The 57,671-nt window shown below is 48.8% G+C and carries 46 protein-coding genes (1 of these 46 running past the window's edge); 20 read left to right on the forward strand and 26 right to left on the reverse strand.

Annotated features, from left to right (window positions below):
* Positions 1-414 precede the first annotated feature (414 nt).
* A complete protein-coding gene (locus CBX96_RS18450) occupies positions 415-714 on the forward strand; it encodes a type II toxin-antitoxin system HicB family antitoxin (protein WP_109287664.1) in 300 nt (99 codons plus the stop codon).
* Positions 715-938: 224 nt separating this feature from the next.
* Here CBX96_RS18450 and hipA read toward each other — a convergent pair whose 3' ends face one another.
* From hipA to CBX96_RS18470, 4 genes are all read right to left on the reverse strand, one after another.
* On the reverse strand, positions 939-2,240 hold the full coding sequence (gene hipA / locus CBX96_RS18455; RefSeq protein WP_109287665.1) for a type II toxin-antitoxin system toxin serine/threonine-protein kinase HipA: 1,302 nt from the start codon (positions 2,238-2,240) through the stop codon (positions 939-941).
* A gap of 3 nt (positions 2,241-2,243) precedes the next feature.
* On the reverse strand, positions 2,244-2,480 hold the full coding sequence (gene hipB, locus CBX96_RS18460; RefSeq protein ID WP_011071023.1) for a type II toxin-antitoxin system antitoxin HipB: 237 nt from the start codon (positions 2,478-2,480) through the stop codon (positions 2,244-2,246).
* Between the two features lie 424 nt (positions 2,481-2,904).
* Positions 2,905-4,542, reverse strand: a complete 1,638-nt coding sequence (groL, locus tag CBX96_RS18465) for a chaperonin GroEL (RefSeq protein ID WP_089066912.1) — start codon at positions 4,540-4,542, stop codon at positions 2,905-2,907.
* Positions 4,543-4,599: 57 nt separating this feature from the next.
* Positions 4,600-4,890, reverse strand: coding sequence for a co-chaperone GroES (locus CBX96_RS18470; RefSeq protein ID WP_011071021.1), 291 nt, complete (start codon positions 4,888-4,890; stop codon positions 4,600-4,602).
* Between the two features lie 225 nt (positions 4,891-5,115).
* Between CBX96_RS18470 and CBX96_RS18475 the strand changes: the two genes are divergently transcribed.
* The gene (locus CBX96_RS18475; protein ID WP_109287666.1) at positions 5,116-6,474 is read left to right on the forward strand and encodes an MATE family efflux transporter; all 1,359 of its coding nucleotides are present in this window, start codon (positions 5,116-5,118) and stop codon (positions 6,472-6,474) included.
* Here the strand turns inward: CBX96_RS18475 and CBX96_RS18480 are convergent.
* Entirely contained in the window at positions 6,471-7,460 is a 990-nt protein-coding gene (locus CBX96_RS18480) for a LysR family transcriptional regulator (RefSeq protein WP_023268751.1), read from the reverse strand. The genes CBX96_RS18475 and CBX96_RS18480 overlap by 4 nt on opposite strands.
* A gap of 129 nt (positions 7,461-7,589) precedes the next feature.
* On the opposite strand from CBX96_RS18480, the gene CBX96_RS18485 reads away from it, so the two are divergent.
* Positions 7,590-8,672 (forward strand): efflux RND transporter periplasmic adaptor subunit, encoded by a 1,083-nt coding sequence (locus CBX96_RS18485; protein WP_109287667.1) that lies wholly within the window; start codon positions 7,590-7,592, stop codon positions 8,670-8,672.
* A gap of 3 nt (positions 8,673-8,675) precedes the next feature.
* Entirely contained in the window at positions 8,676-11,756 is a 3,081-nt protein-coding gene (locus tag CBX96_RS18490; RefSeq protein WP_109287668.1) for an efflux RND transporter permease subunit, read from the forward strand.
* A gap of 175 nt (positions 11,757-11,931) precedes the next feature.
* Here the strand turns inward: CBX96_RS18490 and CBX96_RS18495 are convergent, their stop codons facing one another.
* A complete protein-coding gene (locus CBX96_RS18495; RefSeq protein ID WP_109287669.1) occupies positions 11,932-12,327 on the reverse strand; it encodes a hypothetical protein in 396 nt (131 codons plus the stop codon).
* 187 nt (positions 12,328-12,514) lie between these two features.
* Complete coding sequence (locus tag CBX96_RS18500; protein WP_109287670.1) at positions 12,515-13,135, reverse strand: FxsA family protein; 621 nt, start codon at positions 13,133-13,135, stop codon at positions 12,515-12,517.
* Positions 13,136-13,358: 223 nt separating this feature from the next.
* Here CBX96_RS18500 and cutA point away from each other — a divergent pair, with 223 nt between their 5' ends.
* The 5 genes from cutA (at position 13,359) to CBX96_RS18525 (ending at position 19,916) form a co-directional block, all read left to right on the forward strand.
* The gene (gene cutA / locus CBX96_RS18505; RefSeq protein WP_088210103.1) at positions 13,359-13,682 is read left to right on the forward strand and encodes a divalent-cation tolerance protein CutA; all 324 of its coding nucleotides are present in this window, start codon (positions 13,359-13,361) and stop codon (positions 13,680-13,682) included.
* Positions 13,679-15,520, forward strand: a complete 1,842-nt coding sequence (locus CBX96_RS18510; RefSeq protein WP_109287671.1) for a protein-disulfide reductase DsbD — start codon at positions 13,679-13,681, stop codon at positions 15,518-15,520. The genes cutA and CBX96_RS18510 overlap by 4 nt, the downstream gene beginning before the upstream one ends.
* Positions 15,521-15,672: 152 nt before the next feature.
* Positions 15,673-17,328: a cation:proton antiporter family protein gene (locus CBX96_RS18515; protein ID WP_109287672.1), complete on the forward strand. Its 1,656-nt coding sequence runs from the start codon at positions 15,673-15,675 to the stop codon at positions 17,326-17,328.
* Positions 17,329-17,613: 285 nt separating this feature from the next.
* The gene (gene galK, locus CBX96_RS18520) at positions 17,614-18,759 is read left to right on the forward strand and encodes a galactokinase (RefSeq protein ID WP_011625059.1); all 1,146 of its coding nucleotides are present in this window, start codon (positions 17,614-17,616) and stop codon (positions 18,757-18,759) included.
* Between the two features lie 125 nt (positions 18,760-18,884).
* Positions 18,885-19,916: an aldose epimerase family protein gene (locus tag CBX96_RS18525; RefSeq protein WP_109287673.1), complete on the forward strand. Its 1,032-nt coding sequence runs from the start codon at positions 18,885-18,887 to the stop codon at positions 19,914-19,916.
* Between the two features lie 109 nt (positions 19,917-20,025).
* Here the strand turns inward: CBX96_RS18525 and CBX96_RS18530 are convergent, their stop codons facing one another.
* From CBX96_RS18530 to CBX96_RS18545, 4 genes are all read right to left on the reverse strand, one after another.
* Positions 20,026-20,430 carry a hypothetical protein gene (locus tag CBX96_RS18530; RefSeq protein WP_011625057.1) on the reverse strand — a complete coding sequence of 135 codons (405 nt, stop codon included), beginning with the start codon at positions 20,428-20,430 and terminating at the stop codon, positions 20,026-20,028.
* Positions 20,431-20,752: 322 nt separating this feature from the next.
* Complete coding sequence (locus CBX96_RS18535; RefSeq protein ID WP_109287674.1) at positions 20,753-21,751, reverse strand: NAD(P)H-quinone oxidoreductase; 999 nt, start codon at positions 21,749-21,751, stop codon at positions 20,753-20,755.
* Between the two features lie 162 nt (positions 21,752-21,913).
* Positions 21,914-23,707 carry an SEL1-like repeat protein gene (locus CBX96_RS18540; RefSeq protein ID WP_109287675.1) on the reverse strand — a complete coding sequence of 598 codons (1,794 nt, stop codon included), beginning with the start codon at positions 23,705-23,707 and terminating at the stop codon, positions 21,914-21,916.
* 113 nt (positions 23,708-23,820) lie between these two features.
* Positions 23,821-25,149 (reverse strand): leucine-rich repeat-containing protein kinase family protein, encoded by a 1,329-nt coding sequence (locus tag CBX96_RS18545; RefSeq protein ID WP_109287676.1) that lies wholly within the window; start codon positions 25,147-25,149, stop codon positions 23,821-23,823.
* A gap of 168 nt (positions 25,150-25,317) precedes the next feature.
* Between CBX96_RS18545 and CBX96_RS18550 the strand changes: the two genes are divergently transcribed.
* On the forward strand, positions 25,318-26,742 hold the full coding sequence (locus tag CBX96_RS18550) for a LysM peptidoglycan-binding domain-containing protein (RefSeq protein ID WP_109287677.1): 1,425 nt from the start codon (positions 25,318-25,320) through the stop codon (positions 26,740-26,742).
* Positions 26,743-26,807: 65 nt separating this feature from the next.
* Here the strand turns inward: CBX96_RS18550 and CBX96_RS18555 are convergent, their stop codons facing one another.
* The 5 genes from CBX96_RS18555 to CBX96_RS18575 form a co-directional block, all read right to left on the reverse strand.
* Entirely contained in the window at positions 26,808-28,181 is a 1,374-nt protein-coding gene (locus CBX96_RS18555) for a DUF4397 domain-containing protein (protein ID WP_109287678.1), read from the reverse strand.
* Positions 28,182-28,649: 468 nt separating this feature from the next.
* Positions 28,650-31,481, reverse strand: coding sequence for a pitrilysin family protein (locus CBX96_RS18560; RefSeq protein WP_109287679.1), 2,832 nt, complete (start codon positions 31,479-31,481; stop codon positions 28,650-28,652).
* Between the two features lie 204 nt (positions 31,482-31,685).
* On the reverse strand, positions 31,686-32,225 hold the full coding sequence (locus tag CBX96_RS18565) for an imm11 family protein (RefSeq protein ID WP_109287680.1): 540 nt from the start codon (positions 32,223-32,225) through the stop codon (positions 31,686-31,688).
* Positions 32,226-32,353: 128 nt separating this feature from the next.
* Positions 32,354-33,064: a single-stranded DNA-binding protein gene (gene ssb / locus CBX96_RS18570; RefSeq protein ID WP_109287681.1), complete on the reverse strand. Its 711-nt coding sequence runs from the start codon at positions 33,062-33,064 to the stop codon at positions 32,354-32,356.
* A gap of 107 nt (positions 33,065-33,171) precedes the next feature.
* Positions 33,172-34,539 (reverse strand): MFS transporter, encoded by a 1,368-nt coding sequence (locus tag CBX96_RS18575; protein ID WP_109287682.1) that lies wholly within the window; start codon positions 34,537-34,539, stop codon positions 33,172-33,174.
* Between the two features lie 409 nt (positions 34,540-34,948).
* Between CBX96_RS18575 and uvrA the strand changes: the two genes are divergently transcribed.
* From uvrA to CBX96_RS18600, 5 genes are all read left to right on the forward strand, one after another.
* Complete coding sequence (uvrA, locus tag CBX96_RS18580) at positions 34,949-37,801, forward strand: excinuclease ABC subunit UvrA (RefSeq protein WP_109287683.1); 2,853 nt, start codon at positions 34,949-34,951, stop codon at positions 37,799-37,801.
* A gap of 106 nt (positions 37,802-37,907) precedes the next feature.
* Positions 37,908-38,249: a hypothetical protein gene (locus tag CBX96_RS18585; protein ID WP_109287684.1), complete on the forward strand. Its 342-nt coding sequence runs from the start codon at positions 37,908-37,910 to the stop codon at positions 38,247-38,249.
* 83 nt (positions 38,250-38,332) lie between these two features.
* A complete protein-coding gene (locus tag CBX96_RS18590) occupies positions 38,333-39,373 on the forward strand; it encodes a M28 family peptidase (RefSeq protein WP_109287685.1) in 1,041 nt (346 codons plus the stop codon).
* Between the two features lie 196 nt (positions 39,374-39,569).
* On the forward strand, positions 39,570-41,438 hold the full coding sequence (locus tag CBX96_RS18595; RefSeq protein WP_109287686.1) for a DEAD/DEAH box helicase: 1,869 nt from the start codon (positions 39,570-39,572) through the stop codon (positions 41,436-41,438).
* Positions 41,439-41,603: 165 nt separating this feature from the next.
* Positions 41,604-41,975: a hypothetical protein gene (locus CBX96_RS18600; protein ID WP_109287687.1), complete on the forward strand. Its 372-nt coding sequence runs from the start codon at positions 41,604-41,606 to the stop codon at positions 41,973-41,975.
* Positions 41,976-42,035: 60 nt separating this feature from the next.
* Here CBX96_RS18600 and CBX96_RS18605 read toward each other — a convergent pair whose 3' ends face one another.
* Positions 42,036-43,232 (reverse strand): MFS transporter, encoded by a 1,197-nt coding sequence (locus CBX96_RS18605; RefSeq protein ID WP_109287688.1) that lies wholly within the window; start codon positions 43,230-43,232, stop codon positions 42,036-42,038.
* A gap of 182 nt (positions 43,233-43,414) precedes the next feature.
* On the opposite strand from CBX96_RS18605, the gene CBX96_RS18610 reads away from it, so the two are divergent.
* Positions 43,415-44,296 (forward strand): LysR family transcriptional regulator, encoded by an 882-nt coding sequence (locus CBX96_RS18610; protein WP_109287689.1) that lies wholly within the window; start codon positions 43,415-43,417, stop codon positions 44,294-44,296.
* Positions 44,297-44,428: 132 nt separating this feature from the next.
* The gene (gene dkgB / locus CBX96_RS18615) at positions 44,429-45,271 is read left to right on the forward strand and encodes a 2,5-didehydrogluconate reductase DkgB (protein ID WP_181382233.1); all 843 of its coding nucleotides are present in this window, start codon (positions 44,429-44,431) and stop codon (positions 45,269-45,271) included.
* A 16-nt stretch (positions 45,272-45,287) separates the two neighbouring features.
* On the opposite strand, the gene CBX96_RS18620 is transcribed toward dkgB, so the two are convergent.
* Both CBX96_RS18620 and CBX96_RS18625 read right to left on the reverse strand, forming a co-directional pair.
* Positions 45,288-45,908: an HAD family hydrolase gene (locus CBX96_RS18620; protein ID WP_109287690.1), complete on the reverse strand. Its 621-nt coding sequence runs from the start codon at positions 45,906-45,908 to the stop codon at positions 45,288-45,290.
* An 8-nt stretch (positions 45,909-45,916) separates the two neighbouring features.
* Positions 45,917-46,906, reverse strand: a complete 990-nt coding sequence (locus tag CBX96_RS18625) for a DMT family transporter (RefSeq protein ID WP_109287691.1) — start codon at positions 46,904-46,906, stop codon at positions 45,917-45,919.
* Between the two features lie 319 nt (positions 46,907-47,225).
* Between CBX96_RS18625 and CBX96_RS18630 the strand changes: the two genes are divergently transcribed.
* A complete protein-coding gene (locus CBX96_RS18630; RefSeq protein ID WP_109287692.1) occupies positions 47,226-48,035 on the forward strand; it encodes a hydratase in 810 nt (269 codons plus the stop codon).
* Positions 48,036-48,192: 157 nt separating this feature from the next.
* Positions 48,193-49,302, forward strand: coding sequence for an energy transducer TonB (locus tag CBX96_RS18635; protein WP_109287693.1), 1,110 nt, complete (start codon positions 48,193-48,195; stop codon positions 49,300-49,302).
* Between the two features lie 7 nt (positions 49,303-49,309).
* Here the strand turns inward: CBX96_RS18635 and CBX96_RS18640 are convergent, their stop codons facing one another.
* From CBX96_RS18640 to slyA, 7 genes are all read right to left on the reverse strand, one after another.
* Entirely contained in the window at positions 49,310-49,690 is a 381-nt protein-coding gene (locus CBX96_RS18640; protein WP_375136849.1) for a cysteine-rich CWC family protein, read from the reverse strand.
* A 47-nt stretch (positions 49,691-49,737) separates the two neighbouring features.
* A complete protein-coding gene (locus CBX96_RS18645) occupies positions 49,738-50,613 on the reverse strand; it encodes a toxin-antitoxin system YwqK family antitoxin (protein WP_109287694.1) in 876 nt (291 codons plus the stop codon).
* 915 nt (positions 50,614-51,528) lie between these two features.
* Entirely contained in the window at positions 51,529-52,584 is a 1,056-nt protein-coding gene (locus tag CBX96_RS18650) for a c-type cytochrome (RefSeq protein ID WP_109287695.1), read from the reverse strand.
* 10 nt (positions 52,585-52,594) lie between these two features.
* Positions 52,595-53,221 (reverse strand): c-type cytochrome, encoded by a 627-nt coding sequence (locus CBX96_RS18655; protein WP_109287696.1) that lies wholly within the window; start codon positions 53,219-53,221, stop codon positions 52,595-52,597.
* 187 nt (positions 53,222-53,408) lie between these two features.
* Positions 53,409-54,437 carry a DUF2955 domain-containing protein gene (locus CBX96_RS18660; protein ID WP_086902211.1) on the reverse strand — a complete coding sequence of 343 codons (1,029 nt, stop codon included), beginning with the start codon at positions 54,435-54,437 and terminating at the stop codon, positions 53,409-53,411.
* A 16-nt stretch (positions 54,438-54,453) separates the two neighbouring features.
* Positions 54,454-55,512, reverse strand: coding sequence for an HlyD family secretion protein (locus tag CBX96_RS18665; RefSeq protein WP_109287697.1), 1,059 nt, complete (start codon positions 55,510-55,512; stop codon positions 54,454-54,456).
* Positions 55,513-55,520: 8 nt separating this feature from the next.
* Positions 55,521-55,994: a transcriptional regulator SlyA gene (slyA, locus tag CBX96_RS18670; RefSeq protein WP_086902296.1), complete on the reverse strand. Its 474-nt coding sequence runs from the start codon at positions 55,992-55,994 to the stop codon at positions 55,521-55,523.
* A gap of 219 nt (positions 55,995-56,213) precedes the next feature.
* Here slyA and CBX96_RS18675 point away from each other — a divergent pair, with 219 nt between their 5' ends.
* Positions 56,214-57,671 carry the 5' portion of a methyl-accepting chemotaxis protein gene (locus CBX96_RS18675; RefSeq protein WP_109287698.1) on the forward strand. The gene runs 447 nt beyond the window's last position, so 1,458 of the gene's 1,905 nt are visible here — the first part of the coding sequence; the start codon lies at positions 56,214-56,216; its stop codon lies off the right edge, out of view.

The following is a 57,671-nucleotide window of genomic DNA, read 5'->3' on the forward strand; positions in this document are numbered from 1 at the left end:
GGGCAGTAGAAGCAGATATCCATCAGGGCCAGAGAGATCCCTCAACAACAGGCCGGATATATGGGTGCAATGAACTCTTCTCAAAATCGCTATCGAATGTCTTGCAAACCGGATGGGTCCATATATGCCGAGATAGCGTCAGTCGAATCAGGGACGAGCGTCTGACGCGATAGCATAAGAACGCTTAATGCCCAAGGGGCTTTCAACTCCGCTAGGGACGCCGAGGGATTTCCAAAAGGGGAACAGGCGCTTTTCCCCTTTTGGTCGGGTGTGGGGTGAAGCCCCACGACTTTGATTTAACTTTTATTTCTGCTTGGATTAACCAATCTAAAGCGCAGCACAAAATTCAAAAAGAAAAGATGGGACATCTATAACTCTTTTTACAATCACTTACCCACAATGAAGGTGATAAGAATGTTATATCCAATTGCAATTGAGACTGGTGACAGTAAACACGCTTACGGAGTGGTGTTTCCAGATATACCTAACTGTTTTTCGGCAGGCGATACTTTAGAAGAGGCGTTATCAAACGCAAAGGAAGCCGTTGAAATGTACTTAGAAGAATTGGCCGAGCGTGAGGAGTTACCACCAAAGGCTAGTGATCTGGCTACCTTGCAAAAGAATAAAGAATACCAAGGCTGGGCTTGGGCGATCATCGACGTTGACTTGGAGCCCTACTTAGGCAAGGCCGTCAGAAAAAAAGGACAGGCATAACTCTTTTGGGTTTAACGAAAGATGGGACAGTCTAACCGAAAGATGGGACATCCATAACTCTTTTGGGTTTAACAGCCAACGCCAAGGCTACAGAAGTTCACCCTCCCCTCGGAGTTGCCAAAGATAGGACATCCATAACTCTTTTGAGTTTAACAGCCGACGCCAAGGCTAAAGAAGTTCTCCCTCCAACGAAATTACCGCTGTGTCATAAGCTGTAGCTAGAACTACACTTCCACATCCCTGACCTCGTCAACAAAACCAAGGTAACGTTCACATCTCGCTAGTAACTGGGTTTTGTAATGAGACACAAATGATGCTTCATCTTCATCAAGGGGCGGGAGCATTAAAATCACCTCAGCTATTGCCTGCGCTATTCTTCGCGCAATTCTCGTTAAGTTACTGATTAATAGATTTCTTGGTAAACCCAAGCCATCTATAAACGCGGCTAATTGATACGCGTAAATGCTATTTGGATCAAATTCGTCATCAATAGCCATAGCAAGCTGTTGCTCAAAATCCTCATACATAGCCACGCTGACCAAATCGTACCAAGGAGTTGGCTCCATTCCGCTTGGCGTCATAAAAAATGAGTAGTTTTTACCGTGTGCATCGGCATTGCCAGTCAGTAAATTGAATAACGCCCATTGCAACATGTCTTGCTTAGCAGCCACGGGATTACGGCATTTTGCTGCAAGACTAAAGAGCCTGTTAAAACTTACCCCTTCACGAATATCTTTAACATCACGCCCTGAACCAAAATTACGTTCATATTTTTTGCTTACACTAAAACCAAGGGCTTGGCAGCTATCGACAATATGCCTTCTTAATACCCTTTGCTCATTTGACATATAACGTCTGTCGAAGCGTTCAACACAAAGGGCTTTGTAACGGCCAAAATGAACAATATCGACATTCGCCACATTCATCCCAACCACTTTGGCTAAGCGCATCGTTATAAATTCATTGATCACTAAATGATGATGTTTTTCGAATTTAACAATATGGGTCGATGACAGCGTACCTTCGGCAAAGGCAAATTCTTTCCCGTTATAAAACAGGTTTAACTTAGGCTGAACACCCGCTACCGATAGTCGAGGTTTGCCATCCCAAACTTCCATCGGCCACATTGTGGGATCTTCAATGCGTTGAATAACTTCTTCAGCCTTAATTGGCCGCAATTGTGTTTCAGGCAGTAAAGCCCCCTTAGGAACGAAAGCGATGGCACCTGCGGTATCGAGACCAATGGCGCGGATCAAGGCAAAGGTGTTCCCCTTAGAGACGCCAAGCGATTCAATCAGATAATCTAATCCTTTATTTTCTGGCAATAAGTTAACCAAAAACATTGATATTTGATTGCTCGTTCCTGTGCCATCTAAAGGAATAGTTGGTGAAAGTGGAAATCCACTTTGCTGCCAGTCTTTGGTGTAATGCACGGCAAAGGTGTCGGTCGTGGCACCAAAGGATAATTCCCCGATAATTGAATCACCGAGGTGCATCTCTAGCGTAAGCGTTTTAGCTGTACTCATGGGTTAATACCAGCCATTAGTTTCGGTGTCGCTGGTTTGAGCCGAAACGATATCAATCCCCAGACCATCAAGGATTTTGAATACGGTTGAGATATAAACATCCTCACCTTTTTCAACACGGATCAGCGTTTTTTTAGTTACGCCGCACAGCATGGCCGCCACGTCTTGAGTAAGAGCAGCACTTTTCCTTCGCTCTTTAATTAACAAGCCGAGGGATTGTTGATTTAACGGTGATGCCATTATCGCCTCCAAAAGTGTAACTTCATACACTTTAGCCTTTATATCAGTCCCATTCAATCAAAAAGTGTATATAAGTACACTTTTTGATTATTGATAATGACAAACCCACTAAAAGTGTACAACGTTACACTTTAAAGGCAGTTTTCAGTGCTTAAAACCCACAAAGTGTAGCTAAGTACATCTAGCGTGAAAAACGCCACAACCTAAATTGCCAGAGCCAAAAACAAAACCCCGATACTGTTGCCAGTATCGGGGTTTTCATTTTCTTTTATAAGTATTTGGGTTGTAAGCGATTAAGCTAAAGACCACAGATGCTTTTTGCGCAGGATAAATCGTGTTAGTACAAGGCGCTGTGAGCGTAGCATACGTTGTTTGTATGTGAGCGAGCAGCAACGCCGTAATCACCGATTTAAACCAGCAAAAATTACATCATGCCGCCCATTCCGCCCATACCACCCATACCGCCCATATCTGGCGCATCAGCTTTTGGCAGTTCAGCTACCATTGCTTCGGTGGTGATCATCAGGCCTGCGATAGACGCTGCGAATTGCAGTGCGCTACGGGTCACTTTAGTTGGGTCAAGGATACCCATTTCTAACATGTCACCGTAGGTGTCGTTGCCCGCGTTGTAACCGTAGTTACCGCTGCCGTGTTTCACGTTGTTCGCCACAACAGAGGCTTCTTCGCCTGCGTTGGTTGCGATTTGACGCAGTGGCGCTTCCATTGCACGCAGTGCGATAACAACACCGTGTTTTTGGTCTTCGTTAGCCACTTCAACGTCGGCAATCTTAGAAGCAACACGTACCAGAGCAACACCACCGCCTGGTACCACGCCTTCTTCAACCGCAGCACGAGTTGCGTGCAGCGCGTCTTCTACGCGAGCTTTTTTCTCTTTCATTTCAACTTCGGTCGCTGCACCGACTTTGATTACCGCAACACCGCCAGCTAATTTAGCCATACGCTCTTGCAGTTTTTCTTTGTCGTAGTCTGAAGTTGATTCTTCGATTTGTTGCTTGATTTGGCTAACGCGCGCTTCGATTTGCGCTTGTTCGCCGTTACCATCGATGATGGTGGTGTTGTCTTTAGTGATCACAACACGCTTAGCAGTACCTAAATCTTCTAAGGTTGCTTTTTCAAGCTCTAAACCGATTTCTTCAGCGATTACAGTACCGCCAGTTAAAATCGCTACGTCTTGCAGCATTGCCTTACGACGGTCACCAAAGCCTGGGGCTTTAACCGCAGCCACTTTTACGATACCGCGCATGTTGTTCACAACTAGCGTTGCTAAGGCTTCGCCTTCAACGTCTTCAGCAACGATCAATAATGGCTTACCGGTTTTTGCCAGACCTTCAAGGATTGGCAACAGTTCGCGAATGTTAGAGATTTTCTTGTCTACTAACAGTACGAATGGGTGATCTAATTCAACGCTGCCAGTTTCTGGCTTGTTGATGAAGTATGGAGACAGGTAGCCACGGTCGAACTGCATACCTTCTACTACGTCCAGTTCGTTTTCCAGTGCTTGACCTTCTTCAACGGTGATCACGCCTTCTTTACCGACTTTTTCCATTGCAGTCGCAATGATTTGGCCGATTGACTCGTCAGAGTTAGCAGAGATAGTACCTACTTGAGCGATAGCTTTTGAGTCGGCGCAATCTTGAGAAAGGTTTTTCAGCTCGATAACGGCTGCAGCAACGGCTTTATCGATACCGCGCTTTAAGTCCATTGGGTTCATACCCGCTGCAACGGCTTTTAAGCCTTCAGTCACAATGGCTTGCGCCAGAACGGTTGCAGTTGTTGTACCGTCACCGGCGGCGTCGTTGGCTTTAGAAGCAACTTCTTTCACCATTTGCGCGCCCATGTTTTCGAATTTGTCTTCTAATTCGATTTCTTTTGCAACAGACACACCGTCTTTAGTGATCAGTGGTGAGCCAAAGCTCTTGTCTAATACCACGTTACGGCCTTTAGGGCCTAAGGTCACTTTCACTGCGTTAGCCAGAATGTTTACACCAGCCAGCATTTTTACGCGTGCGTCGTTACCAAATACAACTTCTTTAGCTGCCATATTGAGTATCCTTTAAATTTTTGATGATTAATTGGAATGTCGAATTGATGTCGTGGATTAACCTACGATGGCCATCAGGTCAGCTTCTGACAGGATCAAGACTTCTTGACCGTCGATTTTTTCTTTCTTCACACCGTAACCTTCATTGAAGATCACTACATCACCTACTTTCACATCCAGTGGTCTTACAGTGCCATTTTCGAGAATACGGCCGTTGCCTACTGCCAGTACTTCTCCGCGAGTCGATTTTTCAGCGGCGCTACCGGTTAATACAATGCCACCCGCTGAAGTTGATTCAACTTCTAAACGCTTAACGATTACGCGGTCATGTAATGGACGAATATTCATCTATGAACTCTCCTAATGATTTAATGCCCAACAATCGAGGCGATTTTGTGATGAAAAAGAGGAAGCGTATTCGCCGTCCCCTTGATGTCTGTGATATGGGGTTACCCCTTGCCAGATCCAAGTGCCTTTACAAAAAAAATTCAAATTTTTGATGTCGGTTTTTTCAAGCGGGCACAATCCTGCTAGAATTCGGCCTCCGCTCGCAAACAAGGCACCATTTTCCCCATGAAAGACAGACACGGGCTGCTTAGCGCGCCAATTGGTCGTGTGCTGCTCAACATGAGCCTCCCCAACTTGATTGGCATTATGACCATTCTAGGTTTTAGCCTCGCTGACACTTTTTTTATCAGTCAGTTAGGGACCGAAGCCTTAGCGGCGATCAGTTTTACCTTTCCGGTGACTTTGATTATTTCCAGCATTGCGATTGGCGTGGGTGCTGGGGTATCGACCAATCTTGGACGGCTGATTGGCTCAGGTAACGCCCCGCAGGCAAAGGTGTTTTTGCACGATGCGCTGCTGCTGACCTTTATCCTTATCGCCAGCTTATCGGCCCTAGGTAGCATTTTTATTGAACCACTGTTTAGCTTGCTTGGCGCCAATAACTCCAGTTTGCCGCTTATTCATGACTATATGATGTATTGGTATGTGGGCGCGCCGCTGTTGGTGCTATTGATGGTGGGCAACCAAGGCTTACGTTCGACGGGGGATACTCGCTCCCCGGCGATGATTATGTCGTTGGCGGCGATCATTAACTTAATCCTCGACCCTTTATTAATCTTCGGTATCGGGCCTTTCCCACGCTTAGAGATCCAAGGCGCAGCGATTGCTACCCTGTTCTCTTGGCTGATAGCCCTGTCGCTCTCGGGTTATTTGCTGATTATTAAGCGGCGGATGCTTGAGCGGGCAGCATTTGATATCGATAGAATGCGCGCCAACTGGAGTAAACTCGCCCATATCGCCCAACCCGCAGCCCTGATGAATTTAATTAATCCACTCGCCAATGCGGTGATTATGGCGATGCTGGCGCATATCGACCACAGTGCCGTCGCAGCCTTTGGTGCGGGCACCCGTTTAGAGTCGGTGCTGTTAATCGTGGTGATGGCGCTCTCGTCGAGCCTGATGCCGTTTATCGCGCAAAACCTTGGTGCTGGCCAAACCCAAAGGGCGAAACAGGCGCTGCTGTTATCGCTTAAATTTATCTTAGTATTCCAGACCTTACTCTATATTCCGCTGGCGTTTTTCGCCCAGCCACTGGCGAGTTTATTCAGTACCGATCCACAGGTGTTAGAGTGGTTAAGCTTCTATATTTTGATCTTGCCCTGTGCCTATGGCCCGCTCGGCATAGTGATTATCTTTGCCACGGCGCTCAATGCGTACCACAGACCCATGAGCTCGCTAGTGATTAACCTATGCCGCTTAGTGCTGCTGATGCTGCCGCTGGCGGCGCTGGGGTCTTATATCGATGGGGTGAAAGGCTTATTGCTCGCACTCCCCATCACCAACCTCTTGATGGGGATTGCTTGTTATTATCTGGCGCAGCGCATTTGCGAGCCGACCAAGGTCACGACCGCCGACGCTATTTAGGTTGTGCTTTTTAGGCTAAAACGCACATCATTAGGCGGGAATGGCTCTTCCGATGCTTTACAGACTCGGCGCACATTTTGAGTGCTAAGATTGGTTGGAATACCATTCGGAGCCAGCTCTTGCATAATAAAGTCGATAAAGCGTCTACAGGCCAAACTTACATAACGTCTTGATGGATAAGCCAAATAGCATTCTCCCGGATGGGACTCTATCTCGGGTAATAGGGTAATTAACTGCCCAGAAGCAAGGTAATCCGCCACCACTTCTGCGGGCGCATACACGATCCCGCGTCCTTGCAAGGCAAACTCTACCGCGACCTCGACACTGTTAGAGCAAAAATTGCCTCTCACTCTCACTTCCTGTTCGGCACCAATCCATAACTCATTAAAGATCTTGCCATTTGAGAGTCGAAATAAGGACACATTATGGGATTCAATTTCTTTTGGTGTTGTTGGAGTACCGTATTGCGCTAAGTAGTCGGGGCTGGCATAAAAACGCAGATCTGTGGTGAAGATGGGCCGCACGACTAGATCTAAGGTATCTAGTGCAGGTTCCACAACGAAGGCTACGTCGAGATTATTCTTAACCATATCAACGGACTCTGCACTGCTGATCACTTCTACCGTCAGTTTTGGATGTAAATCCATAAAGCGGAAAATGGCGTGCATCAGTACATTCATGCTGTGGATAGGAAACATTTGAATTCGGAGATGGCCACTGATCTCAGCATCTTCGTTAGTCATCTCAAATAGGGTTTCGTCGAGCTGCGCCAAAATGTTTTGCGATCTATGGTAAAAATGGCTTCCCGCTGAGGTCAGCGTCATCGAGCGACTCTGGCGGTGGAATAGCTTGATATTCAGTTCATCTTCCAACGCCTGTAAACGGCGGCTCACGGTCGATTTAGGTAAGTTAAGCAAATCAGCAGCTTCGATCAAACTACCGGTTTCGGCTATGCGGTGAAATAACGCTAAGTCCTCTGTCTTCATTTTTAACTTAATTTCAATCTCATTATGTGGGACTCATAATCCCAAAGTATCCCGTTTATTGCAACAAATTTAGCTGTTATCTTCGCGTCCCTAAAATGCTGATAAATTGTTATCGAGGACTCCCTGACCATGAAATCATATCGACTGCTTCCCCTAGCGGCTTTATTGCCAGCCGTGCTCACAGCTTGCACTCCAGCGGAAAGCTCGGTACAGGCGAGTGCCATTCGTCCAGTAAAACTCTTTGAAGTTGAGCAACTCGAAGGGGGAGATTTTAGGACGTTTCCCGCCCGCGTCAGTGCTAATAGCCGCGCCGAGTTGTCGTTTCGGATTTCAGGTGAACTGACAGAACTTGCCCTAGTGGAAGGTCAACAGATTCGCCAAGGTAGCCTACTGGCCAAGTTGGATGATAGGGATGCCCATAACAATCTGATGACCCGCGAAGCCGAGCATGAACTCTTGGCAGCGGATTTTCAGCGTAAAACCGAACTCCTCAAACGCAAATTAATCTCTCAAGCTGAGTTTGATAGCGCCCAAGCGCAACTTAAATCGGCCAAAGCCGCCTTAGCCGCCGCCCGTGACCAGTTAAGTTATACCCAACTGATCGCGCCCTTTAGCGGTACAGTGGCGAAACGTTTAGTGGATAACCACCAAATCGTACAGGCCAACCAAGGGATTTTAACACTGCAAAACAACAACCTGCTCGATGTCAGTATTCAAGTCCCCGAGGCGATGGCCGCGAGCTTAAATACCTATGTGCAGCAGCAAAACTTTACCGCTAAGGTGCGTTTTAGCGCGCTAGCTGGAATGGAGTTTGATGCGAAATTCAAGGAATACTCAACCCAAGTCACGCCTGGGACTCAGGCCTACGAAGTAGTGTTTTCCTTACCTCAACCTAAAGATATTCAATTACTTCCAGGGATGAGTGCCGAGTTAACCCTCGCCTTAGTAAAGACGCCAGACCAAACCGCTTCGGCCATAGTGCCAGTCACCGCCATCGATAAACGCGACCAAGACGGCCAAGTTCAAGTGTGGGTGTATCAGTCTCAGTCGGGTGAAGTGAAACCCACAGCCGTCACCTTAGGGCGTGTCACCACTCAAGGCATCGAAGTCTTAGGCGGCATCAACAAGGGCGACTTGATTGTGAGTGCAGGAGTTTCCCAGTTATCCGATGGGATGAAAGTCAAACCACTACGCTGGCAGCGCGGAGTGTAATTCATGAATATTGCTGAGTATTCCATCCGCCACAAAGTCATCAGTTGGATGTTTGTGTTGCTGCTACTCGTGGGTGGCGGCGTCAGTTTTACGGGCCTTGGGCAATTAGAATTTCCCGAATTCACCATTAAAGAAGCCCTAGTGATCACCGCTTACCCGGGCGCATCACCCGAGCAAGTCGAAGAGGAGGTGACCCTGCCCCTCGAAGATGCATTACAGCAGCTCGATGCAGTTAAGCACGTGACCTCAATCAACAGTGCTGGCCTGTCGCAGATCCAAATTGAAATCAAAGAAACCTACGACAAAACCAGCCTGCCACAGGTGTGGGATGAAGTGCGCCGTAAGGTGAACGATACCGCAGGACAACTGCCCCCCGGCAGCACCTCGCCCAAGGTCTATGACGACTTTGGCGACGTCTATGGGATTTTGTTCAATCTTTCAGGCCCGGATTACAGCAACCGCGAATTAACCAACTACGCCGACTATTTGCGCCGCGAATTAGTGCTAGTGCCAGGGGTGAAAAAAGTCTCAGTCGCGGGCAGTGTGACCGAGCAAGTGGTGATTGAAATATCACAACAAAAACTCTCGGCACTGGGGCTAGATCAAAACTATATCTACGGTCTTATCAACAACCAAAACGTAGTATCCAACGCCGGGAGTTTAGTCGTTGGCGATAATCGCATTCGTATCCACCCTACGGGTGAATTCAGCAGTGTAAAGGATCTGACGCGTCTGATCGTCAGCCCGCCCGGTAGCACCGAACTCATCTATTTAGGGGATATTGCCAATATAGAGAAAGATTACGACGAGACCCCGAGTGTGCTCTATCACAACCGTGGCGAGACAGCTTTATCGCTGGGGATTTCCTTCTCAAGCGGCGTTAACGTGGTTGAAGTGGGTAAAAGCGTTAGCCAGCGCCTTGCCGAGCTGGAGTCACAACGCCCAATTGGGATGAACCTAGACACGGTTTATAACCAGAGTCTGGCGGTAGACGATACAGTTAATGGCTTTTTAATCAACCTATTAGAATCGATAGCCATCGTTATTGCCGTGCTATTGCTGTTTATGGGCTTACGCTCTGGCTTACTGATGGGATTAATCCTGCTGCTGACCATTCTCGGCACTTTTATCGTGATGAAAGTACTGGGCATTGAGCTGCAACTGATCTCCCTCGGCGCCCTGATCATCGCACTCGGTATGCTGGTCGATAACGCCATTGTGGTGACGGAAGGCATTCTGATTGGCCTGCGCCGGGGTAAGACTCGCCTCGAAGCCGCAAAACAAATTGTGTCGCAAACCCAGTGGCCGCTACTTGGCGCCACAGTGATCGCGATTATCGCCTTTGCGCCGATTGGTTTATCACAAAATGCTGCCGGTGAATTTTGTCGCTCCCTGTTCCAAGTGTTAATGATCTCTTTATTTATCAGTTGGATTACGGCGATCACCCTGACACCTTTCTTCTGCCACTTGCTCTTTAAAGATGCGCCAGCAGACGACGAAGAACAGGACCCATACAAGGGCTGGTTCTTTAGCTTATACCGCGCGAGTTTAACCTTTGCCCTGCGTTTTAGGCTCGCCAGTATTCTCTTGGTCGGTGCCATGCTCGTTACTGCGGTAATTGGCTTTGGACATATCAAAAATGTGTTCTTCCCTGCGTCAAATACGCCCATCTTCTTTGTCGATATTTGGATGCCTGAAGGCACGGATATCAAAGGCACAGAACGCTTTACCGCCGATATTGAGCAGCTGCTACTCAAGCAAGCCGAGGAGCAACACAGCGGCCTAAAACACTTAACCACAGTGATTGGCCAAGGTGCGCAGCGTTTCGTCCTGCCCTATCAACCCGAGAAAGGCTACCCCGCCTTTGCCCAGTTGATCATCGAGATGGAGGATTTAGCGTCGCTCAAAGTCTATATGTCTGAGTTAGAAGGACAGTTAAATCAACGTTTCCCGCAGGCGCAATATCGCTTCAAGAATATGGAAAACGGCCCGTCTCCCGCCGCGAAGATTGAGGCACGTTTCTACGGTGATGACCCCGAAGTGCTGCGTGTATTAGGCGCGCAGGCCGAAGCGATTTTCCATGCTGAGCCAACGATGGACGGTGTTCGCCATGACTGGCGTAATCAAGTGCCGTTGATCCGCCCGCAGCTGCAAAATGCTCAGGCGAGGGAAACCGGGATCAGCAAGCAAGATCTGGATAACGCACTGCTCATCAACTTTAGCGGCAAACAGATTGGTCTGTACCGTGAAACCAGCCATTTGCTGCCTATCGTTGCCCGTGCGCCCGCCGAAGAACGCTTACAAGCCGACAGCCTGTGGAAACTGCAAATTTGGAGTACCGAGCACAACACCTTCGTGCCAGCCACCCAAGTGGTGAGCCAGTTCGAAACCCAGTGGGAAAACCCGTTGGTGAAGCGTCGCGACCGGATGCGGATGTTAGCGGTTCTGGCCGATCCAAAGCTTGGCAGCGATGAGACAGCCGATTCTGTGCTGCGTAAAGTGAAGGATAAGGTTGAAGCCATCAGTCTTCCCGCTGGTTACCACCTCGAATGGGGCGGCGAGTATGAGACTGCAGGCGAAGCCCAAACCGCGGTATTTAGCTCGATTCCTATGGGTTACTTGGCGATGTTTTTAATCACAGTGTTCCTGTTTAACTCTGTGCGTCAGCCCTTAGTGATTTGGTTTACCGTGCCACTGGCCTTGATTGGTGTCTCGGCGGGATTATTGATTTTCGATGCCCCCTTTAGCTTTATGGCGCTACTGGGCCTGCTGAGCCTCTCGGGCATGGTGATTAAAAACGGCATTGTGTTGGTTGATCAAATCAACTTAGAGCTCGGTGAAGGTAAACCCGCCTATACAGCCCTTGTCGATTCGAGTGTGAGTCGTGTGCGCCCCGTGTTAATGGCGGCGATCACCACTATGCTCGGGATGATCCCGCTGATCCCCGACGCCTTTTTCGGCTCGATGGCGATCACTATCATCTTTGGTTTAGGTTTTGCCTCATTACTGACCCTGATAGTGCTACCAGTGATGTACAGCTTGGCCTTTAACATCAAACCGAATGCAGTGGCGAGCACCAACTAGCACGCCACTCTCCCTAAACGCTTCCCGGCGTGGCCGATCGATGTAGTATTGCTCATCGATTGGCCCTTTCCTTTTATCGATTATCCACTTAAGCCCAATACAAAAACGCCTAGATTTCAGCTGGGTTAGCATAAAATCTAGGCGCGGTAAGAGTGAATGACTATCGAGCCCGGCGTTAATTGACGACCTTTTTCACGACTTTCTTAGCATCGACTGCCTCTTTTTTGTCGTGCTTGTCGTGTTCGTGCTTATCTTGCTTTAGCGCATCGGAGGCTTTGTCGGATAGCTTATCGTCGGGTTTAATATCATCGACCTTATCACTGACCGAATCCGTCACTTTATCCTTAGCATCCCCAACGGCATCCTTGGCATCTTTCGCCGTACGCTCGGCGGCTTTCTCGGGAGTACAGCGACCACTCACGCCAGTAGTAGCCTTGACCGCGGCATTCTTGGCAACTTTTTCAGGGTCGCAATTTGGATCTAAAGGCCCTGCCACGGCGCTATAGGTGATCAGCGAGCAAGTTACGACAGACAACAATCCCGACATCAGCTTTAACTTAGTTAAGTGCATATTCAACCTCCATGAATAATATGTTCGAGGTTTACTATAGTACGCCCCTAAATCGAAGCAAAGGTGAGGCAAGTGATCCACCGCAGACAATTGCGACAAAGCCCACATAAAAACAAGCTCCCAGAGAGTTACCTATGGGAGCTTGCAGAATAGTGCCTGAGTACAGTTTAGCTGTCGGGATATGTAACTAAGGTTTTGGATCCTTTGGCTGAGCGTCTTTTGGCTCATTCGCTTTCGTATCAAGATCTTGGTCGGTCAATTGATGACTCTCGGGGCGTTTATCGCTCGGATCGGCCTTATGCTCAAAGTCCCCTTCATACACATTGCCGTCGGAGTGAGTATGTTGCTCAAAGGGGGATTGGCCAAATGGATTCGACTGCGAACCAGAATGAGGTCCAAATGGACCCGCACCAAAACCGCCGTGCATTCCGCCCTGTAAACCAGACACCACGCGCAGCTGCATACGCTTAAACACTAAGGCGGCAATCGGGCGGCGCGTTAAGGGTGTGAGTAATAATAGGCCAATAAAATCAGTCACAAAGCCTGGGATAACCAGCAATACACCCGCCATGGCTAACATCATGCCTTCGACAATTTCCTGCCCTGGCGCCTCGCCTCGGGTGAGTTTTTGCTGCACTTGCATCAGCGTGCTCAACCCTTGGCTACGCACGAGCGACACACCCAACACGGCGGTAAATAACACCAGACCAATAGTGGTCCAAGTGCCAAGCACCTCGCCCACACGAATTAACACTGACAGTTCGATAACTGGGATCAGCACAAATAATAAAAACAGGATTAAAAACATACCGACCTCAGATTTATCTCGCTTACTTGAAAACTAAATGGGGGCTATCCGGTCTTAATTCAAGTCTCTTGGCTGGCGCTGTCGGTAAGGGAGTGAAACTTCTGATATTTAGCTCACTCTTTTATTACCCGGTTAATGTATGAGACCATAAAAACACGTAAAGTAGCTTAGCCTAATAGGCTTAAGCGAAGTTTAAGATTGTTAAGGGACGATACCTCACACCATGCAAGCTCAATATCTTGTGGTCAGCACCAGTTGCCCAGATGAAGTTCAAGCAAAGCGCATTGCACGTGCCTTAGTGGAAGCGCGCATCGCCGCCTGCGTACATATTTCGGCGCCGATCCGCTCCATTTATGCATGGGAAGGAAAAATCTGTGAGGAGCAAGAAATTAGCTTACACATTAAATGTTTACAAAGCCGCTATGCCGAGTTAGAACAGCTTGTGCTTCAACTCCACCCTTATCAAGTGCCTGAAATTATTGCCGTACCCGTGACTCACGGGCTACCAGCCTACTTAGATTGGATAAAAGATAACACTCAGCCATGAAAAAACTACTTAGCCTTGTTTTCACCGCGTTACTGCTCTTTACGCCTCTCACCCTAAGTGGCAACGCCTTCGCCAATAGCTTTGGTTTTCTAAAAAGCGAACCCGAGTTAATGCCTGTCGATCAAGCCTTTGCCTTCGATTTTAAGCAAGAAGGTAATAAGGTCACCCTCAATTGGGTCATTGCCGACGGCTACTATATGTATCGGGATAAGCTCAAATTTAGCGTCAATGGCGCCGAACTTGGCACCATCGACCTGCCAAAGGGTAAGCCCCACAACGACGAATATTTCGGTGAGCAAGAGGTTTACTACACCTATATCGATATTCCCGTTGGCCTGAAACAAGCCAATGATAACGGCACCTTAACCGTGACCTTTATGGGCTGCGCCGAGGGTAAACTCTGTTATCCACCGACCAAGCGGGACGTGACCCTAAAGGCTGTCGCGGCCAATGATGGGGATATTGCAACTGGCGCAGACAGCAACGAAACGACTGAACCTGCCGCCTCTGCTGACGCCAAGCAAACTAGCAGCGCCCCAAGCCAACCTATTACTCAGCAGGACAGCCTAAGCCAGATGCTGTCTAACGACAGTTTACTCTGGACCTTAGTGATCTTCTTCGGCCTAGGGATTGGTCTGGCGCTCACGCCTTGCGTCTTCCCGATGTACCCTATCCTATCGGGCATTATTGTTGGCCAAGGGCAAAAACTCTCGACCGCCAAGGCCTTCACCCTGTCGATGGCCTATGTGCAAGGTATGGCAATCACCTACTCGATTTTAGGTCTAGTGGTTGCCTCTGCGGGGATGAAATACCAAGCGGCGCTACAGCATCCCGCTGTGCTGATCTTTTTAGCTATCCTGTTCTTTGTACTCAGTTTATCCATGTTTGGCTTGTACGATCTCAAACTGCCTTCTAGTTGGCAGGAGAAGATGAACTCGATTTCCAACAATCAAAAGGGCGGAAATTTAGTTGGCGTGTTTTTGATGGGGGTGATCTCGGGATTAGTGGCCTCACCTTGCACAACGGCCCCGCTCTCAGGCGCCTTAGTCTATGTGGCACAAACAGGCGATTTATTGCAAGGTTTCCTCGCGCTCTACGTGCTGAGCATGGGTATGGGTGTGCCGCTACTCATCATTGGTACCTCGGGTGGTAAGTTACTGCCACGCGCTGGCGCTTGGATGAACATCATTAAAACCGTGTTCGGTTTCCTCCTGATTGCGGTATCGATTGTGATGCTTGGCCGTATTTGGACTGGTGTGGTTTCCGATGTGCTCTGGTCACTCTGGGGCATTAGCTTCACCGGTTACCTGATGCACCAAAACAAACTCAGCACCTTCAATTGGAAACAAACCGTGCGCTCAGTGCTGCTGACACTCACGCTGTTGGCCAGTTTCTCCTACGGTTTCCAAGCGGTCATGGGTCACTTTGGTTTTACCCATACGTCAATGGGCACAGTGGCGACAACCGAGCAGGAACACGGCTTTAAACGCATTAAATCCATTGAGGATTTAGACCGTGAAATCGCCGCAGCGACAGCGGCGGGCAAACCAGTGATGTTGGACCTCTACGCCGATTGGTGTGTGGCCTGTAAAGAGTTTGAGGCCATCACCTTTAAGGACGCCGAAGTATTAGCACGGATGAACAAGATAGTGTTATTGCAGGCCGACGTGACTAAGAGCGATGCCATAGATGTCGCACTGCTAGAGAAATACAACGTGCTGGGCCTACCTACGCTGCTGATGTTTAACGAGCAAGGTGAGCAGAGGGAAGATCTAAGAGTGACTGGCTTTATGGGACCGAAGGAATTTGCCGCCCATTTAGATCACTTAGTGAAATAATCTCAGCTAAAACGCCAATTTATCACTGCGCCGTTTTAGCGTAAAACCAATAAAAAGCGGACTTTTTTCATTAAAAGTCCGCTTTTTTATCACGCTGTCATCGATTTCTTATACAATCCCTGTTTAACGTGGACTTTTTAGATTGGAGCATTATGGAACCGGCTATTCTCATCATTACACTTATCTGCGGCATGCTGGTTAGCCGCATAGGGCTGCCTCCCCTGATCGGCTACTTAGTGGCAGGCTTTGTACTCTTTGTTTTTGGTATTGAGAAAGAAAGCCTGCCTCTACTGCAAGAACTCGCTAACCTCGGTGTCACCTTATTATTGTTTGCCATTGGTCTTAAACTCGATATTCGTAGCCTCTTTAAGGCCGAAGTCTGGGCGGGCTCGAGCATACATTTAGTGCTCTCCATGGTGCTGTTTATTCCCATCCTCAAAATCCTCGGCCTGATTGGCTTAAGCCAGCTCGACGGTTTGAGCGTGGCACAGCTGTCATTAATCGCCTTTGCGCTCAGCTTCTCCAGTACGGTATTCGCGATTAAGGTATTGGAAGATAAAGGCGATGTGCAGTCCCTCTATGGCCGTGTCGCCATTGGTATCCTGATTATGCAGGATATTTTTGCTGTCATTTTCTTAACTATTTCTAAGGGCGCTATCCCGTCTGTCTGGGCGCTGGCATTATTGCTGTTGCCTCTGGCAAAACCGCTAATTTACAAAGCCTTCGACCGTGTCGGTCACGGCGAACTCTTAGTGCTATTTGGATTAGTGATGGCGCTGGTTGTCGGCGCTTGGTTATTTGAATCCGTCGGCCTCAAACCGGATCTCGGCGCGCTGATCATCGGGATTTTACTCGCGGGGCATAAAAAGGCCTCTGAGCTGGCTAAATCCTTGTTCTACTTTAAAGAACTCTTCCTTGTCGCCTTCTTCTTAACCATTGGCCTCAACGGCTTACCCACGGTATCCGATGTGGTACTTGCGGCCTTATTAGTGCTATTAGTGCCGTTAAAAATCCTGTTATTCGTCTACTTACTGACACGATTCAAGCTGCGTTCACGCACCTCTATGCTGGCCTCATTCAACTTAGGTAACTTCTCTGAGTTCGGCCTTATCGTGGCCGCCGTTGCCACCAGCAAAGGTTGGCTACCACCACAATGGCTGGTGATTATCGCGGTCGCCTTAAGTTTCAGCTTCTTATTTGCGGCGCCACTCAACGCTACCGTAGGCAATATCTATCAACGCTTCCAACAACGTCTGATTCGACTCGAGAAGCCCCCGTTGCACCCCGAAGACAGACCGATTGCCATTGGTAATCCCCGCTTCTTGATCTTAGGTATGGGCCGCATTGGTAGCGGTGCCTACGACGAACTGCGCGCGCGTTTCGATGGTGAAATCCTCGGGATTGAACACAAGCAAGAACTGGTGGATTTACACCGTGCCAATGGCCGCAACGTAGTGCAAGGTGACGCCGCAGATACCGACTTTTGGGAGAAACTCGACCGAGCGCCAAATCTTGAGTTAGTACTGCTGGCCATGCCGCACCATGCGGGAAATCTGTTCGCCGTTGAGCAGCTTAAGAAGCTGAACTATCAAGGTAAACTCAGCGCCATTGTGCAATACGGCGATGATGCCGCCTCGCTGAGAACCTCTGGCGTACACAGCGTGTATAACTTGTACGAAGCGGCGGGGGCGGGTTTTGTCGACCATGTGATCCATGAGTTATTACCCGATTCAGAAACCCGCGCAGAGGCCGAAGCCAATGCCGACAAGTCACCAATCAACGCTAACGCGACCTCTGGCTCGGTCTAATCTAGCCTTGAATAAAAATCATCTTATTTAGGCTAATGTTGGCTCAGGAAATTAAACCTCCTGAGCCAACTTATCTCTCCCCTTAAAATGTTAAAAACAATCAAAATCAACTAATTGCAGTGATTCGCCAGACAGAACTAATCGGTTGCTTGTTCTGTATCGATTTTCCCTAACGAGACTATCGTCTATACCCTACAAAATCTCAGTTACAAGGCCGAGTTAGTCGTGATATAAATCGAAGACAAGAACGCAATTTAGCTCAGCTTTTTTGGAAGTCTTCTCAGCATGTCGAACCCTGCGCAGCGCGCCACTAAGTTATTTGTCCAAACCTTTGGCACTAAAGCCGATGATTTATACCAAGCCCCTGGTCGGGTTAATTTGATCGGTGAATATACGGATTACAACGACGGCTTCGTGTTGCCCGCCGCCATTAATTTTCATACAGTGATTGCCGTTAAGCGCCGAGAGGACAATAAGTTTCGCGCCGTTGCCGACGCCTTTCCGGGACAAATCAAGGAATGGAGCTTCGGTAAAGACACCGAAATCAATCCCGAAGATGGTTGGGTCAATTATCTCAAAGGCCTAACGGTGGCCATGGCCAACACTGGGCTTATCGCCAAAGGGTTAGACTTAGCGGTTGTCGGCGATGTGCCATTAGCCGCAGGCCTGTCTTCCTCCGGCGCCTTAGTCGTCGCCTTTGGTACGGCTATTAGCGACAGCAGCCAACTGCATTTATCTCCTATGGCGGTAGCACAACTCGCACAGCGCGGTGAATATCGTTATGTCTCATCGGCTTGCAGCATCATGGACCATATGATCTGCGCCATGGGCGAACCGGATCATGCCTTGCTCATCGATTGTCTGGATCTGGATAGCGAGCCTATTGCGATCCCTGAAAACCTCAGCCTGATCATTATCGATGCCCATATCGAGAAACAACGTCTGGCGGCGATAAATCAACAACGCCGCGAAGAATGCGCACAGGCTGCCGACTTTTTTGGCCTCGATGCCCTGCGCCACCTCGACCTGCGCCAGCTCGAAAGTGCTAAAGATCAATTGGATGACACCCTGTATCGCCGTGCCAAACACGTCGTCACCGAAAACAAACGCACTCAGAGTGCAGCTCGGGCGCTAGAGCAAAATAATCTATCTAAATTCAGTTTGTTAATGGCACAGTCCCATCAATCCCTGCGGGATGATTTTGAGGTGACACTGCCCGAATTTGACACTTTGGTGGACATAGTCGGCCAAGTGATTGGAGAGCGTGGCGGCATTCGCATGACCGACGGTTGTGTTGTCGCCCTAGTGGATCACGAACTCACCGATGCCGTAGTCTCGGCGGTCGAGCATGCATTTTATGAGCAGACTGGAATCGATGCCACTGTGTATCTCTGCTCGGCGAGTGCGGGCGCGGGGCGCATCGACAGCTAGTCCATCAATCACGCTCAATCCATTCTTCCAGACAAGTACCATACGAATTCAACCTTGAATCCTATGGTATTTGTTGTTTTTAAGAGGCAAAATCAAGCGGTTAAATCACATTAGAGGGAAGCTAAATGGTGCGTTTCAGTGTACTAGATCCTTGGACCGATCCCCGCGGCGGTGAAATCGAACGTGTGCGGATAGACAATGGCATCATCGCCTTAGAAGTGCTCAGCTTAGGTGGCATTATTCGCTCACTTTGGACGCCCGATAAACAGGGCCAACGCGCCAATATCGTGCTTGGCTGCGACAGTGCCGAAGATTATCTAACCCAAAACGCCCACCTTGGTGCAATCGCAGGGCGCTTTGCCAACCGTATTGCGATGGGCAAGATGCAATATCAAGGGCAAGAATATCAACTGGATATAAATCAGGCTAGTAACTGCTTGCACGGTGGCCGCGAAGGTTTTAATCGGAAAAATTGGCACTTAGGCCAACTTCCCGACGGTGTGCGTTTATCGTTAGTTAGCCCAGATGGCGACATGGGTTTCCCCGGCAATTGCACTGTCCAGTTAGACTATCGCCTCGCAGCCAATAATCTGTATGTGGAAATCCTCGCCTCGGTGGATAAACCTTGCCCCGTCAGTCTGACACAGCATTCCTACTTCAACCTCGACGGTCTGCCGAACAATCATCAACATCGGATGCAAATCGATGCTACGCGCTACCTCACCATGAATGAGGTGGGCGTGCCTACGGGAATTGCCGAGGTCAAAAACAGTATTTTCGATTTAACTCAGGGCATTACTCTTGGGGATAAACTTCAAGATCCGACGCTGGCCAGCACCCAAGGTTATGATCATTGTTATCTCTTGGACAATCCCGATGGCGCGCTGCGCCGCTTTGGCTGCCTATCGAGCCCCGTCAGTGGTCGCGCCATGACAGTCTTTACCAATCAGCCCGGCGTGCAGCTCTACTGCGCTAACTTTTTAGCGGGAACCCTAGGGCGAAACCAACAAAGTTTGAACGCCTATCAGGGCGTGTGTATTGAGCCGCAAAAATTACCTGATTCGCCGAATCAACCCCAACTGGGTGATGACGCTTGGTTAGTACCGGGGAAAATCTACCATCATATCAGCCGCTATCAATTTGATATTGAAGGCTAAAATGAATGCGTTTTGGGATAGGTTTTTCGAATAAAGGAAGGAAAAGCCGGTAAGGAATAAAGTGATTTATTCCTTACCCTAACCAAATTTGCCCTAGGCAAACTCAGTGTTAATCGTCGAAATCATCGCCCCAATCTTCATCAAAATCGGCGCCAATGGCATCGGTTTCAATTTCAGGCTCAACTTCAGCTTTAGCCTTACGAACAGGGCCTGACTCTTTGACATTGTTCAGGTCGATACGAGCTTGATGCTTGCCCATAAATTGAGCTCGAGCTGCTTTCCATGCGCCGCTAAACTTAGCTTCAGCCGCTTTTACCGCTGCATCATCTAAGTCATGTAGGTTCACTTTTACGATGTCTTCTACATACTCAACAATAGCATCACGTTCGGTATTGTAGAGGTAGATTCGTCCAGGGGAAGCCTCTGGCAGCTGGTTGTCATGGACGACAATCGCGGTGCCCTTCGATGTTCTCAGCTCACCATACCAAACCTGTTTCTTTGCTGTGTTATACATATATGCCAATACCCTTAAATCAACACATACACTATGAGTTTTTTAGTCTGAATAAGCGAAGCGTCGCTTGCTTTGATCCACGAATCGCGCCGGAAAGTCTCTGACGTTTTCAACTGGGTATTTTTACAGAATATTTCCGATAATCAATGCCTCATACCATGAAATTTTCACTTATTACGCATTAATTTCGGCCAAAGTCTCTAAAAAATTTTGTCATTAACGACTTTAGTCTAAAAAAACATCACAGCAAGTTTTAATTCGGCAGCCCGCCTCCATCAAAGGATTGAGGCGAGTGCGTTTACACAGATGTAGCCAGGCGGGATCACAAGGTTAATACGACTTTGCCTCTATGTTCTCCCGACTGCATTAGCGCATGGGCCTTGGCCGCCTCGGCCAGTGGAAAGGTGGCACAGATATGCGGCACGATTTGCTGGCTATCGAGCAAAGGCCAAACCTGCTCACGTAATTGCTTGGCAATTTCGGCTTTTGCCGCAACGCTCTGCGGTCTTAAGGTTGACCCCGTCCACACAATACGTTTGGCCATCAACTGCAGAATGTTCACCTCAGCCTTACCGCTACGTTGGGTCGACACTGATACCATGCGACCATCTAGCGCTAATGCTTGAAGATTCAAGTTGATAAAGTCGCCACCAGCAATATCAAACACCACATTGACGCCCTTGCCTTGGGTAAAGGCCATGACTTCTTCCACGAAGTTCTGAGTGTTGTAGTTCACCACCAGATGGGCGCCTAATCCGGCGCAATAGTCACGCTTGGCATCCTGCCCCGTGGTCGCAATCACGGTCGCACCAAGATGCTTAGCGAGTGAAATCGCCGTGCTGCCAATGCCACCCGAACCACCGTGGATCAACACGGTTTCACCCGCCTTGAGTCCCGCACGCATAAAAAGGTTGCCCCACACAGTGAAAAAGGTTTCGGGCAGCGCCGCCGCTTGCACCTCAGAAAAGCCCTGTGGGATAGGTAAACAATGCTCGGCATAGGTTAAGGTGTACTCGCCGTAGCCACCGCCGGGCACTAAGGCGCAAACCTTATCTCCTAACTGCCATTGAGTCACGCCGTCGCCCAAGGCGCAGATCTCCCCCGCGACTTCCAGCCCAATAATCGGCGAGGCCCCAGGTGGTGGTGGATACATTCCCATCCTTTGTTTGATATCGGGTCCATTCACCCCGGCAGCGCGGTTACGAATTAAGACTTGGCCAGCACTCGGTACGGGCAATGGCGAACGAGTCAGCTGCATCACCTCAGGCTCGCCGGGCTGCTCAAGATAAATATGCGTGTAATCATGGGGTAATTCGGACATAACGTGCTCCTAGGAGAATACAGAGTACTGCCGCTAACAAGGCAGTCTTCATTGCTCGTTAGCAGCTATTTAAGGCATAGCTGGATATGGGGATAAATCGATAATCATAGCGACGATAGGGCTAGACTATCCCAAGTTCAAACACTAAAACTGGCATGACTCTCAAAGCTTTTCAAGCGCTTGTACTCTTGCCTTGGCCTTAGCTTCGTAATCATTCGTAAAGAATTTAGCCAGTTCAATGCTGTGCTGATAGAGCGCAAGGGCGCGCTCTGGCTCAACGCTGCCACTTTCGCCCGTATCGAGTAGGCTCGCAAGCTGAAAATAGGCACGCCCCAACACATCCCGCTGCATGCCTTGTTTATCGCCCTGCGAAACCACTTTTTCGAGCCAGATGCGTGCTTGGTGCACATCACGCGTGTCGGGTTTTAACAGAATATCCGCATATTCAGCGGCAACATAGAGGTCGCGCTCGGCGGCAATCTGCCAAAACTCTTGGCTTTGTTCAAAATCCTCGAGCAAATAATAGTAATCACTGGCGGCGCTATGGGCTAAGGCCGGATCAGCCTGCAAACTCATACGATAGTGAGTTAATGCTGCCGTTGCATCATGGTAGGGCGACCAAGGCAATGCTTGGTACAGCGCCATCATACTAATGGCCTCGGGAACACCTTGATTAACCAACTGATTTAACTGCTCCCAAGCGCTGGCTTGGACGCTTTTCGCCTCGGCCGTATTCGGTTTACCTTGCAGTATGGTCTCAAATGGCTGACGAATCAGTTCCAATGTGGCCTCGACATCCCCAAGCCTTGCCGCGCGTTGTAGCCAATAACGGCTCTGCCCAACCTCGCCCGCATAGGCTGCCTGTGATTGCATCCACTGAATCGCAATCAAGTCATCGCCCTCGGCCGCCTCTCGGTAGTATTTGCGCGCTTTTTCTTCATCCTTCGCCAGCGCATGACCTGCCCAATAGATGTGTGCTAACAATCGCTTATCTTCGGCCTTGCTGCTCTCACTTAAGGTATTGAGCATAGATTCAGGCTTACCATAGGCATACAGATGAACGTCCCCGCGCGGATAACGATACTCAGTGCCATCGGGATAATGGACGGAGATATGCTCAGGCTGACGCCATACATTCACTTGATAATCTGGCAGAATTTCGGGATTAAACTGCACCCGCAGCACTGGCTGTTTATCGAATCGCACCATTTGTGTCGCCGCGCTTGACCATAAACGGCTACTCGATTGCAGATTACTCTTAAGCTTTACCTCAAAGGGGCTGTCGGTCTTGGGGCTGTAAATCACCACAGGGTAATACACGGGATTGAGGCTAAGCGGCAACGCCGCAACCAGATTGGTATCTTCTTCGCTGCCAGCAAGCACGGGCTCGATAGTCAGCTCCTGACTCAAATAAAAGCCATCATGGGGCGAGGCTTTGGTCACAGGTCCGCTCGATGTTAATAGCGGTGACGTATGTAAATAGTCATCTTTTAATGACTTAACCTTTTGCCAGATGGGATGACTTGGCTGCAAGGTAAGGTCGAGGACTAAATCCTCTAATTGCCAATCGCAATCTCCGCCCCCTTGCAGGGCTAACGTCAGGTTGAAAGGTTTGGCATTGTCGGTCGTATCGAGGGATTGTCGCAGAACCGAACTCTTATTCAGCGTGGCGCGATAGGAGTTGGCAATATCACCATTTGGGAAACGGATTTCTTTGCGGGTACATGTAGAGGAAGTGTAATAACCAACTAATTCGAGCTGGGTGTGGGCAGGTAAGGTTCCCGTAAACTCGAAGCGTTGCGCAGTCTTTGGCGGCTTAGTTTGGTCAACGGGTAACTCCTGTAGCCACAGGTTATCCCACCAGCCCGCCCAAGCTGGCGCAGAGTTCATTAGGCTTAAACTCAAGATGAGGCTCAGGCCCAGCGCGAGCACTGCTACTTTAGGAACCAACCTCATAATGCCAGCTCTCCATTGCTGATGAGATACCATCGCCTTTGCTTTAATGTCTCTACATCGGTTTTCACCAATGGAACCACCCTTGTTGTTTTAGGCATAATGCCAGTGTGAGCTTAGCTCAGTGCCGCTAATACCTTGGCCGCCTCACTAAAACGTGGGCGACTTGCGAAGTCGGCCCGCATACATTGCTCTTTTAACTGCAGCAGCAGTGCGTGCAGCCCCTCATCCTCACAGCAATTGGCAAAGGGCAACAAATCATCAATCAAACAACCTAAAGCTCTCACCTCTATGGCCTCCATCGCCTCTCGCTCTGATTGGGATAGCTTTGCCAAGTTTGAAGCAGCGCCAAAGTCACCGAACAATAGCGCCATCTGCGGGTTAATCATCATATTGTGCGCATACACATCCCCATGGCTGATTTGCTGGGCGTGCATATGCGCAAGAGTCTCGGCCAAGTGCAAGGCTATCTTAACTATGCCCTTAAGGCTGAATTCGGTCCCTGCCTTAAAGGTATCGCGGGTACAGGTTTCGAGGGAGGGCGGTAAACCTAAGTTAGAAAACCCTTGGGGGATTAACGCCATCACTAGCCCTAGCTGATCCTTCTGGCTGATATGCGCTAAAACCTTGATGAGATTTGGATGCTCGCCCGTGGTTAAACAACAATCCAATTCATCGGCAGGATAACCGTCACTGGTCACCTCGCCCTTAAATAACTTCACCGCGATCTGCTCAGTCCCCGTGGCGGCAACCAACGCAGAATTTAACCAACGCCCCTGATAAATAATACCCGAGGCGCCCTCACCCAATTTGTCACCGAGCGCAATATCCGCTAATGACACATTGGGCACACTGGCCACATCGGCATGGGGGTCGACTAGCGTATGGCTAAAGGGATTGCCCGCAAACGCCAGCCAAGTGAGTTTAGGCAGCTTAAGCAACCAACTCGGCAGCGCGGCTAAAGCATTTGCCGATAAACGCACTAGCTCTAGGTTATGGCATTGGGCCATGGATGCTGGCAGCGAGGTTAACCGATTGCCCGCTAAGGCTAATTTTTGCAGGCGATACAATTGCCCCATACGTTCGGGCAAGGCGGTTATTTGGTTATCCGTTAAGATCAACCAGCGGGTATGCAAGGGCAATGACACCTCAGGAACCGAATGAATTTGATTCGCCTTAAAGCCAATCATCTCCAATTTGGGACACTGACCTAACGCTTCGGGCAGCACTTCAAAGCGGTTATTGGAAGCAAACAAGATCTTCAACTGAGTTAAGCGATGTAAATCGTCGGGCAGTGAACTGAGCTGGTTATTGGATAAGTCGAGGATCTCAAGGGTATCGGCTAAATCGAAGATCTCCCGCGGAAACTCGGTTAAATTTTCAACCAACTGTAAACGGGTAACCCCTTGTAATTGTCCCGCTTTTAACTGCGCTAACGTCTGCACTCTCTCATCCACTGCAATAAAAAACCGCCGCTATCTTAGCGTATTTAGCGCCAAAGCTAAACGTAACTAACGCGGTCAAATTTTAAGCAAAGCTATTCACAAATGCGAAAACAGATTAGCATGTGCCAAATCATGGAATACCAAGTCATCACAGATTACAGGACAATCATGCGGAAAACCTTTCGCCAACCCCATGCCTTAGCTGCGCTCGTGGTCGCCATCTTGATGGGCCAGCTAAGCGGCTGCGCAACCACGTCGGCGCAAACGTCGCCTACGGAATACGCTGCAACCATGCCTGACGCCCAGGGCAATAGTGAAGAGACAGCACAACCTCAGCATGTTGAAACGGAAGTTATCGACGCGCGTTACGCCGATGTGTGGGAAAAAATCCAACACGCCCGCACCATTGATGTACATGACGATGCCGAAGTCCGCAAACAGCGTAACTTTTTCGATGATAAGCAAAAGTTTATGACTCAGGTGACCCAGCGCGCCGAGCCCTTTTTATACTATATTGTCAGCCAACTCGAAGCCCGCAACATGCCACTCGAACTGGCACTCCTGCCGATTGTTGAGAGTGGTTATAACCCGCTCGCTCAGGCAAATGGCCCCGCCGGGCTCTGGCAAATGATCCCTGCGACGGGACGTAATTTTGGCCTGACCATCAACTCGGCCTACGATGGCCGTAAAGATGCGCTGGCCTCAACCGATGCCGTGCTCGACTATTTACAGCACTTGCACGATACCTTAGGTAACGACTGGATCAACGCCGTTGCGGGTTATAACAGTGGCGAGCTAGTGATCAAAGCCGCTATCGATAGAAACAAAGCTAAAGGCAAACCCACGGATTTCTGGTCGCTGAATATTCCGGCTCGCCAAGTGCAAACCGTGCCTAAATGGCTGGCCTTTATTCAAATTATCCGCGCACCTAGCCATTACAATCTCAAGGTGATGCCGATTGCCAACCGCCCATTTTTAGAGCGTTTACCTGCTCCTAACGGCGTTGAACTCAGTCAAATCGCCAATGCTGCGGGACTCACTAAGGCGGAGTTTAAAACCTATAACCCTGGTTATCGCCAAAGCGTGATCCCAAGTAAGGGCAAATACCAAATCGCCCTGCCGATTGAAAACATCGGCCAATATCAAGAGAATCAGCACCAGTTGTCCGCGCAAAAACGTTACGACAGCCAAAGTTACATTGTGAAATCCGGCGATAGCCTAGGTACAATTGCTGCGAAATTTGATATCTCAGTCAAAGAGTTAAAGCAGGCAAACAATCTCAGCTCCGATAGAATTAAAATCGGTCAAGAGTTAACCCTGTTAACGCCGATGACAAGCGAAGATAACGCCTCGACCGAGACGCCAAAACAGAGCAAAGCTCAAACAACGTCTCAATCGGCTAAGGCTAAAACCAGCAATAAAACCGCTGACAAGCCCGCCGCGAAAGCCAGCACATACAAGGTAAAGTCCGGTGACTCGTTAGATAAAATCGCGCGTAAAAACAAAGTGAAGCTCGCGGATTTAATGAAATGGAACCAGCTCAATGCCAAGAGCATTATTAAGCCTGGCCAAGAACTAAAACTGTCGGAATAGAAACGGTCAAGACGAAAAAGCACTACCTAGGTAGTGCTTTTTTATTGCCCGAATCTATTTAGCGATTAAAGCTTAACAAGGTTATAGTCAAAGCTGGTTGAAGTGTCCTTGTTCAACACCATAGTGACATTATCTTCGTTATTAAAATCCATCATCTCTGATGCATAAACCACGGTTTTAGTACCATTTTCCACCGCAATGACCTTGATGGAATACTCACCTTTTGGCACCACTAACGACTGCGGCGCCGTAGGGTTAACAGCACTGATCTTATAGGCTGCGGTTTCAATGGTGTCGTTCGCCTTTAAGAAGTACAGCGTCAGGTTACTCTTGTCGGCAAAACTGACGATATCAAACTTGAAGCTGTAGGGACTCGGCGTTTGTGTTTGCTTCATCTCCATCGCCTTCACTTGGCTACCTTCTTCGGTGGCTTGTTCGTAGATAAAGATGGTTTTGATCTCGTCCTGATTAAGGGTAATCAGCACATTATCGAGCAGTTTAGCTTGGCTAGTGTGGTCAAACACGCTCACGCCAAAGTCATTAAACTCAGCGCCTTGATAAGCCGTCACGCCAAAGGGGGCCACATTGCTAAATAAGGCTTCTTGCTTGTTGCTCACGACTTTGACATCGACATTATGTTCAGCCAAGCCATTGAATACCCTAAAATCGACACTGCTTTCGAGGGCAACGTGGTTACGCACATTGGTGGTCGAATCCACGCTATCTAAGCTGATTTTGGCATCCGAAGCGCCAAAACTTTCCCGTAAAATCAACTTATAGGGCACCTTAGTCTTAAAGTTAATGCTTGCCGTGGTGTAGCTCACATTGGTCGTTCCCGCGGGAGCGAGGTAAACCTTGTAATCCCCTGTATCCAAAATCTGCGGTGTCGAAACTTCACCGTAAGCGACACTGCCTAGCATCACCGCATCGGCAAAGCTTTGATCGGCTTTGGCAATATAGGCATCGTAGGCGGGCGCATCCATCGCCGTATGGGCGATCAATAATTGCATTTTGCTCTTGTCCGCTTCGGCATTTTGCTTATCTAACTCAGTGCGGGAGTAATTGATATTCAGCAGCGATGGCGAGGCAAAATCCCCATGTAAGACGAAGAAGTGGTCAGTTGCGGTTTTTAAATCGATATCCTCTTTATAGAGCGAGATATCTTTGTTCGACGCATCTTTACCCATTACCTCGACGGCACTCACACCGGGTGTCGACGTGAACCTTGGCATGGCATCGGCGTAATTCACACTCTCGTAGGTTTTATCGCCAATCTTCAGTGCAGTTGCCGTGCTCCCCACAGAGGCATTGTAAAATTGCACATAGGTATCGGTCTTCGAGGTATCCTCGTCTTTGTTGTTATCGGAGCCACCACAAGCGGTCACGCCCAAACAGGCGAAGGTTAAAACCGCGAATCCTTTTAGTTTATTGTTGAGCATCGTATCCCTCATTAGCAGACAAAAAATTCAGTTCAGTCTACGCAGTTATACAATGACAACAACGGCAATTGCCACTTAAAACTCAAACAAATATTCTACAAACCCAAACACTTAACAAACATTTCAGCAACATGGTCAAAGTTGATACAAATCACATTTTTAGCAGGATTATTTGATACAAATTGCCAAGACACCATTGCAGTTCACCTCCATCGCATCGGCTGGCGAGAGTCGCATTTAGGCGAAAATCCCCAAAAGAAGTTGTCCTACACCTCGCATTGATCATCGACATGTTAATTACACAAATCGATATTGCAGATGCTAAAACCGACTCAATAAAAAAGCCCCCGTGATACTGAGATGACGGGGGCTGATTGGTTTAAGAAGCGACTTAGATTCGATAACCACAAGATGCCGCAGTTTAGCGCCTAAAAGTCTTTAGGCTTTATGGCGCCAAACCTTGGCTCATTACTGCGCCGTGGCGGATGCAGGTAAGGTTTCGATGGTTAAGCGTTTATCATCCTTGAGGTATTTCTGCGCCAACTGGCTTAGCTCCGCAGGCGTAATTTGTTGCACCAGCGATAACCTTTGATTAAAGGCGCTAAAACGCTCCGGCTGGCTTTGGGCAGTTGAGGCCAAGTCTAGCCAAAAGTTATTACTTTGCGGCGCCATCTGCATCCACTCCAACACAGGTTGGCGGGCGCGATTGAGTAAATCCTCACTGATCCCCGCAGGCGCTTGGACTTGCTTCACTGCGGCGGCGTAATACTGAGCCACCTCAGGCAACATGCTCTTAGTTGTCACGCTAAACAAGCCAAGGTAGCCATAACCCGTTGGATTTAAATCATTATATGAGAATGCCGAAGGGGAATAACTCGCGCCAGCTTTTTCACGCACATTTTCGGTCAGCAAAATACTCAAAACCTGTTCGAGTAAGCCTAAACCGATCTGTTCACGAAGATTGCTCATATCCGTGGTGGGCCACACCTGCGCCAGCGCCGCCATATCGACCTGACCATAATGCATCAGGCTCATGTGTGCGGGCACTTTGGGAAACACGGGCACAATCGTCTGCCCCTTAGGGATAGGCTGACGGGCAATGGCCCCTAAGGTTTGCGCCACTTCAGCAATCGCTTTGTCTTCATTCACATCGCCCACAATTGCCAGTTCAATCGCCCCCTGCTGAACGGCAGAATGGAAGCTAGGCGCGAGCTCTGCGAACTGACGCTTGAGGATTTCCTCTGGATTACCATAGCCATAGCGTTTATCCCCATTATGGGCAATACGGGCAAACTGGTTCGAAAACTCCAGTTGCGGATTGCTATGAATACTCTGCTGCTCGGCAATCACTTGCTCACGGAATAACTGCTCGGCTTGCTTATCCATACCGGGGTCGACTAAGTATGCCGTCAGCACGCCTAATTGGGTGCGAAGCTCGGCAGCATTGGTGCTGATCTCGCCGCCAAAACTCTGCTCACGCAGACTCAAACTCACCGAGATATCTTGGCCTGCAAAAATATCGCGCATGCTGTCCCAGTCATGTAAGCCTAAGCCTCCCTGCACAAAGGCGCTGTTAAACAGATAGGACAAACCGTCTAACTCGGGAAATGGCACCTCGCCAAAGCCGATGTTTAAGCTCACTAACGCCACGCCCTGATTAAAATCCGTTGGCTTGATATTAAGGCGTACACCATTGGCAAACTGTATCTTACGGATCCCTGTTGTGGCATCGCGCTGATCGGCAACGATCTGCCCCGGCTCACCAAATTGACTATAGGCAAACTCGGCAATGGCTTTGGTTTCAGGCGCTTTTACCGCTTGCTTTTGACTCGCGTTGTAGGCGGCTAATAGTTGTTTTTCAACATTATCAATAGGCTTATTGCTGGTTAAATACAAATAAGGCGTGCCATTCCAAATCTGTTTAAACAACTGCTGCAGTTTTTGCGGCGTGATACTCGGCATCAGTGTCTCAAACAATGCCAATTGCCACTCAGGCTCGACGGGCACCCGCTTGCTCGCTACGGCATTCACTAAGCTTTCGGCAATGTTCACACTGTGAATAGTGTTGCTACCTGCGGCATTGAGCTGATAGCCCTTATGCATTCGTTTAAGCTGTTGGTCGATTTCCTGTTGGCTAAAGCCAAATTCAAGCGCCTGACGCAGGGTTTGCTCCAATAGCGCAATACCCTGTTGCCAGTTGTTTTCCTGCGTGCCCAGCGTCATTTGAGTGCCGTAGGCAATATCATACTCGGGACCAATTTGCAGATTAACGCCGTACAGGCCTTGGCTGTGGAGTAATTGCGATTCTAGGCGGCGATATAAAATGCCATGGGCAAGCTCTAATAAAATCTCCTGCTCACGCTGGGCAATGGTATCGGTTTTAGGCTGTTGAGGCTTTAACAACCCTAAAGAAACCGAGGTTTGCAAGCTTGGGTCAAAAAAGGCGCTCGCCTCCACCTTAGATTTGGCTTGTACCACACCGATAGATTGCGCTTTTACCCCTGCGGCCTGCGGAGCAGCTTGCCAGTCGGTAAATTGCTGTTGGATCTTTTGCTCGATACGGCCGACATCAATATCGCCCACCACAATTAAGGTGGTGCGGGACGGCGTGTAAAAACGTTGGTAGAGGGATAATAACTTTTCACGGTTCGCATTTTTAATGCTCGTAGCCTCCCCCACGGGGAAGCGCTGCGACAGCACTGTTTGCGGCATTAAAAAGGTTAACTGATGGCGATAGTTTTCTAAATCGGCGCTGCTACGCTCACGCAGTTCAGACAGGACCACTGCCTTTTCACGCTCGATAAGCGCGGGATCCAGCAACAGATTACCAGCGATTTCGCGCATTAAAAACAAAGCGGTATCGACTTTATCTTGGCTATTGCTCGGTAAATTAAACTGATAAACCGTCTGCTGAAATTCAGTCACCGCATTGGTATCGGCCCCAAAACTTAAGCCTAAACGCTGCAATGTCGGGATCATCTCCCCCGCCGCGAGCCCGGTAGAGCCATTAAATGCCATATGCTCTAAAAAATGCACCAGACCTTGCTCGGCATCCGTTTCCATCACAGATCCCACATCGACCCGCATACGGACGATAACGGCCTGTTCGGGAGTTTTATTGTTCACTAACAGGTAGTGCAACCCATTAGTCAGGGTGCCTGTGTGCACCCGTTGACTTAAGGGTAAATAGGCCGACTCTGGCCACAAAGGCGCTTCAACCGCTCTTAAGGGCAAGGCCACGCTGATAAATAGCAGCCATAACCACAGGTGTTTAAACTGGATTCGCTTGAAATGATTCATAAAAATTCATTTTCTCCCCCCAATTTGGTTCATTAACCGGAGAAAATGCTAACCTCAGTACTGATAAATTGACTTTTTACTATAGCCGCTAAAAGGCTTTAAGTCACAAAATCAATACCTTACACCGTACCAAAAGCAATTATCACCTTGATATTTAGCACAATATCTTTAGAAATAATCTCACCAAAATCTCGAACCAAATGCCTAGTCCAACGGCAAACACTCTACGCCCCGAAGCGGCTGACACAGATCGCGAATAGTTTGATTCACTATGATATAAGCCAGTTTTTCCTGTAGCGAAAATATCGACGCTCCCTCCACCTTGCTGGCATCAATCACTAAAGTCTGGATTTGGAGTGACTGACATTCACCATAGCGGCGATATCTGACTTGCGAGCGATTCATATCGATACAGGCGAAGCGTTTAAGCACCTTCATCGCATAAAATTGATGATTGATGTCTCCGCTGTTATCACGAATTTCAGCAGGGATAAACTGGACTTCTTTGTCGCTAACTGCACTAAATTGCTCGACAAATAATGAGCTGACAAGGGGAAGGCCTATGGTAGGCAAAATGTCGTACTGGGTAATTGCCTCATCAAGCACATCCACCTCATAGTAAAGGGGCGTTATACCATTAAAAGGCTTAGTAAAACTATCAATATAGGGCTGCTCATTCTGCTCCGAATACACAAAATAAACATCCCTGTGATAGAAAGCATCCAACTCAAAAAATGGTTCCATCTCTACATCCTGTAAATGGTTTGAAAGCAACTCAACGTTTTGCTATCAACGGAAAAATCGCAATTAAAACAAAGCCCCGTAAACGGGGCCTTGTGTTTGAATCTTAGAACTATGCTAGATAATCAAGCTTAGAACGGAATATCGTCGTCCCAACCATCATCCAAATCTGGGGTGAAGTTTTGTTGTGGCTGTGGCGCTGGACGTTGTGCAGGTGCCGCTGGTGCTTGATACGCTGGTGCAGCAGGCTTAGGCGCATAACCACCTTGCTGTGGCTGTGCGTGGGGCTGCGCTTGTTGCTGACCATAGCTTTGCTGAGCTGGCTGTTGAGTGTAACCAGATTGGGGCTGCTGTGCAGGTGCTTGGTAACTTTGCTGTGCTGGCGCGTATTGGTTTTGCGCTGGCGCAGTTTGAGCCGGTGCCGCTTGGTAACCCGCGTTTTGTTGCATGCCACCCATAGGGGCACCTTGGCCTTGACCTTGACTTTGGCCTTGATTGCGACCACCTAACATTTGCATGCTACCGCTTTGGTCGATAACCACTTCAGTGCTGTAACGATCTTGACCGCTTTGGTCTTTCCACTTACGCGTCTGCAGTTTACCTTCGAGGTAAACCTGTGAACCTTTACGCAGGTACTCACCCGTAATTTCAGCCAACTTGCCAAACAGAACCACACGGTGCCATTCAGTACGCTCTTGCTGTTGACCTTGTTGGTCTTTCCACGATTCGCTGGTCGCTACTGTGATGTTAGCGACTGCGTTACCGTTTGGCATGTAACGTACTTCTGGATCTTGTCCCAAATTGCCAACCAAAATTACCTTGTTAACACCACGACTGGCCATTGAAATCTCCTGCGATTCTTTAAATAATCTATTAATTCAGTATGTTGTTTATAATTGTTGCCGCAAGGGAAAATCCGCTTCCCTAAAACTCGCGGCAATAACACATATTATTGAGCAGAGCCTAACACAGCTCGGGCTTCTCTTAAATCGAAATGCTCATCAACTTTGAGGTAAGCAACTTTCTCATCTAGCACCACAATCGCTTCGACCACACCCATCAATTGTGACAGCTGCGACGCCATATCCCGCGCTTGGGCCTTATCTTTTACGGCAGCTTCTAAGGTGTAACTCTTAAGCAGCACAGGATTTTTCATCCCTAGGGTCAATAATAACCAAACGCACATCAATACCAGCGCGACGATAAACACGCCCACGGCGCCGACTAATTGGAACGCACCGCCGCCAAGCATACCGCCACAGAATGCGCCTAAAAATTGGCTAGTCGAATAGACCCCCATGGCAGAACCTTTTTCACCAACTGGGCAGAATTTCGCAATCAAACTCGGCAGCGACGCCTCAAGATAGTTAAAGCCGGTAAAAAACAGCAATACCGCTACGCTCAATACCCAGAGGTTGTTCGAAAACATCGCCATCGCCGCAAGGGCAAACATCATGATCACTAAAGCAATTTGGAACATCGCCTTAGTATTCTTACGCTTCACCCCGATAATGATTAACGGCACCATCAAGAAGAATGCGCCCACAAACGCGGGGAAATACAGCATCCAATGTTTTTCTTTCACCAGACCCGCATCGACTAAATCGAGTGGTAAGGCAACAAACACCGCGGTTAACACTAAGTGCAGAATGAAAATACCCGCATCGAGCCTAAACAGCTGCGGATCGGTCAACATACGCTTGAGCTTGGCGGGCGCCGCTAAGGTATCGCCCTTAGGTGCATGGGAAATTGGATTCGGCACTAATAACTGCACAATCAACATGCCAAGTACCGCAAGGCCAGCGGTTAGCAGGAATAAACCCGATAAGCCTAAATGCTGCGCCACAATTGGGCCCACGAGTAACGACAGGGCAAAAGAGCCGCCGATACACATGCCGATAATGGCCATCACCTTAGTGCGCTGCTCATCTCGGGTTAAGTCCGCCGCTAAAGCCAACACGGCGGCAGCAATCGCCCCCATACCTTGCACGGCACGGCCAAATACCACGCCGTAAATCGTATCGGCATTGGCGGCAATTAAGCTGCCGATGGCGAACAATACTAGGCCCGCGAGGATGACAGGTTTACGACCATACTTGTCGGATAAAATCCCCATCGGGATCTGCAAAACGGCCTGAGTCAAGCCATAGGCACCAATGGCAATCCCCACCCAAAGAGGAGAAAAACCTTCTAAATGCTGACCATAGAGTGCAAAGACGGGCATGATCATAAACAAGCCCATCATACGTAAACCAAATACGCTGGCTAAAGAAAACGCGACTTTTTTCTCGGTTCCTGAAAGTCCGTTGTTACCCATGATTTTGCCCTGGATTGAAGTCTTTTAGGGGGCGCATGTTAACACACCCAAAAGCGTTTGCTCAAAAGGAAAAACCGCCCACGCCGAGAGTGTAAAACAGCGGGTTTTGCCCCGCGCCAATGCTGATGCTCGCACGTTAGCGTACGCTTAGGCCTTTATTTTTAAGGCTTATCTAAAAGCCCATTGGCTACAAATAGTTAACTCGATGCTTACAGAACTTGGCTAAGTTCAAAGCCGATAGACGGATTAATCTTCGTTAATCCGCTAACTGCATCACCTTTATCAGCAATACCGGCCCCACAACCGCGCCCATTGGACGTGTCAGCAAGATCACAGAATCGACTAAACTCGGCCGCCGAACTGTGCGATACTTAGGCTCATTTTTTTAAGCATAAGACTTGAGCGATAGATGGATAAGATTGAAATACGCGGCGCACGGACCCACAATCTCAAAAATATCAACCTGACTATCCCAAGGGATAAGTTAATCGTTATCACAGGGTTATCGGGTTCAGGCAAATCTTCCCTAGCATTTGATACCTTATATGCCGAAGGCCAACGACGTTACGTTGAGTCTCTTTCTGCCTATGCCCGCCAATTCTTAAGCTTGATGGAAAAGCCCGATGTCGACCATATCGAAGGCTTGAGCCCAGCGATTTCCATCGAACAAAAATCGACGTCCCATAACCCGCGCTCCACCGTCGGGACTATTACCGAAATTTACGACTATCTGCGTCTGTTGTTTGCCCGTGTGGGCGAACCACGCTGCCCAACTCACGGCCAACCGCTTGCGGCGCAAACCGTGAGTCAGATGGTCGATAAAGTGTTAGAAATGCCCGAAGACAGCCGCTTGATGCTGCTGGCGCCCGTAGTCAACGGTCGTAAGGGTGAGCACGTTAAACTACTCGAAGGTTTATCGGCGCAGGGCTATATCCGCGCCCGAATCGACGGTGAAGTCTGCGACTTAACCGATCCACCAGCACTCGATTTACACGTTAAGCACACTATCGAAGTAGTGGTCGACCGCTTTAAAGTCCGCAGCGATATCCAGCAGCGTCTCGCAGAATCCTTTGAAACCGCGCTCGAACTCTCCGGCGGGATTGCCGTGGTCGCCAGCATGGATGAAGGCGCCACTGAAGAATTAATTTTCTCGGCAAATTTTGCCTGTCCGCACTGCGGTTATTCGATGGCAGAACTTGAGCCACGGATTTTCTCCTTTAACAATCCGGCGGGCGCTTGCCCAACCTGTGATGGTTTAGGGGTACAACAATTTTTCGACCCAGACAGAGTGATCACTAATCCTGAGTTATCCCTTGCGGGCGGCGCGATTCGTGGTTGGGATAGACGTAACTTTTATTACTTCCAGATGCTGAGCTCGCTCGCCGACCACTATAAGTTCGATGTCGAAGTGCCCTTTGAACAGCTGTCGGATAAGGTGAGGAAAATCGTCCTCTACGGCTCAGGCAAAGACAGTATCGCCTTCAAATACATCAACGACCGTGGCGATGTGGTGGTACGTAATCACCCCTTCGAAGGCATCTTAAATAATATGGATCGGCGCTACCGCGAGACCGAAAGCAACGCGGTGCGCGAAGAATTAGCCAAGTTTATCAACACTCAAGCCTGCCAAAGCTGTGGCGGCTCGCGCCTGCGTGAAGAAGCCCGTAACGTGTTTATTGGCGATCTTAACCTGCCCAAACTCACTGTTTGGTCAATAGGCGAAGCCCTCGAATACTTTGACAAACTCGAGTTCAGCGGGCAAAAGGCACAGATCGCCGAGAAGGTACTGAAGGAAGTACGCGATCGTTTAGGCTTCCTCGTTAACGTCGGCCTCAACTATTTAAGCCTGTCGCGTTCTGCCGAAACTCTTTCAGGCGGTGAAGCGCAGCGTATTCGTCTCGCCAGCCAAATCGGCGCAGGACTGGTCGGTGTGATGTATGTACTCGACGAGCCATCTATCGGCTTGCATCAACGGGATAACGAACGGTTGTTGCAGACCTTAATCCACCTGCGGGATTTAGGTAATACAGTGATTGTGGTGGAGCATGATGAAGATGCGATTCGTATTGCGGATCATATTATCGATATCGGCCCTGGCGCTGGTGTACACGGCGGCGAAGTGATTTGCGACGGTCCGATTGAGAAAATTGTCGCCTGCGATGAGTCCGTCACTGGCCAATATATTTCGGGCAAACGCAATATCCATATCAGCACTCCGCGTACGCCTTACGATCCCAAACAAGTGATTGAACTTTACGGTGCCCGTGGCAACAACCTGCGCAATGTCGACTTAACGGTTCCGGTAGGACTGTTCACCTGCGTGACCGGGGTATCGGGCTCGGGCAAATCGACCCTGATCAACGACACCTTCTTTAGAATTGCCCATAAGCAACTCAACGGTGCCACTGTCGATGAGCCCGCGCCTTACGATCGCATCGTCGGCATGGAGCAATGCGACAAAGTGGTCGATATCGACCAAAGCCCGATTGGCCGCACACCACGCTCTAACCCCGCCACTTATACTGGCATCTTTACGCCTATTCGGGAGATTTTTGCCGCGACGCAGGAATCCCGTACCCGTGGTTATCAGGTGGGCCGTTTCTCCTTTAACGTGAAAGGCGGTCGCTGTGAGGCCTGTCAGGGCGATGGCTTAATTAAGGTCGAAATGCACTTCCTGCCCGATGTGTATGTGCCCTGCGATGCCTGTAAGGGTAAACGCTATAACCGCGAAACCTTAGAGGTGCGCTACAAGGGTAAGAACATCCACGAAGTGCTGCAAATGACAGTGGAAGATGCGCGGGAGTTTTTCGATGCCGTGCCAGCCATTGCTCGCAAACTGCAAACCCTAATGGATGTAGGTTTGTCCTACGTACGTTTAGGCCAGAGCGCGACCACGCTGTCGGGCGGTGAAGCCCAAAGGGTGAAACTTGCGAAAGAGCTCTCTAAGCGCGATACGGGTAAGACCTTGTATATTCTGGATGAACCGACAACAGGCTTGCACTTTGCCGATATCCAATTGCTGCTCGATGTACTGCATCGCCTCAAATCCCACGGCAATACTATCGTGGTGATTGAGCATAACTTGGATGTGATTAAAACCGCAGACTGGATTATCGACTTAGGCCCAGAAGGCGGCGGTGGTGGCGGTACTATCCTAGCAACTGGTACGCCAGAAGATGTGGCGCAGCATCCGACATCCCATACCGCGCGCTTCTTAAAGCCGCTGCTGGAGCGGGATGCTAAGCTAGCCAAGCAGTCATAATTTAGGTGCGAACAGCGCCTTGGTATCTCCAAGGCGCTGTAATTACACCCTATCGTGGTATAAAACATCTCAGGCAAGCCATTCGCCGTTATCAATCGAGGAGAACATGTTGCCAACGCATCGCCCGAGTTTGACGAGCTTAAGTCGCGCCAATCTATTACTCATCGCCTGCCTAGGGTTAACGCTTGTGGCATTGGTTGTCGCCGCTGTCGATCCGCTTATCGGTCAACCTACACGTTTACAGGTGACAGTATTAGATAGCTCAGCCAATAGCAGCCTACTCGCCTTACCCGATGGCCGGATCACCACTTTAGACCAAGGCGGACTCACCAAAAACGCTCAAGTCACTATTTGCTCACGCACCCATTTAGTCTCTGGCTTGGAGCACTTTAATTTAAGCCGTCATCAAGAGGCGACACTCTCCCCCGAGTTCCGCGTCTTAGACTAATTCAGCATTACGGCCAATGCAGCCAAGCTAAATCCCTGTTAGGCTTAGGATTGATCATCCTATTGCCAACCTTAAGGATAGCCATGGGCAATTTGGCGCACCCACTCACTGCAATCACTCGCCCTCAGTCTCACCGCATAGGCTTGAGCTTATTGCGCTTGTCTATCCTTAGTTTGTGTTTGGGCCTTACCGCCTGCGCCAATCAATCCGCCGAATACACTTGTTCACCTGAGGCGATTCGATTGAATTGGGCCGAACCAGAGGATCTTAAGCAAACGGTAGCAACACTTAGCGCCGCAGAATTAATGGGGCGTAAAACCCAAACGGAAGGCGCCGCCAAGAGTCGCGATTATCTGCACAGCCAGTATCAACAACTTGGGCTTACTCCTTGGGGAGAGACTTTCGAGGTGCCCTTCAACTATGCCACGCTTTTTAGCCAAGAGACGGGAAGCAATATGGTGGCCTTAGTCCCCGCACGCCAACCCACGAATCGATGGCGCATTGTGGTGGCTCACTACGATCATCTCGGCATGAGTGGCAGCAAGATTTACCACGGCGCCGATGATAACGCCTCAGGTGTTGCCGCCCTGTTGGCTCTCGCCGCCCACTGGCAAGCGCAGCTAAGCGCCGCCCCCGATTCGTTGCCCAACATTAACTTAATGTTTGTCGCGACCGATGCCGAAGAGCCGGGGCTGTTTGGCAGTACGGCCCTCGTCGAGCAACTCAAGCAGCGCATGCCCGAGGCGCAATTTGAACTGATGCTCAATCTCGATATGATTGGCCATCCGACCCGACCCTATACCATTTACCTCGAGGGCAGCCGCAACTTCTATCAGTTTCCACAATTTAGATCCATGCTAAACGCGAATAATCACCTCTGTATTAAGTTGAGCCATCCCAAACCCATGGGACGAAGCATCCAGAGTACCGACTGGCTGAGAGCCTCGGATCATTATCCTTTCCATAAAGCCAAGATCCCTTGGCTCTATTTTGGTGTCCCCACTCATCCGCAATACCATACCCCCGAGGATACCCCCGACACCTTGGACTATGTTTTCCTCGCGGCGGTGACAGAATCCGCCTTCGAAATCCTACGACTCAATGGCGACTTTTTGAAAAATTAATCGAAGTGGCGCGTTTCTTGCTCAGTTTTTGCAAAAAATATACGCAAAACCCTGTATTTATCCTCAGTCAGATTGGTAAAGTGGCACACATGCTGCTATAATCTGGCGTTTTCGGTGCGGGAAATCGACACGGGGTTGATTTTCTGTCTGTGAAACTTAAGCGCCAATCCGGGCGCATCCACAAGGCTACAACCCAATGTCATCCAGTGAAAGAACTTTCCGTGAACTCGGCTTGTCCGAGAATTTGTTGCGTGCTCTTGACGAGCTAGGTTACGAAAAACCAACGCCAATCCAATCAGCCAGTATTGACCCATTAATGGCTGGCAAAGATATTTTAGGTCAGGCACAAACAGGTACAGGTAAAACTGGCGCCTTCGCCCTGCCCCTGCTCAACAAAGTGACCAGCCAAGCTGTTCCACAAATCCTAGTATTAGCGCCAACCCGCGAATTAGCGGTGCAAGTAGCAGAAGCTTTCAGCAGCTACGCGAAATTTATGAAAGGTTTCCATGTACTGCCAATCTATGGCGGTCAGAGCATGCATCAGCAATTAAACGCCCTGAAGCGTGGCCCACAGGTTATCGTGGGTACACCGGGTCGTGTTATGGACCATATGCGCCGTGGCACCTTAAAGCTGGAAACCCTGCAAGCGCTGGTACTCGACGAAGCCGACGAAATGTTAAAAATGGGCTTTATCGACGATATCGAATGGATTCTGGAACACACCCCAGAACAGCGCCAACTGGCACTGTTCTCGGCCACTATGCCAGAACAAATCAAGCGTGTTGCTAACAAGCACTTAAAAGATGCGACTAACATCAGCATCGCTGCGAGCCACACCACAGTTGACTCTATCGAGCAACGTTTCGTGCAAGTGTCTCAGCACAACAAGTTAGAAGCCTTAGTACGCGTATTAGAAGTTGAAAATACTGAAGGTATTATCATCTTCGTTCGTACCCGTAACTCATGCGTTGAATTAGCAGAAAAACTCGAAGCCCGCGGCTACGCTTCATCACCACTGCACGGTGATATGAACCAGCAAGCCCGTGAGCGTGCGGTTGAGCAGCTGAAAAGCGGCAAGTTAGACATTCTGATCGCGACCGACGTTGCGGCCCGTGGTCTGGACGTTGAGCGTATCGGCCACGTAGTGAACTACGATATCCCTTACGATACTGAAGCTTACGTACACCGTATCGGTCGTACTGGCCGTGCTGGCCGTACGGGTATGGCGATTCTGTTCGTTACCAGCCGTGAAATGCGTATGCTGCGCACCATCGAGCGCGCAACCAACAGCCGTATTTCACCAATGAAGGTACCAAGCCCAGAGACGGTTGCAGAACGTCGTCTGTCTCGCTTAGGTGAACAATTAGCGCAAACCATGACACAAGATCTGGACTTTATGCGCGAAGCAGTTGCCCAGTTATGCCAACAGTTGGAAGTGGATACCGATCTGCTGGCCGCAGCCCTGCTGCACCAAGTTCAGCAAGAACGCCCACTGCAATTACCTGCGATTCAAGAGCGTACCCGCGATGAACGCAATGAGCGCAGCGAACGTGGTGCTGAACGTGGCGAGCGCGGTGAACGTCGCAGCCGTGAATCACGCCCACTGCCAGCTAGCCTTGGCAGCGCCGAAGCGTTAAAAGACAACCCAGATCTGAAGATGTGCCGTTATGTTATCGATGTAGGTCGTGACAATGGCGTGGGTGTGGGCAACATCGTTGGCGCTATTGCAAACGAAGCTAACATCGACAGCCGTTACATTGGTGCTATCCAGTTATACGATGCAGTGACTACCGTTGACCTGCCAGACGGCATGCCAAAAGAAGTGCTGCAGCACCTGAAGAAAGTGCGCGTATGTGGCAAGCCACTGAACATCCGTGAAGCTGGCGATCAGGTATTCGTAGATTCAGGCCGTGGCGCACGTAGCGACCGTCGTCCACGTGGTGATCGTCCAATGGGCGAGCGTAAACCACGTGCAGCCTCTGGTGACAAACCATTTGCTGACCGCAAACCACGTTCAGACAAGCCAGCAGGCGAGCGTAGACCACGTAAACCACGCGAAGAGTAATCACCAAACCTAAGCCGTTAGGTTAAGCAGATTTAAACAAACGCATTAAAAAAGGAGCCTAGGCTCCTTTTTTGTTGTCTATCATTTTTCCGAATTAACTTGCACTTAAGCCAATAGGTCTATTAGTGTCGCCTTAGTCTTTGGCAACACAATTAGTGTATTTCGATGAAAAAAGCCCTTACCGCAGGCCTGTTATCCGCTTTTATCGCCCCCGGCAGCGGCCACTTTTACCTTAAACATAAACGTTCAGCTCTGGTGTTTTTCAGCTTAGCTGTTATCAGCCTGATGCTGCTCCTCATGCAAATCTATCAAGTGGCACAAGTGATCGCCTTAGAGATCCAAAATGGCACCTTACCCTTAGATGTCGGCGTGATATCCGCCGAAATCACTCAACAAACCCAAACCACCATGGCCAATGCCAATGAACTGCTCTATGGCTTTTTGCTCTGCTGGTTAGTGGCATTGCTCGACAGTATTCGGCTGGGGCTTAAGCAAGATAAACAAGATGCCTTAACCACGAGTACAACTGGGCAGTAGATTTAGACTTTAATGGGCTTGCAAACACAGTGGTTAGCAAGCCCATATTGCAACGATAACCTATTGCTTAACTCCATCGACTGACGCATTAACAGGCTCAGTTCGAGTATCCAAATAACCACTCAGGCGAGTTAATAGCAGCGCCGCAATCACCACTAGCGCACCAATCAATGGGGTTTGCATTAATCCCATCTGCTCGACAATGAGTCCGCCGCCCCAAGCACCTAAGGCAATTCCAATGTTGAAGGCGGCGATATTTAATCCCGACGCTACATCTACTGCGGTTGGAGCATAGGTTTCAGCCAGTTTGACAACATAGACCTGTAATCCAGGAACATTGCCAAAGGCGAAAGCGCCCCAAACGAGTATGGTTAACACAGCGGTAATAGGGTTTAACGCCGTAAAATGGAAGATAAACAACACCGCAGCTAAACCAGTAAAAATATAACTGAGGGCTTTGATTGGCCCCATGTTATCGGCCATCTTACCGCCCCAGATGTTACCTATGGCAACCGAGACACCATACACCAACATGATCATCCCTATCGCACTCGCATCGAAGCCACTGATCTGCTGTAAAATCGGCGCGAGAAAGGTAAAGGCGACAAAAGTACCGCCATACCCAATTGCAGTAATGGCAAATACCAGCAGTAATCTTGGCTCAGTCAACACTTTAGCTTGGGTCAGTAAACTGGCAGCACGGGTCTGCTTAAGGTTGTTCGGCACTAAGAATGCACTGCCTATCAAGGCGATAAGACCAAGCAGAGCAACGGCTAAAAATGTCGATTGCCAACCAAAACTCTGGCCGATATAAGTCCCTAGGGGCACTCCTGTTACCAGTGCGACGGTCAGTCCTGTAAACATAATCGCAATGGCACTGGCCGCTTTTTCGTTTGGTACCAGTCCAGTTGCAATGGTTGAGCCAATCGAAAAGAACACCCCATGGGCTAAACCAGTGATCACCCGCGCTGCAATCAGAGTTTCATAACTCGGGGCTTGCCACGCGAGCACATTCCCCGCGACGAATAGCGTCATTACCGCTAATAACACATGTTTACGATTCCAATGCCCCGTTAACGCCGTTAATACTGGGGCGCCAACGGCTACCCCAAGGGCATAGAGGCTGACTAATAATCCCGCCGAGGGGAGAGAAACCTGTAAGTCCTGCGCCATAGTGGGAATTAATCCCACGATGACAAACTCAGTTGTTCCAATAGCAAAGGCGCTTAGCGTCAATGCGAGTAAAGCTAAAGGCATGATGGCGTCCATCCTGTATTAAACGAGCGACAAGCTCGATAAGGGCTAATAGAGCTGAAGTTAAACCTGTTCACATAACTTCAGATGGCGCTATCTTGACGATAAAGTTTATTGTCAAAAAGAGTGATTTTTACAAATGATTTTTGCTATAAACGTAACTAATTACCTCGTTGGAGACTGACATGCTGACTCGCTCAGATGACTTACAGATACTGCTCACAGTGGTCGATAGTGGCGGATTTTCCGCAGCGGCCGAAGCGCTCGATATTCAAGTCGCTAGGGTTTCAAGAGCCGTGACCAAACTTGAGAGTCAGTTGCAGGTCACCCTGCTCAACCGCACGACTCGACGAGTCGAATTAACCAATGAGGGACGTCTGTTTGTCGATGCAGTCAGACTTGGACTGCAAACCATACAGTTAGCGGAAGAAGAACTTATGAGTCGAGGGGAGCAACCTAAGGGTAAGCTTAGAGTCGATGCTGCCAGCCCTTTTGTGCTACACCAAATAGTCCCCTTAGTGCATGAGTTTAAACAGCTTTACCCCGAGATAGAGCTAGAACTGACCTCGAACGAAGGCTTTGTCGACTTGATTGAAAAGCGCACAGATGTGGCGATTCGTATAGGAAAACTCACCGACTCAACCCTGCACGCTAGACCCTTAGGTAAGAGTAAACTGCATATTGTGGCCTCTAAGGAATACCTCGCCAAACGCGGTTTACCTAAAAGCGTCAGCGAGCTAAACCACCACAGTCTTATCGGTTTTACGGGCGCTAAGGTCTTGAATCAATGGCCACTCAAAGGGCTGGAACCCATTGTTCCCACAATGCGGGCAAGCAATGGTGAAACCGTACGTCAATTAGCCCTCGCGGGTAACGGTATAGCCTGCCTATCTGGGTTTATGGTCAGCGATGATATTGCCCACGGTCGTTTATTGCCTTTACTAGAAAACGAGCGAATCGTGAATATAGAGCGGGAACAAGTCAATGCCGTCTATTACAAGACCTCAACCGTTGCTCGGCGGATCTCCGCCTTTATTGATTTTATTCAACCTCGGCTAAGTCTTTAAATTTAGAAGTGATTAGAGCGTTAAGTACCATAGATTGTTGCGGTAATAGCAAAAATCATTTGTGCTTTAGCCTCTTTATCAACAAATCGTGATCGGTGACAGTTACTCCATCCACAGAATAAGGGGAAGAATATGACTCACACCAATGCGACAGCATTTAACCAAACGCCTCTGACAGCGATGCCGATGCTGGGCACAGGAACATTCAGGCTGAAAGATAAAGCTGCGTTCGATGCAGTGTTGATGGCACTCGAAGAAGGTTCACGCCATATCGATACGGCACAAATTTATGGTAATGAATTGGCCGTCGGGGATGCGATTAACGCCTCAGGGATCCCACGCCAAGAACTGTTTATCACGACCAAAGTTTGGACTGAAAACCTGACGAAGGAACGCTTTGAGACTAGCGTTATCGACAGTCTAACGGCGCTGCAAACCAAGTATCTTGACCTGTTACTCATCCATTGGCCGTTAAACAGCGATGAGCCCAATATGGTCGAGTATCTTTCAGAGCTCAAAGCAGTATTAGATAAAGGCCTGACCCGCCGCATTGGCGTATCAAACTTTACCAATGTACAACTCGCGCAAGCGATTGCCATCTTAGGCGAAGGCGTTATTTATACCAATCAAGTAGAAGTGCATCCCTATCTCATCAATCGCAAAGTGACGGATTTTTGTAAACAACACAATGTATTAGTAACGGGATACATGCCATTTGCCTATGGCGCAGTGTTGCAGGATGAAACCATTGTCAACTTAGCCATGGCGCATCGAGCCACTCCCGCACAAATTGTGTTGGCATGGCTGCGACAATTAGGTTTTGCCACCATTCCCTCCTCAACCAAAAGAGAGAATGTTCGCAGCAACCTTGCCGCAACAAGGATTAGCTTAACGCCTGCAGAAATCGAGCAAATCAATCAACTGGATCGCAATCACAGGGTCGCAGATCCTGACTTTGCCCCCGATTGGGATTAGTCCGTCCGCGCTTTAGTTAGCCTTTAACTTCTAATGTCCAAGCGTCGATAAAGCTCTGATAATTAGCGATGAGCAAATCCGCCGCTTGGGCATAGTCGGGCACCTCTTCAGGGCAATAGAGGGCGCAGCGGCTCCCCGCGTTTTGCGCGGTTTGCAGATCGAATAGATAGTCCCCCACATACAAGATATCCGCCGGACTCAACTGCCATTGCTCGCAAATCAAGTGGATACCCTGCGGGTGCGGCTTAGGCTCGGCATCGTAACGGGTCAGCACTAAGGGGATATCAATACCGAGTTTTTCAATGGTAATTTTGGCCGCCTCAGGCATATTGCGGGTCAAAATCGCTAGCGGCAGTTGCCGCATCTTTAAAAACGCAATCAACGCCTGCGCGCCTTCAATCCAGCTTGCCTGACGCGAACTTTCAAGCTCGTAGTCATGGACAATTTCCAGCGCCTGCATCTTAGCCATTGTGGTATCGAGGCTATGTATATGCTCGAGAATATCGGTCCCCGATCCAATACCTAATGCCGCCCTTAAGCCATTAAAATCGGGGTTTGAATGGGCAAGCGTGCCGTCGAGATCAAAGATAACCCCGCGGATTTGTTCAAGTTGCATGTCGGTCAGGCGTGTTATCACTCGGGTACCTATTCAGTGGTCTGTGAAGCGGGTTGCAAACGTCGTGCGCGGCGCTGGCGATACAGGGGCAGTAACTGCACCACCATCACTGACACAATAATCACACCTATGCCAAAGAGCGATAGCGCATCTAATTTATCGGCCTTAAATACATCAGGCCACCAACCGATACTCACCACTAATGCCGTGGCGCTAAAGCTAAATACCGGCGTTAACGCCAGCATGGCGCTCACCTGCGCCGTCGGCCAGTACTTCATCGATTGTCCGAAGCAGCCGTAGGCAATCAAGGTATTGGCGGCGCAAAACAGCGCCACTTGCCAGTCGAAGCTATCCATTTGTGCAAACTGACTAAAATCGCTAAAGGGCGCCATCGCAAAGATCCCTAAGGCGTAGATGACTAAGAGTACGTTGGCGGGGGACAAACGGTTCAAGAGTGACTTTTGCAGCAGCGCATAGGTAGTCCATGACAATGCGGAAAACTGCACTATCATCACTCCAAGCCAGATCTCATGGTTATCGGTGGCGGAAAAATCTAAATAGGGATGGAAAAACATCAACATCCCTAAAGCTAAGCTGGCAAAACAACTGAGCTGCACCGCATTCAAGCGTTCTTTAAAAAACAATACGCCGCCAAAGGCGAGGAAAAATGGCGAGGTTTGAAAATTAAGCTGCGCGGCCCCCGGTGCCAGATAGTCAAGGGAATACACGAATGAAACATAGTTAAGCATTAGAAACAGTCCGGCGAGGATAAGCCTGAGCCAAACCTTGGCATCGAGCGCCGCAAACTGCTTTAAACTCCCCGCGCTCCACTGCACCAAAATACTGACAAGAAGCGCCACTAAAAAACGGAACCAAGTCAACGTCACAGGATCGATAAAACTCCCCGACAGCTTAAGCGCTATGGGTAACATGCCCCAAAACAACACGGCGACAGAAATAAACAACAATCCTAATTGAGCATGGTTAGTTGCCAAGGATCCAGAGTGGCTTTGATTCACGGAAAAGTCCCAGTAGTACCGCAGAAAGGAACGCCATTCTGGCACCGCGGCGCGCTAAGATCTAGCCTAAAAAGCGATTAACTTTTCAGCCGGATTGGATAGTTAAGCTGACACTAAATCAATCTTGACTAGCGATAAATGCAGAGCATTTCAAGATAAGTTTTATCAAGCCTTTAGCAGCACAAAAAGGTATATTGAGCGCAATTTCTCTTTTAGCTCAAATTGGATTTACAGAGTCGAGTTATGCCTTATGCGCTCAGTAATTGCGACATAAACGACTCTGCATAAGTCCTTTTAAATAAGTTAGTTAGGATTAAACATGCCACAGACAGACGCTAAAGCACAGCTTGAGTGCATTAACGCAGCAGCACAAGAACTCGCGCAGCGACGCGCCAAAGGTGAAGCGGGCGCGCTGTTGCAAGAAGCGCTAAGACCGAAAGATTTCCCTCAGGCTTTTGCAATCCAGCAGACCATTGCGCAGCAGTTTAGCGCCCAAGACAACCCGATTGCGGGGTGGAAGTGCCTACTGCCAACCGCCGAAAAAACCGTGGTAGCGCCTATCTATCAACATGATGTGTATATCGAAACCGCCGAATGCCCACTTTATCCTTCAAGCAAAGGGCTTGCCCGTGTCGAACCTGAGCTCGCCTTTGAAATTGGCAGCGATTTACCACCACGAGCCACGCCTTATTCGGAAGCCGAAATCGACGCCGCCCTAGGTAAAACGCGCCTCGCCTTAGAACTGATCAAAAGTCGTTATCAAAACCCAAGCGAAGCCAACCACTTCGATGCCCTCGCCGATGGCTTAGTCAATCAAGGCTTGTGGTTAGGGCCAGAAATCTCAACCTCGGCTGAAACAGGCCATTTCGCCCTAAATGTTGAAATCGCCGCTGGCGGACAGCAAGCAAGTGAGACGCTGCAAAAAGCCGCCGTTCATCCCAACGGTTTTCCTAAGGCCGGACTCTACTGGTTGGTCAACTTCTTATCTGCCCAAGGGATTGGCTTAACCCGAGGACAGTATGTGATCACAGGCTCCTATGCAGGGGTGTTAGATCTGCCGCTCAATCAGCATTGCCAATTCCACTACGGCGAGTTAGGTCAATTTGGTTTGCAGTTCGTAACTAAATAAGTCACGCACTAAAGAGTACCAAACCAATCGGCAAAGTCAGAAGGTAGGCAAATGCTTACCTTCCTAATCCCCCACTGACCAACAGCGCGAAAACAAGCTTGTATCAAGAGTGAAACATTTGTACTATCCGATAGAACTAAATATAAGGATATACAAGATGTTAGACGGAAAAATATTGCCTTTAGCAAGTCTATTTGCCTTAGCATTAAGTACTTCGTTACCCTTAAATGCCTCGGAAAACACTTTTTCCCAAGCCTACAGTGACTACCAAACCGCACTCAAACAAGGTGATAACGCCCAAATAGAAGCCAGTGCCAAAAGGGCCTTCGAACTGGGGGAAACTCAATATGCAAAGGACAGTGTCGACTTAGCTAACCTCGCTATGAACTGGGCTGGTGCGATAGAAAAGCAAGTCGCCCCTTACCCATTTGAAGAAAAGAATTTGCCACAAACAGCGAAGGCGAATGAGTTATATCAACTCGCTCTCACAAATTATAAAGTTCATTATGGTAAAGAAGCGCTTGAGCTTATCGATCCCTTACTTGGTGCAGCACAAACTGCCGTCGAAGCCAAAGATGCGAAAAATAATTTGCTTGATGCAATCACAATTGCTGAAAAATCCGATAACAAGAAACTGATCGCCGATGTAAAAATGGCCGCTTTTAACCGCTTATCCAATACTGAGCTATACACAAGAAGCGTAAGAAGCTATGCCTTCGAGGCCTACGAAACTTACAAAGAAATCCTGCCCGAAAATGCCCTCGACAGAGTCAAAGCTACCTATGTCGTCGGTGCCGTTCAATATGCCGAAAAGCATGATGACAAGGCGATTCCGCTGCTTTTAGAAGTAGTGAAGCAGTTTGAAGCCCTTAACTACAGCCACCCTTATGCGTTAAGCGCCCATGCTTATCTAGTCGAACTTTATGAGCGTCAAGGAAAGCGTGACGAATCGACCGCCCACTGTATCGCCATCGGCAAGATGCGCCCTTGGGCCGACGCACAGGAACAGCAACCGCTGTTTCGCACTACGCCTAAATACCCTGCATCCTATGTCCAAAAACGTAAAAGCGGCTGGGTTCAACTTAAATTTACCGTTGATGAACATGGCTTTGTGAAAAATCCTGAAATCTTAGCCTCTAAGGGTGGCACTTTATTTGAAAAAGAAAGCATCGAAGCCTTAAATAAATGGCGTTACGCACCCAAATTTGAAAATGGTAAAGCCGTAGAAGCACAAAGTAGCGTACAACTGGATTACACCATCAATTAATAGCCCGCTATTTCACCTCATATCCCAGCCCATCGACTAATCCCGATGGGCTGTTTTTATCTTCTGAAGCAGAAACCGTTAGCTCGCGCTTTATCCGGCTTAAACAAGTCTCACAAATGCAAGCCGTCGCAGGCTGCGATAATAATTTCGCTAACTTATCGGCACTCAGCCCCGTTGTATCGCCTGTCGATAAGCCTGCCGCCAAATCGCCAGATAACAATTGAGTCAACTTCGGAAACGCCTGCTTAGCACACCAACAGTCACTGATATCTGCACCAAGAGTCATAGCGCACTGATTCGCCCCTTGGCATAAAGGGCACAGCTGCGCTGTATCAAACTGAGGTTCTAGTAAGGGATGAGACTCTAAGTCCCTAAAAATGGAGGACAAGATTTATTACTTCCAACACTAATTGTCAATTACTACATTGCATCTAACTAATCATTATTATAAGTCACTTCTTGAACTAAATGACCATCTTCATTATAGATTTTCCATACACCTTCTTTCTTACCATTTTTATAAGTTCCTTCTGCTTCTATTATCCCATTTTTATGATAAGCCTTAAACAGCCCCTCTCTTTCTCCATTTATATAAAAATTCTCAACTTGCAATATTCCATCATCGTAATATTCTTTATAAACACCGTCTAATTTATCATTTTTATAAGCACCTTCCGTTCCTAAACTACCGCATTCATTATAATATTTAAACAGACCATGACGAACACCATTAACATAGTTTATTTCCACTGTTAATCTACCGTGTTCATTATAATATCTCGAAACACCTTCCCGTTTTCCATTTATATATAACGCTTCCTGTCCGAGTTCGCCATTACAATGATAGGTTCGATAAAAACCATCTTCTTTCCCATTTTTAAAAATTTGTATTGCTACTTCGCCATTTTCATTATAATACTTCCAAACACCATCTAGCGTCCCATCTTTATAATTCAACTCTGACTTTAACTGACCATTTCTATAATAGCTTTTACAAACACCTTCATTTTTACCATTTACATAAAACTCTTCTTCCATTAGTGCCCCATTAGACCAATACTTTTTATAAGCTCCTTCTCTCTGTCCTTTCTTATAATTTTCTTCATTTTCTAACTGACCATTTTCATAATAACTATTACGAATACCGTCTAACTTTCCGTCTGCATAGTTTTCTTCTTTTTCTAACCGACCATTTTCATAATAACTATTACGAATACCGTCTAACTTCCCATCGACATAATTTTCCTCAATCCTCAGTTGACCATTTTTATAATGACCTGTTACTTTACCTGTAAATATTTTTTTACTCATTTTGCTATTCCATTATTAAGATAACTCAAATTCAACTCCGAAGTGCGACACTCTAATCGAGGAATATCTGCAGAGTTAACGCCCAAGCGTGCAAATCTCAATCTACCAGTTCTATTTTGTTCATATTTTACTCAGATGCATGCTTGTGTTAGTCATGAGTGTAAGAAACTATCACCATGAATTATCTGTATTTGACTAAAAAAATGGGGCAGACACAAATCTTTGGGGAATCAACAGCCTAAATCAAGGCTACAGAAGTTCACTCTCACCAGGGAAGTTGCTGAAGTGTGTTGAAGGAAATCACGTAAGCGAGGCATAAATGCCGAGTTAGCTTTCGGCGAAAGGGCGAATGAAAATCGATGATTTTCGCGCTTATGAGCGAGAGGCAAGGATTGCCGAACTGGAGGGCTGTACATGGATGTAAAGCGGAACCTTCGGAAGCGATAGCGATTTTCGAATAAGCACGAACCCCTGCTTTATAAATAGGGAGTCAATGCATGTAACTTCGCTAGGGTGAGTGCTGCATAGCAGCGTTACGAACGGGAGCCACGGATGGCGAACTGGCAGTTAAACATGGACGTTGTTCGGCAATGACTCTTGTTAACAAAGAGACAAGAGGGAATTGCTGTTGATCCCCTCTTGGTCGACTCTTGATTAAAAATCAGGGGTGAAGCCCCACGACTTTGATTCACCTCGGCCGCAAGGCCGCCAAAAATATGAGACAGGCGTAACTCTTTTGCATTAGCTAAATCACTAAACAATAATGCTCTGATATTAAATAGCTTTAAGTAAAATCCCCCAACACATTTTACCCAATAAAAAAGCCAGCAAACTTTAAGCTTGCTGGCTTGCTTTCTGCCTAACTAATTCACTCGCTTTATTTCACAGTGCGAACAGTCAATCAAAGCGACTCACCTAAGACTTTTTCGGAAACACCGGATAAGAGGCGGTGCCAAGCACTTTGCCATCGACTTCGACACCGTAGTAGTCATTGTCGTTATGGTATTTCTCCTGAGCTTGTTTCACATCGCCCTTATTGCGGGGGTCCTGTGGCCGTTCATGGGAGTTAATGTGAGCCGCAACGTCCCAAGCCTGTTGGTTAGTCAGCTGAATACTCTTAGCGAAGGGCATGTTTTCATAAATGAAGAATGCGGCCGTATTGACCCTGTGCATGCCTGCGCCCCAGTTGTAGCTCTTAGGACCCCATAATGGCGGCAGAGAGTAAACACCCGCAATCGCTTGGCCTTGACCATCGGCGCCATGGCACGCTTGGCAGTGAGCGGTATACACGGCTTTGCCGCGCTCGGGTGAGAACGCGAGCTCAGGTTTGGGGATCTCAGGATAACCACGGCCAGGCAGATTTGCGCGTTGATCCACTGTCATGGCTTTGGCTAGCGTGTCAGGCAGCGGGAAATCCTCACGTTTGGCGCCTTTTACCAATTCGGCATCGCTGAGTTCTGGCACAGGGCCATCAAGGTTAGCCGCATCCATTAATCCACTCATCCCTAACCAGTACGCATAGGCCGATAGTGCGACCAGCTCGGGGCTACCCGCTGCGGGGGCTTTACCGTTCATGGAATAGTTAAAACAGCCTTGTACCCTTTCTTCAAAGGTATTTACTTTATCGTCTTTTTTACGATACGCGGGATACGCAAAATAGGCGCCCCACAGCGGTGACGCATTCGCCTTACGGCCCGCATCCATATGGCAGTTGGCACAGTTAAGCTCGTTACCCACATACTTATCTCTCAGCTGCTGGGTATTCACAAATAACTGATAACCCAAGCGTACTTTATCGCCGAAGGCCCCTTCGGGAATCGCACTTAAGGGTCTTGGGGTTAAATAACTTTGCTCAGGATTTTTAGGGACTGAGGGCAATGGCGCTTGTTTGTCGGGTAACTCATTCGCAGCCTGCACTTGAGCAGTTAGCACGCCCATTGCGGCCAATAGTAAGATGGCAGAAGATTTCATGGCCGGCTCCTTATTTAAAATTCGCAAAGTAGTTTGCTAAGGCATCCACCTCGGCGGCGGTCAGCTTGTTAGCCACATTGGCCATCATGCCGTCCACATCTCCCTTACGAGTGCCAGCTTGCCACGCCAACAGTTGCGTCTTGATATAACTGGCCTGTTGACCCGCTAAACGTGGGAACAGGCCGCCACCTAAACCCGAGGGGCCATGGCAAGTCACACAGGCCGGTAAGCCGCGAGACCAATCACCTTGATAGGCTAAGCGCGCGGTATCGTCGCTAAAGGTCACCTGCTCACCACGGATCACTGGCTTGACCTCAGTCTTAGGTGATTTGGCGGAGAAGTAACTCGCCACTTGCTCGATGCCATCACCTTGCAATGTCATCGCCATCGGCATCATGGTCGCGTTTTGGCGCACACCGGCCTGAAAATGCTGTAATTGGGTGGTGATGTATTCTTTCGAGAGTCCAGCGAGACGGGGGCCGAGGGGTTCAATGCCCTCGCCTTCGGCGCCGTGACAGGTCACGCAGATTTGTCCCGCTGGCGGGACTGCGGTTGGATTAGCTATGGCTACAGAGGTCAAGGCACAGCCGTAGATTAGCGCGATGCCTTTGGCTAATGTTCTAATTTTAATATTCATTTTCTATCCTTGAACATACCTTGAGTAGAACTTAAGCGGCTCAAGTGATAGCCAAGTCCTAAACCTAGGTCGTTAAAAAGAGATAATTGAGTGGTGCGTTCACACGTTTAGCCCACACTAAACGAGTTTGTACCTTACTCCTCGAATCTCCACTGAACAAGCATTAAAAAAATCTAATATTAAGTTCTTAATAACCAAATCGAGTCGCTTCAAAGCTATTCAATAACTTATGAAGCAGGTAACAGAGGAATAACGTCGCCACTATCGCCACAAAAATACTGCTCACCCGGTACAGCGCACTAAAAATCAGGTCGTTGCCAGGGGTTAAGTATTGGCCAAACAAAATCCCTAAGGTGGTCATGGCACCAAACCCCACACCAGAGCCACTCGCTTCCTTCACATGGGCCTGCGCAAACAACATAAGCCCAACCCACAGCAGCGGCACAATCAGGATCAACAATCCAGACCAGTCGTAGAGGAAGAGTTGCACCATTACCCCAAACGACACCCCAAGCAGAGTGCCCAGCGCGCGTTTACGGGCATAATCCAGCGCCCCGTTCCAATGCATGGGGAACAGGAGTAACAGCGTGGTCGCCTGTGCCGACATGGAGTCGCGCAAATCGAAAATCTGAAACACTAAGAAAGAGAGCGTGGCAATGCTGGCACCGAGTAAAGCTTCGTGGCGCATACGGTGCGGCGCCTTAGGACCGGGTTTGTAGGCAGGACGAGGCTCGACATCTGGCCAGAGTGCCGTCATCAGATAGGCAATAACCACGGACAATCCCGTCGCCCAGAAATTACTGAAGATTAAGTCATTGAGATCTGTGCCCGGATAGCTGGCAAAGTGCAGCATAATGCTCAAACTCAGCACGCCATTGGCACCAAACAGAAATAGGCTACCGCGGGACATAGCCGCAAAACGATATAAAAACAGTAGAAAGACAATCGGCGTCATCAATCCGGGGTGGCTACCGAAGAAACCGCCGAGTAAGCCGACTTCAAGCCCCGCCATGGCCGATGATGCCAGCAACTGCCGCATCGCATGGCCACTCATCACAGGAACGAGTCCCAGCAATAGCATCGGGGTTACCGTAAAAAACACCCCATTACTCCACCCAAAGAGCTTACAGAGGGTAAAGCCAATGGTGCCGCCAGTGGCAATGCGCAAACACTGGCGTAAGTCATTGGTGGTTAAAGGGTTGTGGCGTAACAACATGCGAATGGCCTTGAGATTAATAGATGTAATGGAGCAGGCTAATGACCTTAATCTGCACCTTGGCTAGCAGGCTAAACAGCGTATTGTCAGGCAGTAATTGCACAGTGGCACGCGCACCTGCTGGCAGATTATTCATCGCATCGTCGTCTAACACTAAATGTAGTCTTAAGCGCTGCGCATCGCGCACCCAACGGTCGGACTCCTGCGGCGCTGCTAAGCGGCCATTGGCATCAAACTGCCCCGCACTCACACCGGCGTCGACACTGCTCACTTGAGCGCGATATAAACGGCCTGGCTCACCATCGAAGGCGATTAATGCTGGGTAAGATGCGTTAACGCCACGTAAGGTCTTTTCACGAAAGTCGGCAATAATATCTAATTTATCAGAGACTAAGGCGAGTAGCGGCTGGCCTACTGCGGCAAAACTGCCCACTTCGAGTTGCAGGTTGGTCACCACCCCATCTTGGTCGGCACGAATTTGGGTGTAAGACAGGTTCAGCTCAGCTTGCTCTAAGGCATTTTTCGCTTGGCGCACTCTTAGGTTTTCTTCGCCATAGAGGCCACGGCTGACTTTGAGTTTATCGAGACGAGCATTAGCGGCTAACAGATTCGCCTCGGCGGCATCCGCATCACTATCGGCCTGATCACGTTGCTGCTGCGACACACCATGGGTGGCATACAATGCATCTAAACGTTTGGCTTCGCGACGTTTTAGTTGAGCCGTAGTGGTACTGGCATTCACTTCCGCCTTGGCGGCTAACAACAAAGCATCTAACTCGGCATTGTCCTGACGCACTTGCTCTAGTGCCAATTTGGCCTGAGACACGGCTAACTCAAAGGGTGCTGGGTCGACTTGAAACAGTAAATCGCCCTTGGCGACCACTTGGTTATTCTTCACATTAATGGTTTGAATCTTGCCGCTGATCTGCGGGGTCACCTTAGTCACCACACGGGTTGCCATGGCCTGTGGGGTCAAGGGCATCATAGCGTCGGCAAACATAAAATAGCCAAACACAGCCACAAAACCGAGCATGGCGATTTTAACGAGGCGGGCAAATTGTTGATCCGGTGTCATCTTATTTCTCACTCAAGAATTTCTGTGCTCTTAGCCAACTTGGCTAAGGCGTTATCACTGATTAGGCTAATGATGCGTTCAAACTCACCAAGCTCGCTGGCGCTGATCCCAGCCAACAACTCTGCGCGCACTTGAATAATCCGCGCTTCGACTTGCTTTAATACATCCTTTCCCGCGGGCGTTAGCGATACGATTCGAGCGCGCTTATCTTTAGTGCAGCAATGACGCTCGACTAAACCTTGTTCCTCAAGCTGCCCTAACGTGCGCATCAAAGAAGCCAATTCAATTTCCAGCGCATCCGCCAACACCTTCTGGCTCACGTTGTCGCCCAGACGCAATAACTTCCACAATGCCGTCCAACGAGGATGAGTTAACCCGAGTGGTGCTAATTCCACATCCGCCACGGTGCGCCATAGTCGGTGCAAGCGGCCTAAATGTTCCGCTAGGGATAACTCCTTTAATCGCTCTAATTCTTTCTGCATCATGCTTACTCACTTACTTAGCCTGCTAAGCATTATACTTAGTTAGCAGGCTAAGTAAATATTCGTAACGAAAAAAAGATCTGTGCACGCTGCCACGAAATCTACAAAAAAACGGAAAACAACTGAAAAAGGCTAAGCTGCTCTCAAATCTAAAAAGCAGTATCTCTATAATATTCAAAAAGATAATTAGGCAGATATAAGGATATTTGGAGGTTAACTGTGAAGAATTTAAACATTAGCACTAGGATAGTGTTGGGGATCAGCCTACTGCTATTTGCGGTGATGAGCTTTATCATGCCACTGGTGCTATCGGAATTCAGTCGCCAAATTCGCGAGTCCGAGCAGCGAGAACTGCACAAACTGTACGAAACCGCTGTAGCCAATATCGCCTCATCGGGTCAAAGAGCACAGGCAATGGCGACATTAATCTCCTTAACCCCTGAGATCCAAAGTAGTTTTGCCGCACGCGACCGTGATGAATTACTGCAACGCACACTACCGCTATTTACTCGCCTTAAACAAGATTTTGCCGTGCAACAGTTCCAGTTCCATACCCCACCTGCCACGTCGTTTTTACGCCTGCACCGCCCAGAGAAATATGGCGACGACCTCACCGCGATCCGTAAAACCATTGTCGAAACTAACACGCAAAAACAACCGCTTAGCGGCTTAGAATATGGCGTGGAAGGCTTAGGGATCCGTGGGCTAGTCCCGATGAATTACCAAGGACAGCACACGGGCTCGGTGGAATTTGGCATGTCCTTTGGCCAAACCTTTTTCGATCATTTTAAAAATGCTTATCAGGCCGAAATCACGCTACTGCTCCCAAAAGATGGCGGCTTTGTCCCCTTCGGTGGCACGTTTACCACAGACACCAGCGCCGCAAGCGAACTTAAGAGCGTTATGCAAGGCGACGAAGTTATCCGCACCATAGATTTAAATGACAAAAGCTTTGCGCTCTACCGCCATGGAATACAGGACTATTCGGGCAAAACCTTCGGGGTGTTAGATATTGCGCTGGACAGAAGTCATTCAGAGCAGGCGATGTCCGATATTCGTTTAAAACTCATCATGATAGGAATCATTGCCTTCTTAATCGGTACAGCAATCGCGTGGTTTATTGCTAAGAGTATTACCCGCCCAATTGCCGAAACTACTGACGCACTCAACGATATTGCCGAAGGTGAAGGTGATCTTACCCGTCGTATCGAAGTGAAGAGCAAGGATGAAATGGCCCAACTTGCCCAGGCCTTTAACCGCTTCGCAGAGAAAATCCACGCCACAGTGGTCCAAGTATCAGACTCGACCAGTTTGCTCGCGACATCGGCCGAGGAAATGTCCGCCATCACCCGTGAAACCCAGCAAATGGCGAATCGGCAACACCTCGAAACAGAACAGGTTGCCACCGCGATGAACGAAATGGCGGCAACAGTGCAAGAGGTCGCCCACAATGCCACCGACGCCGCCGATGCTGCAACCCATGCCAGCGAGTCTACCGAGCAGGGTAAACAATTAGTCGAAAAAGTCATATCGACCATTAGCTTGCTCGCCGATGAGATTGCCGAAGCCGCCAATGCCATTAACGAACTCGAGCGCAATACCACGCAAATTGATTCGGTATTAGTGGTGATCCGCAATATTGCCGATCAGACCAATTTACTCGCCCTCAATGCCGCG

Origin of the sequence: Shewanella sp. BC20 (assembly GCF_003129585.1) — a bacterium.
In the GTDB taxonomy this organism is placed as follows: Bacteria; Pseudomonadota; Gammaproteobacteria; order Enterobacterales; family Shewanellaceae; genus Shewanella; species Shewanella seohaensis.

What these genes read in the sequence shown, in the direction of transcription:
- CBX96_RS18450 (WP_109287664.1), top strand. Translation starts at nt 415, where the DNA reads ATGTTATATCCAATTGCAATTGAGACTGGTGACAGTAAACACGCTTAC.
- hipA (WP_109287665.1), bottom strand. Translation starts at nt 2,240, where the DNA reads ATGAGTACAGCTAAAACGCTTACGCTAGAGATGCACCTCGGTGATTCA.
- hipB (WP_011071023.1), bottom strand. Translation starts at nt 2,480, where the DNA reads ATGGCATCACCGTTAAATCAACAATCCCTCGGCTTGTTAATTAAAGAG.
- groL (WP_089066912.1), bottom strand. Translation starts at nt 4,542, where the DNA reads ATGGCAGCTAAAGAAGTTGTATTTGGTAACGACGCACGCGTAAAAATG.
- CBX96_RS18470 (WP_011071021.1), bottom strand. Translation starts at nt 4,890, where the DNA reads ATGAATATTCGTCCATTACATGACCGCGTAATCGTTAAGCGTTTAGAA.
- CBX96_RS18475 (WP_109287666.1), top strand. Translation starts at nt 5,116, where the DNA reads ATGAAAGACAGACACGGGCTGCTTAGCGCGCCAATTGGTCGTGTGCTG.
- CBX96_RS18480 (WP_023268751.1), bottom strand. Translation starts at nt 7,460, where the DNA reads ATGAAGACAGAGGACTTAGCGTTATTTCACCGCATAGCCGAAACCGGT.
- CBX96_RS18485 (WP_109287667.1), top strand. Translation starts at nt 7,590, where the DNA reads ATGAAATCATATCGACTGCTTCCCCTAGCGGCTTTATTGCCAGCCGTG.
- CBX96_RS18490 (WP_109287668.1), top strand. Translation starts at nt 8,676, where the DNA reads ATGAATATTGCTGAGTATTCCATCCGCCACAAAGTCATCAGTTGGATG.
- CBX96_RS18495 (WP_109287669.1), bottom strand. Translation starts at nt 12,327, where the DNA reads ATGCACTTAACTAAGTTAAAGCTGATGTCGGGATTGTTGTCTGTCGTA.
- CBX96_RS18500 (WP_109287670.1), bottom strand. Translation starts at nt 13,135, where the DNA reads ATGTTTTTAATCCTGTTTTTATTATTTGTGCTGATCCCAGTTATCGAA.
- cutA (WP_088210103.1), top strand. Translation starts at nt 13,359, where the DNA reads ATGCAAGCTCAATATCTTGTGGTCAGCACCAGTTGCCCAGATGAAGTT.
- CBX96_RS18510 (WP_109287671.1), top strand. Translation starts at nt 13,679, where the DNA reads ATGAAAAAACTACTTAGCCTTGTTTTCACCGCGTTACTGCTCTTTACG.
- CBX96_RS18515 (WP_109287672.1), top strand. Translation starts at nt 15,673, where the DNA reads ATGGAACCGGCTATTCTCATCATTACACTTATCTGCGGCATGCTGGTT.
- galK (WP_011625059.1), top strand. Translation starts at nt 17,614, where the DNA reads ATGTCGAACCCTGCGCAGCGCGCCACTAAGTTATTTGTCCAAACCTTT.
- CBX96_RS18525 (WP_109287673.1), top strand. Translation starts at nt 18,885, where the DNA reads ATGGTGCGTTTCAGTGTACTAGATCCTTGGACCGATCCCCGCGGCGGT.
- CBX96_RS18530 (WP_011625057.1), bottom strand. Translation starts at nt 20,430, where the DNA reads ATGTATAACACAGCAAAGAAACAGGTTTGGTATGGTGAGCTGAGAACA.
- CBX96_RS18535 (WP_109287674.1), bottom strand. Translation starts at nt 21,751, where the DNA reads ATGTCCGAATTACCCCATGATTACACGCATATTTATCTTGAGCAGCCC.
- CBX96_RS18540 (WP_109287675.1), bottom strand. Translation starts at nt 23,707, where the DNA reads ATGAGGTTGGTTCCTAAAGTAGCAGTGCTCGCGCTGGGCCTGAGCCTC.
- CBX96_RS18550 (WP_109287677.1), top strand. Translation starts at nt 25,318, where the DNA reads ATGCGGAAAACCTTTCGCCAACCCCATGCCTTAGCTGCGCTCGTGGTC.
- CBX96_RS18555 (WP_109287678.1), bottom strand. Translation starts at nt 28,181, where the DNA reads ATGCTCAACAATAAACTAAAAGGATTCGCGGTTTTAACCTTCGCCTGT.
- CBX96_RS18560 (WP_109287679.1), bottom strand. Translation starts at nt 31,481, where the DNA reads ATGAATCATTTCAAGCGAATCCAGTTTAAACACCTGTGGTTATGGCTG.
- CBX96_RS18565 (WP_109287680.1), bottom strand. Translation starts at nt 32,225, where the DNA reads ATGGAACCATTTTTTGAGTTGGATGCTTTCTATCACAGGGATGTTTAT.
- ssb (WP_109287681.1), bottom strand. Translation starts at nt 33,064, where the DNA reads ATGGCCAGTCGTGGTGTTAACAAGGTAATTTTGGTTGGCAATTTGGGA.
- CBX96_RS18575 (WP_109287682.1), bottom strand. Translation starts at nt 34,539, where the DNA reads ATGGGTAACAACGGACTTTCAGGAACCGAGAAAAAAGTCGCGTTTTCT.
- uvrA (WP_109287683.1), top strand. Translation starts at nt 34,949, where the DNA reads ATGGATAAGATTGAAATACGCGGCGCACGGACCCACAATCTCAAAAAT.
- CBX96_RS18585 (WP_109287684.1), top strand. Translation starts at nt 37,908, where the DNA reads ATGTTGCCAACGCATCGCCCGAGTTTGACGAGCTTAAGTCGCGCCAAT.
- CBX96_RS18590 (WP_109287685.1), top strand. Translation starts at nt 38,333, where the DNA reads ATGGGCAATTTGGCGCACCCACTCACTGCAATCACTCGCCCTCAGTCT.
- CBX96_RS18595 (WP_109287686.1), top strand. Translation starts at nt 39,570, where the DNA reads ATGTCATCCAGTGAAAGAACTTTCCGTGAACTCGGCTTGTCCGAGAAT.
- CBX96_RS18600 (WP_109287687.1), top strand. Translation starts at nt 41,604, where the DNA reads ATGAAAAAAGCCCTTACCGCAGGCCTGTTATCCGCTTTTATCGCCCCC.
- CBX96_RS18605 (WP_109287688.1), bottom strand. Translation starts at nt 43,232, where the DNA reads ATGCCTTTAGCTTTACTCGCATTGACGCTAAGCGCCTTTGCTATTGGA.
- CBX96_RS18610 (WP_109287689.1), top strand. Translation starts at nt 43,415, where the DNA reads ATGCTGACTCGCTCAGATGACTTACAGATACTGCTCACAGTGGTCGAT.
- dkgB (WP_181382233.1), top strand. Translation starts at nt 44,429, where the DNA reads ATGACTCACACCAATGCGACAGCATTTAACCAAACGCCTCTGACAGCG.
- CBX96_RS18630 (WP_109287692.1), top strand. Translation starts at nt 47,226, where the DNA reads ATGCCACAGACAGACGCTAAAGCACAGCTTGAGTGCATTAACGCAGCA.
- CBX96_RS18635 (WP_109287693.1), top strand. Translation starts at nt 48,193, where the DNA reads ATGTTAGACGGAAAAATATTGCCTTTAGCAAGTCTATTTGCCTTAGCA.
- CBX96_RS18645 (WP_109287694.1), bottom strand. Translation starts at nt 50,613, where the DNA reads ATGAGTAAAAAAATATTTACAGGTAAAGTAACAGGTCATTATAAAAAT.
- CBX96_RS18650 (WP_109287695.1), bottom strand. Translation starts at nt 52,584, where the DNA reads ATGAAATCTTCTGCCATCTTACTATTGGCCGCAATGGGCGTGCTAACT.
- CBX96_RS18655 (WP_109287696.1), bottom strand. Translation starts at nt 53,221, where the DNA reads ATGAATATTAAAATTAGAACATTAGCCAAAGGCATCGCGCTAATCTAC.
- CBX96_RS18660 (WP_086902211.1), bottom strand. Translation starts at nt 54,437, where the DNA reads ATGTTGTTACGCCACAACCCTTTAACCACCAATGACTTACGCCAGTGT.
- CBX96_RS18665 (WP_109287697.1), bottom strand. Translation starts at nt 55,512, where the DNA reads ATGACACCGGATCAACAATTTGCCCGCCTCGTTAAAATCGCCATGCTC.
- slyA (WP_086902296.1), bottom strand. Translation starts at nt 55,994, where the DNA reads ATGCAGAAAGAATTAGAGCGATTAAAGGAGTTATCCCTAGCGGAACAT.